This is a genomic window from Stygiolobus sp. CP850M, assembly GCF_037389425.1.
GTDB lineage: Archaea > Thermoproteota > Thermoprotei_A > Sulfolobales > Sulfolobaceae > Stygiolobus.
In genome coordinates, this window is the sequence record NZ_JBBHKR010000089.1 from 1 (window position 1) to 50,815 (window position 50,815).

Here is a 50,815-nt window from a genome sequence, read left to right on the forward strand (position 1 = left end):
TGGTCCTCCACCACCTGGTCCACCTCCTGGTCCTCCACCACCTGGTCCACCTCCTGGTCCTCCACCACCTGGTCCACCTCCTGGTCCTCCACCACCTGGTCCACCTCCTGGTCCTCCACCATTAGGACCAGTAGAAGCTTCAACATACGGTATATCTAACCCTTGGTGGATTCCAGAGTCTGGTATTACCCACTGTATTATTGTTTGGGACTGTAGCATTGGGTTGTTACTTCCGCCGCGTTTCGTAGCATTTAACATGCCTATGTTGTCGTTATCACTCTGGTATCCGGTGAGGAAAGAAGACAGAGGTAAACCATTGGCGTGAAGGCATTTCTGTTGTATATACCCCCCACTAACTTGCACAGTCGCATAGTCCTTGATTATCTCAATAGCGACTACTCCGTTATTTGGATTTGGGTATATTATAGTAGTACCGTTTGGAAGAGCTACTATTTCCCCTGAACCTATTACTGCTGGAAGAGCAGTAGTGTTAGGTTCGAATATTTCCGTGCCATTAGGTAAGTACAAAGTCATTTCACTGGTCACACTTTGTTCACTAGGCGAGCCCTCAGCATATATATACACAACTTGCGTATTCTGTCCCGGGTATAACGTGACGTATGCACTGGACTGTTGATTATTTAAGAACAAAGTCCATATGTTTGTACACTCCAGCCCACCGAATTGTTTTGGATAGAGTACTATTTGGTTAGCATAAGACGTTACTATATCTATAGGTCCCGAATAAAAGCTCGGCGTAAACAAGTATATCGTCAGATCGGAACTTACGGTCAAGTTCCCAGGGTATGCAGGTACCCATGAAGTCCCGTTGAAGTAATAAATCCCCCTAATTTGCAGAGGATAAAAGCCGTGGAGGAATTCGAAGTTTAATACGTCTTGTCCGCTTGGGGTTAGTACGTAGGATATTAAGGGATCCCCACTTTCTATCTGGAACATTTGTTGATCCCTTGCTTGTGTAGCCTGAGAGACATATTGCTTACCTTGAATGTCGTAAGACGGTGAGGTCATAGTGAACGCGAGGAATGGTATTATCACACTAAACAATATGATCATAAATATTAGCCCGACAATTACAGAAGCTTGTGCTTTCACAACTATCACCCCGTAGTATATGTGTATGCTATCCTAAAATAGTAATTTCCCGTACTATATATCACCCATATTATTAGTATCTCCCCTTTTGGTATAGTACCACTTATCACGAACGGATAATTAGCCGGTAACGTATAACCCGTTATTGACTCTGTGAGTTCATGCCCATTAGTGTCATATATGGGACCTACTGTTACCTTAGTCATACTTGTCCCGTTAGGGAAACTAGCTGAAAAAGAAGTAGATGAAGACTGGGGGGTAAGAACGGCTATAGAAGGTAGTAAAGACGCAGGTTCTTCAAACATAAAGACCGTAACGTTACCATTGAAACCAGGTATGTAAGGATATACTACAAAGGAATACCCATTAGTACCTATGTCTGGAGGGGAAACTGAAATAAAAGACGCTGACGCTAAAGTCCTAGCTTGTTGTTCAGCGAGTGTAAAAGCATATTGAGGGATTATTAATGCTTGGGTGAGCCCAAAGAAGACTAACCCTATAACTAAAGCTGCAGCGACTAACAGAAACTCACTAGCTGCTACTGATACCATATAAACAAGTCTGTAAAACCTTCTATTTATTCCTTTCGTTCGATAATATTAGCATAACTAATTATTTCCGATTATCTGTATAGGATTGAATCAAGTATAATAAAGATTTTAGGATAAATATGCTAAAAATTTATTCATAATTTTCTATTAGTCTTCTATGAAAATGAACATAAGGTTAGATGAACACGTCTTCCAACGGACACTTCTATAAGGTGGATTGAGTAAGCGAATAGAAACTTTCCTAAGGCTAAGCACAGATAGTCATAGCTTTGACGTGTTAATAACACTCATCACTGGATTAGTAAAGTAAAGGCGTAAGAAATATAGGGAAGTGTCGGAAGATAAAGTAAATTATATATTATATTATTTATTATTATTTTGATATAAAGTCTAAGCGGCGACGTAGTTTTTAACACGTAGTTTTTAATAAAAGTGCATTTCGCTAACCTATAGTCCTAATAATCGGTGAGGCTTCAAAGAACAAGGCCTTTTGCTATCCTACCGAAGGCATAAACGTATTCTTAGAATGCTCGTTATCCTTGACTCGCTTTTAAAATACAGATCGATCTAATTATCAGTTGTCAAAGGTAAATCTGACGAGAAAAAATTAGTTTTATTAATATGATATATATTAGTTTCACAAACATGATACGTTAATTGTCATAAAAATTTTCGTTAACCTTGTATCTGAAAGAAAAATTAAAATAGATGATTGGGCAAAATTTACTTATGAGTTATGCAGTCACAACACTAATTCTTGTTATAATCACGATATCCTTAGCTGTAGTTGTTGTAGGTTATTATTCGTCTCTAAGTGCTATCACCTCGAATAGTATTATACCCTTACAGACAGCAATGGAATTGTCTAAGGAAATATATATATCGTACTCACCACCGGTTATAAGCTACATAATACCTACAGAACCTAATATACCGTTGAACTTATCAGTAAGGTCATTAGTAACCTTAAACTTAAACTTCAGTGGGCCTTTATATGTAGTACCCTTCTTAATGAAAACCAACTATGCCCCATACAACTACATTCCGGAGGGCTATTATGGCGGTTATATAAACCAAATTTCTAATCCTAACTACATTGGTTACGTCAGCGTTTTAGGGAGCGGAGTAATAAAAGAAGTTACATTCCAGAACACTCAAGTAAACTTACTAACTAGAAGTATAGCTGGTATTAGTTTTTACGCGTTTGAGGTAAAGCCAAATAGCGTTTTGAACGTGAGCTTCACAACTAACGCGTCTTATGTACCAGTCATATGGATTTTAGCTAACATATCTGGTCAAATGTTCAGGATTGCATATCCAGTAATTGAAGCTCAACAATATGTGAATACTTACTCAGGGAATATATCTAGTGTGGTCATAACTACTTACGGACAATTGTTTGAACAGTATTTCGGACAGTATTCGTTACTATTTGAAACAGGCCCTACGTCTACGGTAACTTTTTATGGAAACGATGAAATACAAGTCCCTGGTGATATTGGATATAATGACGGAGGACAAGGCCAGCTTATATTTAATGGCATTGACCATGTTACAGCTAATTACTTGTACTATTCACCTGGTACAAGCATTACTACAGTCGGTCCAGTTCAGTTACCTCCATACGGTTCCAACAATAATATTCCAAACGTGCCTATAACCGATTTGCTTAATCCGTTGTATCAACTATACAACCCTTATGAATACCAGTTACAATTAGAACATGAGGCAAACCAGATATACAACCAATACAAAAGTCAATTTCAGACTAATTCGACTACCTCAATTTCAGTGTCAAAACCCGTAACAATAAGTACTCCGACCATCTTTACTAACTCCGTCACTTTTAGCACGTCTGCCGGTAGTGGACCTTTCAACATTACCTTCAACGCTCCGGTTATATTCGAAGAAACAGTTACTGACCTTGGAGTGGACTTAACATTTAATAGTTTAGTAATATTTGAGAACACATTTACTGTGCCAAATGTAGCCAATATCACGTTTAATAGCATTCCAGTGTTTGAGGGAAGTGTAGGCATAAATAATAACTTAAATATGGTAGCCAAAGATGGACTATTATTCAATTCCTCAGAAATTAGTGCCTACGTAACTTTTAGCGGAACCTCAATTAAAATAGTATCTGACGGGCCGACGATTATGAACTTAACGGGTATTTCCTCTAGTATATTCTTTAAGGGCAATGTTAATGGCAATGTACGCATTTATCAAAACTCCCCCGTAATGAGCATGAGTGCTAATCGTATTACATTTATTGGTGATACCGTTATAGACAGTAAATATCCCGTATTCTTACAGACTAACGGTCAAACTGGTTTAGTCTCATTTGAAGGAACTAGTAATACAACTGTGCAAGGAGGTATGGTTATAAATGGTTCGTCCACTAACGTGGATTTCTATGGAGGTTCACAGTTAAATATACCCAATGGAAATCTTATAATCAATACTGGGTCTTTATCATCTTCAACAAGTTCAACTCAGTTTATTGGGAATAACCTAATAAATGTAAACGGACAAATTGCAATACAATCACCCTCTATACTCTTTAGCGGAGAAGATAATATAACATCAGTAGGTTATGATATATTTTACGGCCAACAAGTTTCATTTATTGACAACAATAATAACATTTCTATTAAACCGGGAATTGCAAATAATTACGAAAATAACTTGGTATTTAAGTACGTGTTACCCTTGGGATTAAACAGTAATGCTCCATTATATATGACGGGTTGGTTTGACGTAGTTCCAAATAACGGGTCTACTACGGTTATTAACGCCTTGTTGACCAACCAAACTTACCAAGTAGATATCTCCTTAAACGTGAAACCGGTGACCCCGACTGAATATAACGTAACATTGTATGTAAACAATACGTTAGTAGGTTATTCCTCTAGTAACGAGTTATTGAGCGCTAACAACAAGTACATGTACGTTATTGAGGGTTATGTGAGTGGTTCTAAAACTTATCTTGAGTTAGCAATATATAGTACTTCAGGGTCTAACCCAGTGGTGACGATGAATTTACAAATACCCTTACCGTTAAATACCGGAGCTATCGTGGAGGTAGGTCCCGAGCCCAATTATCAGTTTATGATATATTCGGGCACGAGTTCGCTGACCAACCTCATGTTGGCTAACGGTCCTTACGTTAACATAACGAACCAACTAAGTAGTAATTTACCTAATGGGATCTCTCACCTCTATTATTACTATCTAATTGCACCTCCCGTTGATTCTCAAGTTACACTAGTGCCGACTTATTACTATCCTAATAGTGGCAATGTACCGTACTTAGAAGTAACGGGCAACTCTTTAGTATAAAAAGTCGTCTCAGAAAAGGTGTTTTTTGTTTCTTCCCTTATTTATATCCATTTTTATAAACATATTTAGAGATTTTCTTATACAATATTGCAACTCATTGTAGCTAGGACCCGTAGTAATACTTAGTGTTGATCAGAACCTTGTTATTATTATTGAATACACGAAATTGATCATAAATAAAGGAAAAGCCGCGGCCGGGATTTGAACCCGGGACCTCTGCCTGTCTGCCCTGTATACCAGGGCAGCGCTCTAGCCAGGCTGAGCTACCGCGGCATTTAAAAATTGCCTTGAATGGAATATAAAATCTTCGCCCCGAGTAAAGCAGCCCCATATTTTAATATTATTTACTGAAGGGCACAAGTTATGAAGTTAAAAACATTAATGAGTTTCTTACACACTCTATGGTCTATAATAGGTCACACCCACTCCTTGAATATAAAAGTTTATAAAGAGTTTAAGTGAAAGAGTATATATATTTAATTTACATTACAAACAAGTAGGTGGATAATAATGACGGTAACAGCATCGAGCTTCGTAGAGAAGTATATTAGTGACTATCTGGAGAGGTTAAATCTGAATCATTGTTGGCTCTTTAACTTTAACGTAATAAATAACACAGAGGCTTTTCTTAGGCGTGTAATATTTAGTAAATACAACACAGTGGGATTCGTAATAAATGAGAATAGAAAAGATAAGGCAAAAGAATTAGTTGAGATTGCTAAGAAGTATAACGTAGTAGCTGTTGCGCATTTGAGCGAAATGCTTAATGAACAAAAATTCCTTGTGTGCGTTAAAAGTAAGTAATTTATGTAGAAAACTAAGTGTTTCAACTTAGCGTTATCATAGCCTGATTTCAATCCCGCCCAAAAAGATCGAGGTCTTTCTGATCTATTAACCGAATTTTTTTTTCCGAATTGAAATTTAAAGGTGTGTAGATTTAAAGGATCTATGTTAACTTATAATGAGCTGATAATTTTTAATGCCTTCACTTAAGACTCTCTTTTCTGGGAAATTACTAACACGGACTTATATACCTGTTTCACTTATGAACATAAGATTTCTACTTCTTCTTTCACTTTACCTTTTATTTTTTTCTCCTTAATGTCTTCACAAAATATATCTCTATATTCTTCAAAATCCTTGACGAATTCTTTTGCAATCTTCAGGGCTTTTTCTTGATCCAAGTGAGACAGAATTTCAACCTGAGTAGATATCAAGTACGGGTTATCTGGGTCTATTTCTAAAGCCTTGCTTATCTCTCTAATTGCCTCCTCTTTTTTCTCTAATTCAAGAAGTATTTCGGCTTTAGTCTCGTAATAATATGGATTGCCGGGGTTAATTGTAATTGCCTTATCAAGATATTCGAGTGCCTTTTTATGCTCTCCCATCTTGTAATAAGTAAAGCCTATAGCGTAAAGGTTCTCGTCTTTTTCAATACCTTTTTCATACTCCTTTATAGCATCCTCATATTTACCGAGTTTAAAGAGTATATCGCCCTTAAGTTTACGCATCGACTCATCTTCTTTTATTATTATAGCTTTGTTAATAGCGTCTAGAGCCTCTTTATACTTTTCCAGCTCATAGAGAGTGTTAGCCACGTAGTAAAGGAACTCTGGGTCGTATTCAAGCTGCTTATTTGTCTGTAACGCTTTTTGCATCTCCTTTAGGGCTCTTTCAAATAACTCGACGTCTTGTTGCTCATGTCCTAGAGAATAAAGTATGTAACTATAAAGGGTAGAAAATCTTGGTTCATTACCAGTCCTCTTAGCCTTCTCCGAAAACCTTAACGCCTCTTTTAAATTCCCGATCTTGAAATAGATAAGGGCTAAGTAGTAAAACTTTATTGGAGAGTCTTTATGTCCCTTGACTAGGTTTAAGGCATCTTTATATTTACCTTCTTTTATAAGCTTTTCTACTTCTTCCACATGGGATTTGTTGTACTCATGTTTAAAACGTTAGCGCGACGCGGATTAAAAAAGTTAGTCAATTTTATAGAACTTTATATCAATAGTATAATATCAACTAATTAAATTAAATTTTACTACAAAGAGAAATAGAGAATAATTTTTTAAGTAACAAAATATAATATATAACTTTTTTAACTTTTCAAAGTAAATTATTTTCAAATTCATGTCTAAATTTTTGAAATAGTTAGAATTAGATATTTAGATGGATTGAAAGAATAAATAGCATCTAGATGAAGATAAGTAAGCATTGTTTAATTTATCTTTGCAAATTATTTAACCCAATATGAAGTCATTTTCTATTTTTCACTCAATAAAGTAGATAATTACTACGAAGCAAGACTTTTCCATTAAACTGAAATCGATGAAATAGTTCTCAACTTTTTGTAAATAGATAATTCTTAGTATATATTTTCAAATCTTTCAACTTCATCTTATCGATTTCCTTCAACTTCTCATTTATCTTTCTTAAATAGTCTTTACTGAGCAGTGTTTTAACTCCTTCCATCTCTTCTTCTCCCCTCTGAGTAAGTCTAACTTGACTCCTAGTTAAATATAGAAATTTATTCTTAACCAGAGCGTTCAAGTGAGACTTAATTCTAGAGCTGTAAATGAAATATAACTTTCCCCATCTAAACGTGAATAGGGGGTTCTGAACTGCGAGAGAAGAAGATACCATATCGTAAACGAAAAAAGCGTTCACGTATAACTTATATTTTTTCTCCGTACGTTTCCCGTTCATAGCTAAGAAAATTAAGTTGTCTATCGTTATATCGTAATCAACTTCCTCTTCTTCGCATAAGTTATCCCGACTATTAGCCAAGTACTTCAGAATATAATATGCACTTTCACAAGACCCGAATTTTTCTATCTCCTCGATCGCCTCATTGATCAATTGGAACATTCTGCTGTTTTTCATTCTTCTTCTCCTCCAGTTCAATTATTGTCATTACTACCCCAGAGTGCGGGAATAAGTGGGGGAAATTACCCCTTGCCTCACACGTCTTGGGGTCTATATGTTCACCTATTAAGCCCAGAGGGGAGGAGCATTTCCTAATTCTATCCAATAACTCCAATGCCTTACCCTCTTGGTTTAACCTTACGTAAACTCTCGCCATCCACAGAGTCACTAACGTAAAGGGATTTACGGCAAAGCCCATGAAGTCCTTTCTGTACCTTAAATATAAACCTTCCCCCACTTTCAACTCCTTTTCTATTCTATCTAGTGTGTTCAGAAACACTTTATCTTCGGCTTTTATGAAATCGTAGAGAGGTAACGTTAAGAGTGCGGCATCTAATTCATCTCCACCATAATACCTTATAAAAGACCCGTCTTTTACTCCGTTCCTTATTACATCCTCTCTTATTTCATTAGCTGTGATCTTCCATTCCTCAGCCAGCTCGTTATAACCGAGTGCTGAAGCCAGTTTTGAAGCCCTATCCATCGACACCCAACTCATGACTTTAGTATGGGTGTAATGTCTTGTCACTCCCCTTTCCTCCCATATGTCGGTGCTCGGTTCTCTCCACGAAGATTTAACCCAAGACGCTATTGATTCAACGGCCCAGAAGTTCCTATCAACATAATCATCATCTTCAGTCTCCTTATAATACGTGTACAAGGCGTTCATAAATGCTCCTTCCACGTCCATTTGTATTTGTAAATAAGCCGCGTTGCCGATCCTAACGGGTTTACTATTGAGGAATCCGCTTAGCCAATCAAGAGTTTCCTCAGCTGGAGGTGGTGTACCGTCAATTGTATAAAATGGATGATCGAAGCTCTTTGAGGAAGGATCTAAAACACTAATTAAGAAGTCTAATGTCCTCCTAGCATAGTTAGTTAACCCAGCCTTAACTAGAGCTTCTACAGCGTAAGAGGAGTCCCTGACCCAGACAAACCTATAGTCCCAGTTTCTGCTCTCTCCGACTATTTCTGGGATCGAGGACGTAGGAGATGCTACAATTCCTCCCGAAGGCCTATAGTACATTCCTAGAATCACTGATAGGGAGCGGTAGTACATATCTCTCAGAACGTTCACTTTTCTCGCTTTGGACAGTTCCTTTTCCGTATAGCTTATCAGTTTCGAGAAGGCATCGTAAGGCATAGAATACACAAAGCCTTTTTGGCTAAAGATTCCGTATCTCAAATCTTTTGAATAGAGTAAGTAGAGGTATCCCTTTCCGGGTTTAATAGTAATCTCGTAAGGTGATTTTATTTCAAAGTTCCCGTATATTAGAAGCTCTAAGCCTTCCTTCGACAAAGGGTTTTTGTAGACAACGCCTTTGTCCTCAAGTATTTCAGTCCCAGCATTAATCAAACCGTAATTGAAAACGGGTCTGACGACAGCTTTCAACTCCACTTCACTATCGTAAAGCCTTATGATCGCAGGTAAGGAGAGGGGAAGAAAGTCTATTACTTTCGCCTCTCCCGAAGTAGTCTTGAAAGAGGTCTTAACTACTAGTGAATAACCTAAGTACTCTTGTTGCACTTTGTACTCGTTTGATAAAGGGGTAAGTAAAAAGTAACCACCTTTTTCGCTATCAAGAATCTTGGTGAAAACTGAAGGTGAATCATAACGAGGTACGGGAAACCACTCAATACTTCCGTTTACCTCAAGGGCCGATGTTAATCCGTTAGATAGGAATGTGTAATTCATGGTATCATAATCTGAGCTTACTTTTTTAAACATGATAGCTAACATTAATCATTACGCCATGGTTTCAGTAGCAATTAATACTCAAACTCCTCCCATAAGGTTCAGACAGGCATACCGAGACCTCGTTGAGAAGTACGGTTACCTTGAGTTGCCCATAGACTTATCTACCATAGACAGCTCTGACTACTACATTTCTGTTGGCGGAGTTGCCAAAACGATGATGGCGATATTAGATAAGTTTTCAAAAGCTAGATGGGTGTCTCTAGGTCCTGGCTACTCTCCGGAGGTTATTTACAACCGTAAGGAGTTTTATTTCATCGACGTCCAACCGGAGACACTTAAAGGTTACACGGAGTTCAAAGAGGGGATATACAACGAGTCCCACGGTCTGACTAAATACGAAATTCAACCCTTCCACTACATCTCGTATGCCGATTATAACTGGCTATCCGCTAAGAAACTTCTACAATTTTATAAGGACACTGACATTTACTTCATCAACGATTTTCAACAGCTCTTAGTAGGAGGGATTATAGGCCCCTCTGCTCCAGCTGTGCTCTGGTATCACATACCTTTCATACCAGAGATCCTCTCTAGAAAGATCAGGGATTTCATTGTAAAGTCCTTTGAGGGCTTCGACTACGTGATAGTCAGTACGAAGAGGGACTTAGAGGGGTTGTTAAGAGCAGGAGCCAGAACAAAGGTTAAACAGATATATCCCTACATAGACACGTCGTCATATAAGAAACCAGGGAAAGGAGAGGTTGAAAAGGTAAGGGATAAATACGGTCTTAAACCTGACGATAAGGTGATAACTGTAGTGGCTAGGATGGATCCCATGAAGAGTCAAGACGTGGTTATAACAGCTATGAAGGAGGTAAAAACCCCCTAACGTAAAATTACTACTGGTTGGAAACGGAAGTTTTACTAGCGGGGCTCTAGGAACAGGTAAGGCCAGTTCATGGGCGAGAAAGCTAAAGGCTCTGGCTCAGAACTTAGGAGTCTACGATAAAGTAGTATTCACCGGTCATGTAGACGACGAGGAACTGTTTACAATATATGCGACTTCAGATGTAATTGTATTGCCATCTAGGATAGAGGGTTTCGGACTCGTAGTTTGTGAGGGCTGGGTTTACGGTAAGCCTGCAATAGTGAGCTCAGGTGCGGGTGTAAGTGAGTTAATTATAGATGGGGCTAACGGGTACATCTTTAGGAGTGGTAATCATCAGGAATTAGCACAAAAAATAGATATTGTCTTGAAAGACCCAGATAAATATGGGCTGATGGGAAAGGAGACCGTGAAGAAATGTGATGTAAACTTTGCTTTTGAACAAATAAAAGATGTCTTTGTTGAAGCTATGAAAGATTACGGAAGCTGACTTCCTCCCCACCTTGGAAGGGTCGAGGGTTCCCTTCCAGAGAGCTCATCGTTCCCACCATCGATTCGGGTTTACATCTCTCATTTGGTGGGCAGTCGAGAGGGTCAGAGACCCCCTCCCATTTAAATTCATGATTGCAATAACGTCACGATCATTCTCATAACCGCAAGAACATTTAAACCAACGATGGGAAACCTCCTTCATCTTTCTACCACACTTAGGGCAAGAGACTGATGAATAACTGGGATTAACAAACTCAATAACCATTCCGTGTTTACTAGCCTGCCAAGAAATCCAATACTGCAAACGACGGTACTGCATTAAGTACAGTTTATCCCTAAACTCTCTTGGCAGTCTATCTACGTTCTTGATGAGGTTCCTTAGGTTCTCCAATTTAATAACATTGGCACCAAAATCTCCAGCAATTTCAACAACCCACTTCCCAACCTTCCTAGCAAAATCCTCCATAATCCTCCTAGCCTTTTGGTGGAAAGAACGAACTCTATACAAGATCCTCTTATTCTCCCTCCACCTTCTAGGGTACTTCTTCTGTAGGTTCTCAGCTAAAGACTTCCAATGATGAACCTCATGCAAACGAGTTGAAATCCTAACGTAGTGCTCGTCGTCCTTCCCCACAACTATCTCATTCATATTAATATCTACGGCAATACTCTCCTTTGGCTCAACCTTCTCTTTCTTCTTCTCAAAAACCACTTTTAGAAAAGCCTTCCCATCCTTAACCGTTAGCCTAGCCTCCTTCATCTTCCAACTCATGTAGTCCTTCAAGTTTCTGGGATAACCTAAGATTGGAAGTTCACCAACACTCGCAATCCTAACGGTCATTTCTTCGAAGTCAACATTATAACTTGCCCTTGGTGTTAACCAAACTGTTGGCTTATATACTCTTGGAAACCTACCCTTCTTAGGATTATTATACCAACCCTTGTACGTCGCGAGAGCTTCCCTATAACAATCCTCAGCAACCTTTGATGGTAGATTATACTCCTCCCTTAACCTCATGTACAACTCATCGTGAACTTTCGAAAGCACTCCCTTCTCTTCCGGGTTCAGGACATTTTCCTTCAACCAAAAGAGGGTGAAACGGAGTGCCTTAACGTAGTTATTAACGAGGACTAGGAGGGGTTCAGATAGAGCGATCTTCATAGAAACTGTAGCTCTGATCGCTTTATTACCCCTCCTAGCCATTGAAAGAATTTTAGAAAAAGAAGTATTTAAATATAAGGGGGCTATCCATCCCCTTGGCGAGGCTTTTCGTCCCCTTAACCCCCAGTTTCTGTAAAAAGTATTGATGATTCTTTATTTACTCTCGGTTGGCTTTATTATGATAGTACCGTTTTCTTCGTCTACTTGTAGCATGAACTTAGTACCGTGCTTTTCAACCATGGACTTTGGTATGTACAGGTTCAGCGGTAGTGTGTAGTACTCGTACTCATATGTCTTTCCTCTCACGGTCTTCTTTCCCACCAGTCTTTTAGCCTCTACTACTCTCTCTTTCATAAGATAACGTATTACGTCTGACTTTTTAAACCTTATTCCTAATGTTTTTAATAACTTTACAATAGTTAAGGATGACAGTCTATCCTAACTTTTCTAAAATTTTTAGCTCAATATGATAAAAAATGAATTCAGTAAAAGGGAGCAAATTCAATTGCTTATAACCACATGTCATGATTAGTACACGTTGGATGATGAGCACCGGCTGTCATGAGTTAATGATATAAATTACACTCAATGCTGATCTTAATGAACCCGGTTCACATATTAGCTAAGAAAGGAGAAGTCGCGGAAAGAGTCTTAATAGCAGGTGACCCAAGTAGGGTTAAACTACTATCAACTTTATTGGAAGAACCCAAGATTGTGAACGAGAACAGAGGTTTTCTAGTCTACACCGGCAAATACAAGGATGTTAAGGTAAGTATCGCGACGCATGGAATAGGTGGTCCCTCGATAGCCATAGTCCTCGAGGAATTAGCGATGTTAGGTGGGAAGGTCTTCATTAGATACGGTACAGCCGGAGCTTTAGTCCCCGAGTTGGACAAAGGAGACTACGTTATAGTTACTGGGGCTTCTTACAACCGGGGTGGTCTCTTTCACCAGTATTTCAAGGAGGACGCATGTATCTCATCCACTCCCGATTTTGACGTATTGTTAGCACTGTATAACTCGTTTAAGGCTAAGGGGCTTAAGTTCTTTACCGGCAATGTATTCAGCAGTGATGCATTTTATGCAGAGGACGAAGACTTCACAAAGAAGTGGTCTGAAAGAGGTAATATAGCTGTTGAGATGGAGTGTGCTGCTCTTTTCGCACTTAGTAAGTTAAGGAAATTGAAGAGTGGGGCAGTTGTAGTGATCTCCGATAGTTTAGTCAAGGGAGGGTGGATAAGTAAGGAGGAGCTGGAAAAGAAAGTAATGCAAGGAGCTAATGCGATACTTGACGCACTGATCAATTTATAAAATTTCTGCAGTTGTATTTTCCATAATGAGTAAGTTAATAAGAGACCCTATACACGGTTACATAGAAATAAGCGAAAGAGTTTTGCCAATCATTTCTCACCCTTATTTCCAAAGGCTCAGGTACATAAGTCAAAACGCTTTAGCTCACATGGTATACCCTGGGATGAGACATACACGTTTTGAACACAGTTTGGGAGTGATGTACCTTATAAAGGAGTTTCTGCAATACGTTAAAAAGAACAGTGAAGGACTAGATTTTGTAGACGAGGACTACGTCGAACTTGTAGGTGTAACCGGTCTGCTTCACGACATAGGGCATTTAGCCTTCTCCCACACTTTTGAATCGGCTTTACAAGTTACTAGGGACGTTTACGGGATTACAAACATAAATTACCAAGGTAAAAAGACCCATGTCTACAACGGGATTAGCATAATCGAGAACGAGCTTACGTGTATACTCGAAAAGAACTTTTCATCTCACAGTGACCCCGTGAAGTTCGTCATCAACGTACTCAGAGAAGAACCTAAAAACGAGGAGGAAAAACTTGCCTTGCAACTTGTCTCCAACTTCGTTGATGCAGACAGAGGAGATTACTTACTTAGAGACTCCTACTACGCTGGTGTTGGCTACGGTTCTTACGACGTGGAGAGGTTGAAGAGGGTATTGACTTATGTTGACGGTAAGATAGCAGTTCTCAAAAAGGCTATCCCGATCGTTGAACAGTTCCTTTTAGCTAGGATGTACATGTTCGAAAACGTTTATTTCCACAGCGTAGTCGGCATGTATAACTCAATACTATCCCACGCAATAGCTAAGTTAATTTCAAAAGGTAAACTCGTACTAGACAATTTGCTCCACATAACGGATTTTAATGTTCTTGCCTCTATATCGGTAATGGAGGATCAGAAGTTCCCCCAAGCAATATTCTTCCGTTCAGGGTACAAGAGGATAAAGAAGGATATTGAGGGTGATTGTCTCAACGATATCGATAAGAAGGAGATAACCGAGTTGAGTAGGGAAACTGAGGGTGGTGTAATATATTACGAGTTCTTCGACACTCCATATAGGGAAGAGGGAGAGGCCGTCTACATATTTGATGGAGAGAATATGTATCAACTGTCGAAATTCTCCAATTTGATCAATGCAGTCAAAGATCTAAAGAAGGCGATAATAGTCTATCACGTAAACCAGACTGAAAAGGTGAAAAAGTATGAAAGAATAATTGATGAGTGCGTAAAGTCTCACCAGAAGCTTAGTTGATGATTCTAGGCCCTGAGCCAACTCTCGTTACGAAGTAATTTGTAATTCCTAGCTGCTTTATGAAGTTTATGACTTCATCAACGTGTTTTTCAGTAGTGAAAATATGGGGGTTAGGACCTGCGTCAAAAGTGTAACCTGCTATTCCGCTATCCTGAATCCACTCCATTATCCTAAAAGAGGTGTCATTAAGATAGAAAAATGAGGGCCAGCTGTCAAGTATCACAGCATGCATATTGTTACTGTGCCTCATAGTCCAGTAATAAAACCTCTGTTCGTCTTTTTTTGCTATAGAGTCTATAACGTCTTTTAACGAATTTTCTACGAACTCCACCCTGCACTTCATCAAAGCCGAAGTCTCGGAAGTCCTTATCATCCCCTTACGTGAGGACACCTTCTTCTTGCTGGACGAGACAATTGGTATGACGTCTACCAATTCCTTCCAGTGATATTCGGGGAATATTTGATAACAATACGAGTCCTCTCCGTCGTCTCTTTCACCTTTAGTCCAAAGGACGAAACCCCCTACCGTACTCCTGCATGCACTTCCAGAGCCTATCCTAGCTATCTTAGACAACTCTTTTTGGTCTAAACCAAGACCCAAGGCACTATTAGCTGCATAGACCAGAGCTGCAATACCAGCTGCTGAAGAAGCGAGACCAGCGGCCTTAGGGAAATTGGACTGAGAAATCACTTTCGCATAAATATCTTTACCGTAAATCTTGCGAAATATCTTTAACACTCTACCGCTGTATTCCTCGACCTCCTCTGGGCTCGCCTTTTCCCCGTTTATGATCACCTCGTCTTTATCGAACTCCTCATCGAAGATCACCTTAGTCTTGACCTCTAAACCCTGTAAAGTTACGGATAGTGAGGAGTTAAGAGGCAAGTTAAGTTCTTCATTTCTCTTTCCCCAATATTTGACTATCGCTATATTTGACGGTGCTATAGCTTCACCTTCATGCCTCAAATTTCAATCCCTCGTCTTCTTTAAGTGTTATCACTGAAACACCTTTAATTTTACCCCACGCCTCTTTCACCCTTTCAAGGTTATCGCCAATAGCCACTACTGACTCACCTCCAGCTCCAGGGGACAGAGAAAAGATAGCCCCCTCTCTTTCTGCTATTTCTTCCAATTTTCTGGTGAAATCGTTTTCAATCTTAACGTTAACTACTTCAGTAGCTAAGTCCATGAGCATGTTCCTAGCTAACCTTACGTGTTCAACAGCCTCTTCTAATCTTCCCTTTTCTATAAGTTCAATAGCAAACTTGTTCTCCTCTTCTATCATACTCATTATCTCCTTAAAACGCGGGTCCTCTTTTTTCTTAACGAACTCGGCTACAGAACTTACAGTATCAAAACTCTCCCCGATGAATGCCATCACCAGTTCCTTATTTATCCTTAACGGTTTCACATAATAATCCATCTTCTCTAGGTTAGTAAACCTTCTATAGATAATTGAGCCATATACAGCAGAAGCCACATCGAAACCGCTACCTATCCCTTTTTGTCTCTCGTAATTTGCTCTCTGAGCTATCTTGTGCACCTCGTCAGGGTTATTCCCTCCGCTTAAAAGGGAAAAGATGCACGCTGTTAAGGCGACCGTTGCAGCTGAAGAACTACCTAGACCGCTTTTTCTACCGTTGATTATGAACTCTGGGTCGTTGATTAGCTTAACATGAAATTTCGGTATATTGCCATACATCACTCTGAACTGGTTTAACACACTTTCGATCAACTCATTTCCTCTACCTTTAAAAATCCCGTATGATGTCTCAAACAAGTTTTCGTTGGAGATGTTACACTCGGCGTGAACCCTCTTGTTTACAGCTATCACATGACCTATTCCTCCGAACACTACGGAGTAACTGCCTATCCATAAAACTTTGCCTGGTGCACTGGCTACACTTTTTATCTCCTTCACCCCTATTGTAGTTATGGAGTTCATTCAAAAAAGGGATAGGCTGATATTAACTCTAATCTCTCAATCCGGTCCCGGAGGGATAGATGCAAACACCCTTTTCTCAGCACTCTCTGTATACATGGACAGGGAGTCAATACAGAGAAGTATAGGAGACTTATACTTTAAAGGTTACATAAATGTTCTTAACAATGGAGGAGAGATCAGGTACTTTGCTTCAAGGCAAGTAAGAGACGCTATGATCTCACTCGAGGTGCAGAAATACAGAATAGCAAGTTACGTTAACGAACTAAGTAAAAAGAAGGACGAGATTATACAGATACAAGATAGGGCTAAGCAGTTAGAAGAACTTAAGAACGTGGTGACAAAAGGGTTGAACTTGATCTCAATAGGACTAATAAATCTCTACTCATCACTGCCTGAATTGACATTGCCTGAATATATAGAAAGTATCCAGCCTCTTGTAGATGTCTTAGGAAAACTAACTAAAATAGTAGAACCATCTTACAGTAAAGAAGATCTTGAAAACATCCTGAAAATTGTAGAAAGATTTAGAGGAGAAAAAGATTACAAGTTGTTAAAAGAAATCGTTGAAAAAGTAGAGAATGTTTCAAATGAAAATAAAAATACATAAATAGAATGTGAAAGTTTTTATACAAGCGGGTTATACCATTTATATGTATGAGGAGTAAAAGAGACCAGCTTGAGATCATTAGTGACATTCTAGACCTTGTTGAAAAAGGGCACACTGCAAAATCTGCTATAATGAAAGATGCAAATTTAAGCTTTACTATACTGAAGAAGTACACTGACTATCTAATCAGTAAAGGATACCTAGAAGAGACTGAAAATGGTTATAGAATTACTCCTGAAGGAGAGAAAGTGCTAGAGAAATTAAGAAGGGTTAGAGAACTAGAATTTAAATTAGCTGAACTTATTAATGAGTTATCAGAGGAATTATAATATATGAATGTAATTGAATTATTGACTTTTACAGTTGTAATAACATCTGGAATAAACGGACTTTTTCTATACATAATACTTAATTCTAAGATTAGAAAGCTAGAGAAAGAATGGCCTAGAATGAAGTCCTTACTGTCTCTTATTTCATTTAAAAAATTTCTTGAAGTGGTATCTGCAGACGAGGCACAAGAGTTATTGGAGGAATTGATGGTAGGTTTAAGAACACAACCAGCATTAGATTTAACCTCGTCCTTTGTTGAGGAGAAACTAACGAGCCTTAAGGGTAACCTGAAGGCTTTGCTAGATACGTTAAATATAGTAGATGTTGTAAATACTTTTTATACTCGTATAAAACACTACTTTTCTAACGGAATAATTCTAAACGTTATAGCATTGACCTCTCTAGTCTTGGTTTTTGTACAACCCTTATCTCTTCTCTTTCTAGGGTTAAGCTTAGGTTTTGAGGTAGACTCTCTTCTGTTTCTCTTCTATTCATTTTACTACATTGAAAAGATAGAAAAAGTTAAAAATACTCTAAAGAAGTACGTTAAAAGCTAACTTTTTAAAAATTAGACATGCTTGATTGAATCTTTCTAGAACATTCAGTTAAATCATGCTTTAATTTTTCCATATAGTTAGATACAACCTCATAATAATATTTTGGTCTCCCTATCTTCTTTTCATCCCCTTTCTCCCTCACCACAAGCCCTACATCTATCAACTTCTTGAGGCTGTTCTCGACAGTAGTCTTACTCATCTTTAGCAGTGCTGAAAGTTCCTCTGATGTCACTGGCTTTCCCAGTTCTATCAATTTAAATAAACAGTCAATGTCAGTATCGGATATCTTATAGCAACAACGTATTACTTCTTTACTAGTTTTCAGTTTCTCGCTCATTGATATAATTACAACTTTTTTCCTTAATAAAAATTTATCAAGTTTATACTGAATTTTCTACAATTTCAAATTCTTTTACATTATCAAAATTTACAATACATTCTTTTAATCCTTTAGTTAAGAAAGAGAAAAGTTTGGGATAAATATATGGTTTACCATCTAAAAGGACATAAGCAAAAGGTAAGTCTATTTCGCTCTCAGTCTCCTTATATTTGCAGAGAATCTTAGGCATAAAGGTATACTTGACTTTTTTCTTGCCAAGAAGTAATTCCTTAATCAAGAGAGCAGTGCTGTCTATCGTGAACTGGTCTTTTCCTAAATTCCTCTTCTTAGCTTGAGGGAAATTATCGGAAAGGAACTCTTTTGTTCTGCCTCTCGGAGGATGATCTCCAAGAATTCCTCCAATAATTATAGCTTCATTTTCCGTCAAATCTTTCCTACTTAACTTTTCCTCTGCAAACGGATCTAATATTACCACCTTAGTAGGGTCTAATACTTCATGAAACCTCTTTTCAGTACTAGGTATACCGTCTATCTTTACGCCAGTAATGAGCACATTATCACCTAAAATATTATAAGCACTTTCATACTCGTAAAGGATCCATTTAGACAGCTCAGGCTCCAAATGTTCAATTATGACTTTCACGTGAATTAAATTAGTATGAAGGGATATATCGTTTTTTTGAGTTGCCGTAAAGGCGATATCAGGACTAAGTCTAAAGAGTTCCACCTAGAGGAGGGTTTCTATGCTTACGTCGGTTCTTGTGGGGCGAACTGTGCTAAGAGGGTCTCCCGACATATGAGTAAGGAAAAGAGGAAAATGCATTGGCACATAGATTTTGCTTCTTCAGAACTTTGTGAAGTAATAGCGGTTCTCGTTCTCCCTTTAAGCGAGAAGGAAATAGTGAGAAGGCTCGTCGATAAATACGAATACGTGATAGGTTTCGGTTCCTCAGATGATACTGAATACCCATCTCATCTATTTAAGGTAGACATGATCTCCTTCTTGAGGTCTATTAATTCCTTAGTTAAAGATTGATGTTTTAACGCAAGTCTATCCATTTCCGAGAACCAGTATACGCCCTTCCTGAAAAACTGTAAATATACGTGTTTAAAGTCGTCAGAAACAACGACCTTGAGTAGTTTAACTCCCTCTCCGAAAATTTGGGTAAGGATAAAGTCTATCTTTTCCTTGTCCAGCGAAGTATATACATCTATGCCTTTCACAACCGTAACCTCTATTCTTCCTCTCCTTTTGCTGGTCTGACACAAGCCAATGTATCTATTAGAGGATGAAATCTTTTCGCTAACCCATGTGTAGATGTACCCTAGGTCAAGTAAATTAATGACCTTCTCCTCGTCTTGGAAATAAGCCTTTAAGGTACCTCTGTCAATTTTAAGCGTTAATCTGCCTTTTACCTCGTGGTCATACCACTTGATTTCTCCTCTTTCACCTTCACTTCTGCCTACTATCACGAAGTTTCCCGTCTTACCCTCTACTAATTTGTCCCATACTTCTAAGGAATATACATTGCAAAAGTTAACCGAAACTTTTTGTAAAGTTAACAGTATACAGTTTTGTATGACAGATGAGAGCATTCAAGGTTATAATAAGATTGAGATAGTAAAAACTTTTGACGTGGATAGAATAAACAAGATCTTGTCGAGAGAAAACTTATTCAGTTATTTGGGATTGAGAGTTATCAAAATTGATAAGGGATATGCAGAAACTGTATTAAATTACTCCGAAAACGTATTGAGAATAGGAGGAGTGTTACACGGAGGAGCTATCATGAGTACTATTGATTACACGGGAGGGTTGGCGACTATGACTGTTAACGACGGTGATGATCAAGTAACACAAGAACTAAAAATAAACTTTCTTGAGCCGATGAAAGACGGACCTTTTAGATGCGTCGGGAAAATAATAAGGGCTGGTAAAACTGCAGTAGTCGTTGAGATAGAGTTCTACGATAAGAATAACGTTCTAGGAGCTAAGGCTTTAGGTACATGGTATATATTGAGAGGGAGGAGTGTTTCAAAGTGAAGGTCACAATTATTGGTGGAGGTCATAACGGGTTAATTTTATCAGCGTTATTGGCAGAAAAAGGGGTTAAAGTTACTTTATTTGAAGCCAGAGACAAGCTGGGAGGGATGACTGATACCGTAGAAATAAAAGGTGTAAAGATAAGTAGGGCTTCTTACGTCTTGGGGTTAATGCCGGAATTTCTGATAAAGAAGTTTGGGATACCTATACTAAAGGGGGCCGTATTTCAGACCTTTTACGTTAACGGAAAAGCCATACCATTTTGGAGGGATAAGGAAAAGAGGGTAAAAGAACTAGTTAAGGCGGGGGAGAAAAAGTATCCTGAATTCGAGGAAAAGCTATTGAAGTTCAAAGAGTTGTTAAATAAGAAATTCACATTCGTTAAGTCCCCACCAACAAGGCAGGAAATTAGGGAAGAGGCTGAAAAGGAGGGATTAAGCGAGTTCATTGACACTCCTGCAAAAAAGCTGTTATCAGAATACATCTCGGAAGATTACCACTACTTCTTTATCTATCACGGAATGGAGAAGAGTTCAGCTTATGTTATAGCCTATTATTTTTCTCCGGATTGGGCTTTAGTCGAGGGAGGGATGGGGACTGTAGCTGAGAGGGTCGCAGAATACGCTGAGAAGTTAGGGGTGGAATTCAGGGTTAACTCCCGTGTAGAGGATATTATTACTCGAGACGACGAAGTTAAGGCAGTTTTAGTTAACGGTAAAAAGTATGAAGCTGATGTTGTAGTGATCGCGACCAGTCCTCTCGTATTTTACAACTTACTTGGCATTAACGTTAAATTACCGGTCTCGAGGTGGAGGAAATACAACATAATTCTGAGGAATTATCCTAGAATACCAAAGCCGTTAAAGGGATACGAATACTCATTACTTGATACTGAGGTGGGAGAGATTCTTATTCCGTCATATTTAGACAAGACTAGAAACGGAATCGTCCTAGAGACTATGGGTGAACTGGAAAACGTTAAGGAGTTACTGGGAATCAAGGATGAAGATATACTATACATAGATAAAATAGACGGTGAAGTAAGTCAACAATTGTATAATTTGCCCTTTGGTAACCTCAACCACCTACCCATGACTGATGATTTCCTATTTGAAAAGAGACTGCCCTACATTACCAAATACAAGAACTTATACTTGTGTAGTGCTGGGACTTATCCAGGAGGTCAAGTAACTGGTATCCCCGCATACAACGTGGCTAACTTGATCCTGAGTTCTTTATCTGGTTAACTCTCTCTATATCTTTCATTGCCTCATCTTCTTTTCCCATTTTCATTAGAGCCTTTGCTCTTCTGTAATAAGCTTTAACTAGCCGAGGCTTAACCTCTATAGCCCTAGAGTAGAACTTAATAGCTTCTTCTATCTTACCTTTAGTCTCTAATACAACTCCTTTATTATAGTATAACTCTGCATAATACGGGTTTAGAGATATAGCGGTGTTCAAGTCTTCTTCTGGATCCATATTCAATTCTGTCTTAGTAAGGGCTCTGTAATAAAACAGTTCAGCGTCATAAGGGTAAGCCTCTATTGCTAAGCTAAGTTCCCTTAACGCGTCGTAATAATTTCCCATATAATAATCCACTATGCCCTTTGCCTTGAGGGTTATCGGGGAGTTATCTTCTATGCCCGTTAATTCCTCCTTAGCCTTCTCGTATTCTTCAAGTTTTATATAAGCCAAAGCCCTCAAAATCCTCGCCTCTTTATCGTTTAAGTCCTTTAGCTGGTTCAATGCATCCCTATACAAACCGTGTTGTAAATAAATTCTAGCAACTTCAACTCTGTTACCTGCTTTCAAGAAAGCTTGAAGGGCTTCCTCGTCCTTTCCCATTTCCTTTAGAATCTTCCCGAGTAAATTATACGCTTCCTGAGATTGAGATTTCTCGATTATTTCTTGAACCTTTCTCAGTGCGTAATTAAGATTTCCTTGCTTGTATGCATTTAATGCGTCTTGAATCTCACTCATCAATTTATTATTTACCAAAATAAGGCTAAATATGTGATCATTGATACATGTCATTCTTTATGTAGACTCTTTGTTTATAACACTTCCACTTACAAGGAAAAGAATATGGAGCCTTTCTACTTCAGGTCATATGATAGAGTAGTCGGAGTAGCCCACAACGAAAAAGAACTCGAGAAAGAAATAATGAGGATAGGTGCTACAGACCCGGCATGTGTAAACTGGCACTTAGAACAAGGGCACATAGTAGCTTGGTTAAGATATATAGGGAATAATACACTTGCGGAGATGTTAAAGGGCGTAAAAGATTATAGGGAAGCGTTAGCGAGAATAAGAGACTACTTTATAATGAAAGAGACGAAGTTGGGGACACAAAATAGTGAAGTTCCTAAAAAAGTTGAAAATCAGAGAGAGCCTGAATTAGGCAAACGCAGAGTCAGAGGAAGGCATTTTGTGTAAAAATTTTCACTTATTTTCTTTTTAATTTTTGTTTTTAAATCTTTATTATTATGTAATTAAAAACTAAAAACCCTAAGAAGAACACTGGTAGAAATAAATCGCTCAACCCTATAAATACCTCATTAAACCATAGTGTACCAAGGCTGAAAAGTAGAGCGGATAAAAAGAATTTCATATGAGGAAGTCTTATCTTCGCAATTTGAGATTTTAAGGTGTACGTGAGAACTATAACTATAATCGAGGCTATGATAGTGCCAAGCAACGAGGCGTAATAATCTTCACCCATGAGTGCTATTATCACCAATGCAGCCTCTAATGCTTCAACAGCCGAGATTGTAAAAACCACAACTACTCCCTCCTTCTTTTCATCATCTCCTTTAGCCCTTTTAACTCCCTTAAAATACCTTCTAGCACTGCGTAACAACTTATAGCCGAAATAGAACAATATTATTGCCGATCCGATAAGGACGTAATTTAACGGTAGGAGGTAAATAAACTTTCCTAACGCGAATGTAGGGATCAACACTGTTATTACACCTAACGTAGCGTATAGAAATGGTACGTTACTCTTGTAAATTCCGTGGTATATTGACGCTACAGCACCCGCTTCTGAGAGCTCTAATAGTGAAATCCCTAAAGAAGCTAAGAATATCGCTATGTTCATAACGGGAGAAGGTTGTGGCAAGGAAAAATAAAAAACTGACTTTTTATTACTCGCTCTTGTATCCGAAGAGCTTTGTAAGATACGCTTGCTCCCAATTGTCCTTTTGTATCGTATACTCCCTCTTTAACTGAGGGTCTTTGGCAGCTGCTGGAGGTTGTTTTGTCAAGTCTAACTGGAACTGCAAGCTCAAAGTCTCCAGCTTACCCTCTAAATTCCCTAAGTAAGCCCAGCCTACAAACGCGTATTGCACGGGGACCTTCTCACTTATTCCTTCCATCTCAAGGATCTTATTTGCAGCAAACTGAGAACTTTCAAACGCTATCTCTTGATTCTTAGGGAAGGGCAACTTAGCTGCATCTCCCACTGCTAAAATATCATCGTATTTTGGATTCCTCAAATCCTGAGGAGATCTCACCTCAGCAAAAGGCGAACCTAACCCTGCTTCCTCGATAAACTTTGGAGCCCTGTTAGGCTCTAACATTGCGAGTATAGTATATTCGTACCTTTCTCCGCTCTTAGTCACAACATAATTCTCTCCTATCTCCGTAATCTCTTGGTTAATGACTAGTTGTATCCCAGCTTTTTCATAAACTTGTTTAACTATGTCAGCAATTACCGGGGGTTGAGTTTTGTCATTAGCATCAATATGTATTATCTTAAATTTATCCCTAACACCTCTATTAGTCAGAACTGTGTGAGCTAACATAGCAGTCTCAGTAGGGGCAGGGGCACATCTGTAAGGGGCTTTAGGTGCGTAAATAACTATACTACCGCTCTCAGCAGTCCAGAGCCTTTGTTTAAGGACGTTTACCCTACCGGGGTCATAGACTGTAGTGTTCTTCCACCAATACCTTTCATAACCACTTATTGAAGAGCCGTCAAATACTATTCCGGGGGATAAGACTAAGTAGTCATAATCTAGTTCTTTCTTTGAGTTAAAGGTCGTGTCTGACAAGTAGACTTTTCTATTCGCAGGGTCTATTTTGTATACATTTCCGACAACTACTTTAATTCCACTCTTTCCTACCTCTTCATAACCTCTCAAGATTCTACTATATTTCTGCTCGCCAGTTAAAATGAGTGGTCTACTAGGTCCCGATATATAGTAGTCATCCTTGTTTATAACGGTAATTTCTGCGTTCTTCAGTTTCTGCACTAATGTATTTGCAACTCCCATTCCACCTATTCCGCCACCAACGATTACGACCTTTTTCATTGATTATACATCTTTTTCTCACTTTAATTAAACTTACAATTATTACGACGTCGAGAAAACTATTTTAAAGTTAAATCGATCTGTTTTGGCATCATCATCATTTTTCACTATTAGTTTCATGCATCTCTATCTGACTCTTTAATGAACAAATTATGCATGAATGAACAAGACGCAATGAATATAGCAAGAATAGTGCTTGAGATAATAAAATATAACATACCGCTGGACTGTGAGGAGGATTTCGAAGTATTGGCCAAAAAGCTACTAAACGACTTAAGGGATCTGGGTCTTGAAAAGACTTTAGACAAGTGGTTAAAAGAAGAAGGCGAAGAAGTTGACTTAATACTTAATCCTTAAACACTTCTGTAATCTCCGCATTAGCCTCTTCGTAGTCCTTTAACGTGTCTATTGATCTCCAGTATACGTCATCAAAAGTTATCCCCTTAAGAAGACCTTTTTGAGCTAACAAAGGAAAAGTTTCTTTTTCTATATCTCCTTTCTCAGGAAGATACTCGAATATCTCTGAGTTCATAGAATATATTCCAGCGTTTATCCAAAAATCTTTCAAAACTGGCTTCTCGACGAATTGTATTATATTTCCATTGCTGTCTACCTTAACTATACCGAAGGGACTCCTCAGAGGTACTAAAGATATAACAGCTACAGCCTTATCGTCCCCCAGCTTAGAGAGGTCGAGGTTAGTTAGGATATCCCCGTTTAAAACGAAGAACTTTTCCCCGTTTGATATAAATCCATTAAGCCTCTTTATAGCACCGCCCGTTCCCAGAGGTTGATCCTCAGTGAGAATTGCAATAGGTATTCCTAACTTATCTTGATTTTTTGCCACCCAATCGATGAGAACCTCTTTCTTATAACCTGCAAGAACAAACACGGACGTAACTCCGAATTTTTTCAACCACTTTATCTGCCACTCAATAATCGGTTTACCTGCTATCTCGATAAGGGGTTTGGGCCTCTCGTCTGTTAAGGGCCTGAGCCTCTTACCAAAACCTCCAGCTAAAATTACAGCTTTCATTATTTATATTCAAGTTTTACAGATTTTAAGGTTATTTGTTTTCTTCATCTAGTTTTATTCCTTCTAGTTCTAGTAATTTTCTCTTTAGTTCAACTCCTCTTGAGTAACCGCCGATTCCGTTTTCAGCTACTACCCTATGACAAGGTATAATCAACAACACGGGATTCTTAGATAGGGCTACTCCTACAGCTCTGGGAGAAGTCTTTATTGTATCTGCAATCTCTTTATAAGTCTTTACTTGCCCCCACTTAATTTTTCTTGTCTCGTTAAACACTCTCCGCCTAAAGGTATTAACATTAATGTCTAGGGGCTCCATTGAAAAATCTACCTCCTTACCTTCAAAGTACTTATCGAGTAGATGAAAGAAGTCTGTGAAAAAAGAATTGTCCAATAACTCCTTTTCCACACATTCACAGAAATCTAACATTATAAACCCTTTTTCACTTCTGGCAACAGTAATTGTCCCTAAGGGGCTCTTATACACTCCGTAGACTATCATTTGAGTTTACTTATTGTATTATTCTGGCTCAAATCTCTATTCTTTATCTCCTCAAGTAACGCTGAAAGGAAGCTATTGAGCTTAATCCCTCTTATTTCGAGGTTACCTCTAGCCCTCACAGTTATTTCTCCCTTCTCCATCTCCTTCTTTCCTACTATAACAATATACGGTATACCCTCATCGTAAGCCCTCTTTATCCTCTTGGATAGGGTCTCCTCACCACTATCAACATCAACCCTTACTCCCTTCTCCCTGAGCTTAAACGTTACATCTTTTGCATACTCATCTACTTCCTCAGTAATCGGTAATACCCTGACCTGAATAGGAGATAGCCAGGTTGGTAACTTACCCCTAAAGTGCTCTAAGAGAATTGCCATAAATCTGTCCATGGAGCCGTAAATGGCTCTGTGAACAATTACAGGCCTCTTTTTCGTTCCGTCTTTGTCAACGTATTCCAACTTAAACCTTTCCGGTAGATTGAAGTCAACTTGTATAGTAGATAACTGCCACCACCTCTGTAGGCTATCCCTGATGTCAAAGTCTATCTTAGGCCCGTAAAATGCTCCTTCCTTTTCTTTAACTACGTATTTCAGACCGAGCTCGTTAAGTGCAGAAACTAAAGCATCAGTAGCCTTATTCCACTGTTCATCAGTACCTATACTGTCATCTGGTCTAGTGCTCAAATTTATCCTGACGTCGTCCTCTTTAAAGCCGAAGGTTGATAGGACTTCAAGAGTCTTCTTTACTAACATCTTAATCTCGTCTTTGAGTTGATCGTCACGTAGGAATATATGTCCGTCGTCTTGCGTGAAACCCCTAACTCTTAATAAACCGTATAACTCACCCTTCTTCTCCCATCTATAAACATGACCGAACTCCGAAAACCTCAGAGGTAAATCACGGTAGCTCCTTGTTTTACTCTTGTATATAAGAATATGTGCAGGACAGTTCATAGGCTTTATTCCCAGTTCTTCGTCCTCCATTTTAAACAACAGCATTTTATCTCTATAGTGATCATAGTGACCGCTAATTTTCCACAATATTGCCCTATAAACATGGGAAGTGTAAACTTCCTTGTAACCCATACTGTTGTTTATCTCCTCCATATACCTCATTAACTCCTTTCTTATTGTCTGCCCGTTAGGATGAAATAGGACTACTCCCGGAGCAGCTTCGTCTGGAAAACTGAAGAGGTCTAATTTTTCACCGATAACTCTGTGATCGTACTCTGAAACCTTCTCCAACCAGCTTAGGTAGTCCTTAAGTTGTTCCTCTTTTTCAAACCCAACACCCCTGATCCTAACGTATTGTAACTCAGGAGTGGGGTGGTGGACTGAAACATTCAAGATCTCAAAATACTGAGGTTCTACCTGAGCTATTTCACCACCGCTAACCCTGATCCTCATACCATTGTACTCTACTTCTCCGTCCTTCACTTGGAAATTGAATTTCTTATATTTAGCGAACTTCTTGGCTTCCTCAAGTGTTAACGTAGTCTGCGACTCTATGTCAACGTAAAAATCCCTTTCTCCTAACCCCACTTCTACGGGCTTTAGGCCGGCTTCGGCTAGGTTTAGAGCGTATATTATCCCTGCCTTCAGCCAGACGTTTTTATACTCTTCCATGGATACCATTTTATCCTGAAGTAAATAAAATAGCTTAATGCAAAACAATGACGTCCTGATTATAGCCAGCGGGGGAGGGCATACAGGTTTTGCAAGAGCTATCGCAGAGTACCTCTCGCTAAGCAGTAACTCGTATAAAGTTGACTTTGTAATACCCGAGAACGATAAGTACAGTGAGGAAGTACTTAAACCCTTTTCCAGACAATTCTATTACGTCAAAAAGGCTAGAGAACCCAATCAGGGAAACATTGCTCTTATAACAAATCTACCTCACGTGTTAGCCCAAAGTCTGAAAATAAAGAAATATAAAGTAGTCATCGCGACGGGCTCAAATCACTCCCTTTTTCCAGCTTTAGCCCAGAGAGTCAAGGGAAGTAAACTCTTCGTAATTGAGAGTCAGGATAGGATAGTGACTAGAGGTAAAACAGTATCAATATTATCAAACTTCGCAGAAAACGTCTTTCTCCATTGGCAGGAACAGAAAGGTCTATACCCTAAAAAAGGGATGGTAGTTGGACCTATAGTCGAAAAGCCGAAATACACTCCGAAAGATGACGGTTACGTTCTAGTGACTACAGGAACGATGGGTTTTAAAAGACTGTTCGACATTGTGGTCAGTTTAGACCTCGGTAAAGAAGTTGTAATACAAACAGGTAGAGTACCTCCTGAACAATACGCGAAGAGAGGTGTCAGGGCTTTTTCCTTCTCTACGGAGCTGGAGAAGTACATAAGTGAAGCATCTCTAGTAATAACTCACCAAGGTAAAACAGCAATGGAATCCGTGGTAATGTATAAGAAACCTACGATAGTGGTCTACAACAAGGACTGGAGATACGCAGCTACGAAAGAAGACTCTAAACGTTACGCAGAAATTTTAGGTGCTACCTTCCTAGACGATCCGTCCCAGTGGGATTCCGTTGAAGAATTAACTGAAGCAATTAAAAAGGTGAAACCCCCTAAAAAATATGAGATCGGGACTCCCAATCTAGTTAAACGGATTTTGGAGGAGCTTCCATGATGAGACGAGCGCTAACCGATGAGGTGAAGAGGTCACTGCGTACTGAGCTCCTTAGGATACTGGAAGAGAATGTCGATTTGTTGAGAAGAGCAGGGTGGATAGTAACAGATGCCGAATCTCCGAAGTGGTGGGATGGAGTAGAGACTGTCGACGAGTTGCTAATTTCCTCAATTTTAGTTCAGATGACTAAATGGGAAACAGTGAAAAAGATTCTTCAGAAAATGAGAGAGAAAGGGGTAAACAGTTTACAGAAACTAAGCCAATTGAGTGAAGAGGAGATTGCTGAACTAATAAGGCAAGTAAACTTCTACAGAACTAAAGCCAAGAGGTTGAAGGTACTATCTGAAATAACGTCAAAAATAGGTATTGAAAAACTGGTTAAGGACGAGAAATCGCTGAAGGACGTAGAGGGCATCGGGGACGAGACTGCAGAAGCGTTGTTACTCTTTGCAGGTAATATTCCCGTATTCCCGCGTTCCAATTACGCTAAGAGAGTGGTGAGCAGAGTACTTAATGTAGAACTTACCAGAGAAGAGGCTAAGGAGATCGTTGAGGAACTTGTCGGGAAAGACCTTTATAAGTTGAAACTAGTCCATGCAGGGATAGTGACGGTGGGGAAACTTTATTGTTTTTCTAAGCCAAAATGTAATAGTTGTGTATTTAAAGAATTCTGCAAATATTATAATGTGAATCGTAATGAAACTTTATGAATATGAAGGAAAAGAGATCTTCAAACTGGTTGGAATCCCAGTCCCAAGAGGTGTGGTAACAGATAAGCCGATAAAGTGGGAAGGGAAGGCTGTTGTTAAGTCCCAAATCCTTGAGGGTGGTAGAGGGAAGAAGGGGTTAGTGAGAGTAACTGAAGATGTGTATAATACAATACTCGAGCTCCAAAAATTAGGCGTAAGTAAATTCCTAGTTGAGGAGTATATCCCACACTATAGGGAAATTTACCTCTCTTGCCTTATAGATCGTGAGGCAGCAGAGCCTATAATAGTAGTCTCTCCGGAGGGAGGGGTAGATGTTGAGAAAGCTAAAAACATTAGGATCTTTCACATCCCGATTGAGAGGGGAGTAAGGGATTTCGACGTACTCGAGATCGAGAAATATTTGGACGTGAAAGGGTTAAAACCTATTATTCAAGGTCTTTACAGAATAGTAAACGAGTTCGAAGCTGAGCTTGCGGAGATAAACCCCTTAGCGGTAACTGAAAGCGGTCTAGTAGCATTAGATTCGAAAGTGATCTTAGAGGACAACGCTTTGTTCAGGCACCAAGACTTATTGCAGAAGTTCGGCAGGAGTTACGAAAAGACCGACTCATATGTCGAACTAGATGGAGACATAGGGATCATAGGTAATGGTGCAGGTCTGACCATGGCAACGATGGATATGGTGAAATTGATGGGAGGTAATCCGGCTGACTTTCTAGATATAGGTGGCGGTGCAGGAAGTGACAAGGTTGAGGAGTCAATAGTTAGGCTAGCTAAAAACCCCAAGGTCAGGAAGATAGTAATGAATATCTACTGCGGTATAACAAGATGTGACGAAGTGGCTCAGGGAATAATCAAAGCCCTTGAAAAGGTGAAGATCCCTATCTACGTTAGGATTGTAGGTACCAATGAAGAAGAAGGAAGAAAGTTACTTTCCCAGAGAGGGATATCAGCATATGAAGACCCTATAACCTGCATAGGTGATGCATTACGCTCGTAAATAGGAATACTAAGGTATTAGTTCAGGGTATAACTGGGAGGGAGGGAAGCTTCCACACTAAGCACATGTTGGATTACGGCACTAAGATAGTTGCGGGTGTCACGCCCGGAAAAGGAGGGACTGAGGTTTACGGTGTACCGGTTTACGATACAGTAGCTGAGGCATTAAAGGAACATGAAGTCGATGCAAGTATAATATTTGTCCCTGCTAAATTCGCTGTGGATGCACTGTTTGAAGCTATTGACAACGGCATACCTCTGGTAGTAACCATAACGGAACACATTCCGGTCATAGACATGCTCAGGGTAAAGAGATATGCGAAGCTTAAGGGTAGTAGGATAATAGGGCCTAACTGCCCCGGTATAATAGTTCCTGAAGAAGTGAATTTAGGGATTTTCCCGCCTAGGGCTTTCAGAAAAGGTAAGATAGGGATCGTGTCGAGATCCGGTACACTGACCTATGAGATAGCTGAAGTAATAAAGAGAGATTTTGGTCAATCAACGGTAATAGGGATAGGAGGAGACCCGATTGTAGGTACTACTTTAGATGAAGTGGTTGAAATGTTTGACAAGGATCCAGAGACAGAAAAAATAGTTATAATCGGGGAAATAGGAGGTACTATGGAAGAAAAGGTAGCGAAAATGAAGAAGGAGGGTAAAATATCAAAGAAAATTATAGCGTATATTGCTGGGATGACGGCTCCGAAAGAGAAAAGGATGGGTCATGCGGGTGCGGTAGTGTACATGGGTATGGGGACTTTTGAAAGTAAGATAAGAGCGTTCAAAGAGGCTGGTATACCGGTAGCTACTACCCCCTACGATGTTTTAAAATTACTGTAACTACTACTGCAAGAACTATTACCACAGCTAGGACTATCCAATACTGTTGTAGAAACTCAGTAAAGGGATAGTATGGGGAACTTAAGTCCGTAACTTGATAACTTACTAGCGGATTCTCCAAGTTCTGAAGTATTATTGAGATGTTCCCGCCGCTAGGGAATATAAGGAGGAAGTATTTCCCTATCGTAAACCCCATATACGGGTTTGATGTATTACCCGGTATAGATTGATAATAAGTACCAAAAGGAGTTGTCGACTCATTCATCTTGAAGAAGTAATTTGACCCGTTAACAATCACTGTGCCTGTCGGTTCAACTAAGGGAAACTCATCTATCGGCATAATTATAGTGATATAACCTTTAGACTCCAAATTAATAGCCGCTAGAGAGTATGTCTTGTTCTCTAACTCATGTGTTACGGATTTCGCGGAAATATTGGCTTGTGGAGTTACCACGTAAACACTCTCTGTTACATTAGGGCTTAACTTCAAGGTAAGTTTGTATAAAGACCCTGATTTCTCTAAAGGAGGAAGAGGGTTAATCCCGGTCATATTTATGGATATATTATCAACAGCCTGAAGACGAAGAGAAGATATGTAATTATATGCTACACCCTTAATCGGAAAACCATACTGGGCTGAAATAATCAGGTAAGAGTTACCGTTATAAAACTTGATAGCTGGAATGCTAGTCCCATTAACAGTAGCAGAAGTCAGGGTAAAGTTGGTAAAGAATAATATGAACTGTAACCCACCAGTCTCGTCTCTATATAAAAAGGAATAGTACGTAAGTTCTTCGCCCTGTTCATTATATGGGGTTACTTGAGGTTTCACCAGAGGAGTAGGGTAATAAGTGCTTTTACCGGTTATATTTAGGGCTATTCCTTGATCTTGCCACTGCATTGTCATGTTATAGTTTGAGATAAAGATTTGACCTCCTCCTGAAATATAGGAAGATACCGTGTATGATAATACTAGTCCTTGAATTAGAAACGCGTAAAGGACTATTTTTTCGACCATCACTTTATGCATTAATCCAGTTGATTAAAGTTTAATCCATATGTGGGCCCGGATGTGGGCCCGGTGGGACTTGAACCCACGGCCTCCCGGTATCTGATCACCGGGATTATCAGCCGGGCGCTCTACCATGCTAAGCTACGGGCCCAGACTATTAATATAGTCTTAAACTATCATTTTTAAGACTTATTCTCCTGATTATCAGACCTTGAAAGCTTCATCACATATCTAGCCGCCCATCGATCATCATCAAATATTGTATAATCTGGATTAAGCTTATATAAGATACTGTGGTTTATGAAAACGATGCAGTCTACAAAAACTGTCCAAAGACTGAAGTTTGATAAATTCAAGATTCTCGATACATTAGTCGTTACTGGACTCGTATTTGTATCCATTGTGATAAGAATAATAAGTGCTACTGCTTTTCCCCAATCGGTAAACGAGTTTGACCCATGGTACTTATTCTATAACGCATTACTAATAGCTCAGCAAGGTGGAAACTGGTATGCGGTACCTCCAGATGTCCACGCGTGGTTCCCGTGGGGATATTTCATAGAACTAGGAAATACAATAGGTCTACCTTGGTTAGTAGCGCTATTTTCCATGCCATTCTTCCCTCAGTTTGGAGCTAATGCTGTCTATACTGTAGCTATAGTGTCAGACATTGTCCTAGATGCAATAGGTGTTGTAGCCGCGTTTCTTGCAGTTGACGCAATAACTGAAAATAGAGTGGGTGCTTACGTAGCAGCTGCAGCAGTAGCCGTATCACCGTCCCTAACATATAAGAATTTGCTCGGTGGATTACCTAAGACCTCATGGGGAGCTACATTTGTTTTACTTGCAATATACTTTATGACACTAGCAATAAAGAGGAAGAAACCCATATACGGCATACCTGCAGGTGTAATGATCTTCCTAGCGAATATAACTTGGGGAGGTTATACGTACATAGACTTAAGCCTAGCGTTAGCGGCATTCTTATTAGTGCTTCTTAACAAAAATGATGAAATAACAGCTAAATCTTTAACCTTATTGGCTGTAACTTCAGGGTTCTTAACCTCATTTGCACCGAACAACATTGGATTTCTATCAGGTGCTGCTCACGGTCTTTCTTTACTAATAATCCCGTTATTCCTATATCTCGAACTCTACTTAAGGAGGACCTTACCGAGGGAAATCACGGATTCGAAGAACATAATAATAGGGGCCTTTATAGTGTTCATAGTATCATTAGGAATTCTAGGATTAGCAGCGATAGGGAAAAGTCCAATACCTTCAAGATATTACGCAATTGTTAACCCGTTCTTCCAGTTCTCGGTTCCTATAGATAGGACTGTAGCCGAATACATTCCGCAGCCAATTACGGCGATGATACAAGATTTCGGAATCTCATTGTTCTTGTCGATTTTAGGTATATACTTCATCCTTGTAAAAAGACAAGAATTACCTGGTCTATGGCTCTTAGTCCTCGGAGCAGCAAGCATTTACGGAACATCAGAACAGCCTTACCTATTTAATTACACCGCATATATAGTAGCCGCGTTAGCAGGTGTGGGAGTTTCAGAAATAGTTAGTAAATTCATGGAGAAAAAAATTAGACTAGTTCCGATTTTGATGTTAGCAATCGTAGGAGTATCTTTGTTAGCGGATGCAGGGATCGCTATAGAGATAAGTTACGAACCACCATCCCTTCTGAATGCTGCTACTCCTTATTTAATAGTAAACTATGCATGGGTATCGGCGCTAGATTGGATAAACCACAATACTCCTCATAATGCGTTCATATTGAGCTGGTGGGACTACGGATATTGGATAGAGACCGTAGGTAATAGGAGCGTTATAGACGAGAACAACACGTTGAACAGTACTCAAATCAAATTGATGGCGGAGATGTTCCTTAATAACGAGACGTTTGCAGCTAATGTATTAGAGAAAGACTTCCACCTATATCCCTATGGTAGTCCTAACTACACTTACCCAGTTTACATAGTTGCATACGATGCTGTTACTTTCTATGTAAATAGCAGTGCAGGTACTAGTATGTGGTTTATTGGATATCCGTCTAATTTCCCTAGCACGTTTATAGGATATACGACCAGCTTAGGTGATATAGCTAAGGCCATGGGAGCTATGACTACGATAGCAGGATATCCTTTAAACGAATACGTGAACATATCATACATTAACTCCACTGTATTCTCACTAGAAATTTCGGGTCAACCACAAGCAGCTCAATTAGCACCGATAATAGCGAATTCGGAGCCAATGGCATGGACTCCTAAAGCTTATAACTCGTTAATTGTAAACATGTTCGTAGAAGGGCTTCAGTCTTTAAATCAGGGACCCGTTGCAGCTCCGTTCAGCATCCCCTTAGACTCGACATTCTCTGGGCTGATAAATCCTAACTTTATACCCAGAGTGAATATGTTGTACTTTAAGCCTGTTTACATAGCACTGTATCCAGTAGCAGAAGTACCTGCTTTTGGAGGTATAGCTGAGGTATACATCGCTGTATTAATATACCAGTTCGTAGAACCTTACGTCATTATTCCTCCAACAGTGGTAGTAAACGGGACTCAAAGCTAAAGGTTTTTACTTAATTTCTTCTTATTTTACACACAATTAAAACCGAGTGAATAACAAAACGGAAAAATAATAAAAAAACATATAAAATTAACAGTTAAGTTTTATTCCCTTTTTAAGCTCTATCCTATATTTCACGTATTTGTCTTCTGGGGAAAATCTCGGAGGTGATGTAATCACTGTCTTATTCCCGCATATAGGGCATATATCTTTCATAGTATATATCTTGTCCTTAGGACATTTCCTAAGTTTCCACTTCATTTCTTAACCACTGTAAAGGTTACTCCTTCTTTTTGACTTATTTCTTTCATAGTTTCTATTAGTTCCTGTAAGGTTATTGAGACCTGCTTAGGATCAGTACCGGTCACATCGACCCTATACCTAGGTGCTCCAATTGTGTAAATCCTGATCTCCTCCTCTTTGTCCTCAAATTTACTAACAGCTTCGCTGAAAACTTTCCTTATCTTCTCTATCCCGTCAGGTGAAATAGATCTTAACGTTACAATCTCACTTGCCTTCACTTTCTTTTCTTCAATGTGTTTACCTATTTCCTCCATTAACGGTTTTATCCATATTTCGTTTACTCCTGCGTCTCTCAGTACAAAATCTCCCTCTTTAACTGCCCTTACCATACTTTCATAAACGTCCCCATACTTGTTTTCGAGTTTAAACGCTACTTCTCTCCACGCCTCTTGTTCGTTTCTACCCAATTTTTGAGAAATTATTTCAAGGATCTTGTCTACCTTTTGTAACTTCTTCCACTGTAAGTTCTTCTTCCTTTTCTCGTCTTCAGTGACTTTCTTTAAGGAAACGTCTATAGTGCCTTTCTTTCTGTCCACTCTTATGACTTTAACTACTACCTTCCTCCCTTCCTTAACTATATCCCTTATATTCTTAACCCATCTACTACTTATTTCACTCCAAGGGAGAAAAGCTTGTAAATTCCCGTATTCGTCTAGGGTTACATAACTGCCATAATCAAAAACTTGTTTTACCGTTGCTATAAGAACTTCTCCTTCCGCGGGTATTTGCTTTTGGTTGTATATCATTTCTAACCAAGTATTCTAACTATATCTCCCTCTATTTTTGCTTTACCACCGGTGGGGATAATGAGCTGAGAACCGCATGATAGACAACGTACTGGGAAGGTGGAGTGAGAGAATACCGTTTGCTCGTTACCGCAGTTCTTGCATTTCACCCTGTAAAATTTGCTCTTAGGCTCTGGTATTAAGACCTTGAACTTAGCCTTCATTTAACCACCTCAACTAACTCCAACTTCTTAACTCTGATTCCCTCCTTCATAATTGTATAGCCACACTTCTGGCACTTCAGAGTTAGAGTTTGTTTTTTCGTAGTTTTAGCGAACCTTTTTTGCTCCGGCTTTCTCTTGCTACCATATCCTAGGTTCTTCCTATCATATCTCCTCTGTCCTTCAGAGAGAGTCCTTCTTTTTCCGCTCTTGTATAACGATACTGAATGTTCTGTGTGTGTCTTGCACTTAGGGCAATAAGTCTTGAGAACTTTTGGGATTTTCATTTTGTGATCACTCTCTAACTTCTACTGGAGTTATATAATTAGTGGTTATTAAAGCTAAAACCTTGTTTAACGGTAGTATTATTACGTCACCCTGCTCGACTACAGTATCTCCCAGACTGAACTTAGTATTACTGAGGCAAAGTACCTTTCCCTTGTACGTGTGGTACTTCCCAGTCACGTAGTCGATGTACACCTTCTTCATTACGTTCACGAGCGATAGCACGTCTTTGTCAAAGCCTTTGGGCTCAAAACCCTCAATGACTTTCTCAAGTCTCAACTCTAAGAGTGATTCAGCTAATTCTTCGTATATTTTCAGCTCATCTTTGTGAAGTTCGTCACTGTATTTCCTCCTCAGCCTCAAAAGAGCTTGTATTAACTTCTCTATAGTGTCTTTTGAGATCTCAGTTATCTCGTTATCTCGTTTAAGCTCGTTACTCACCAACTCATCTAACATATGCCTTAATCACCCCTAAACCCTTTAAGCTTAAATAAATACCTATTTGTGCGGGGAGCTTTACTACTGTGTCCTTCTTGAGGTCGATCTTCCCGTCTGGTAACTGTAAAGAATAAGTAACATATGACAGAAAGGCTACGTAACCCTTAAAGGGAGATAAGGACTGGATGTTAAAGTCAAATGTGTCGCCTTTGACCTCATAGACCTTTAGTCCTGCCTTACCGTTTATAGACCCCGGTATCCTCACTAGTCTTTTCGGGTCTACTGTGACTTGCTGATCTATCCTGACTCCCTTCAACCCTCTAGCCAGTCTCCCTACCCAACCTGGGGAGTTGACATCGCCCTCATAAGGAGGGGAAGGATCGGAGATATAGTCCGCTATATCCTTTCTGTCTTCGGAGTCGAGTAATGCACAGTCTCCGTGACATTCAACCCTTACATGAAAACCTCTGTTCCCAGAAAAGTAAATTTTAGCATCCATCCCGAAATCCTCTTTGAGTATGTCCTTTATCAACAAGGCTTTCCCAAACACGTTTTCCATACAATCCTTAGTTAATTCAACGTACTCTATTGAGTTCTCACACTGCATTAGAGCTTCCATGCCGTCACAAAACCTCTTGACTCTTAAGTCACAAATCTCGTCTGCATCTAGGTCGAATAGGAGGTCTGAGCCCAACCAACCCTTTTCCTCCATGTTTTTGGCTTGGGGTAGTTGATACCTCGCCGATGAGTAGTACAGGTGTAAAGGAACTTTCTCCCTGAGGAATAATTTCAACTCGTCAGGATTGGTAAATGAGAGGTGTCTAACGTACGTTTCAGCATCAAAAGGCTGATAAGCGAACTCCCTTAACTCCATGTCATTCGGCAGCTCTAAAATTGCGTTTTCATAATACTCTTTGAAAAGTGTGTAAATTATTTTATTCAGTTCTCGGCGAGATGTAGAAATCAGCATAACCCCCTTGAGGCAAGTTATATCTCAACTTTAACGGAAGTTGAGAACCGAACTCTATGTTCACGGTATCAGACGGTCTTTTCATTTTGGTAGTATTGGCTATATATTCCAAACCGTAAGAACTCTCGGCATCTGATCCTTCACTTTCCATTAACCCCCCGTTCTCCTTTGATAACTCTATTGACGCCGAAGCCAGATCTCCCTCGACGATAATAATGAGTTTACCACCCTCACTCTTAAACTTTATTATATCACTCCCTGTCTCTTCCAGTTCTTCTATTAAGTCGGCGAATGTTGCAGATAACATTTGAGCCTTAAACGGGAACTCCAGCTTTATCTCAGGAAATTCCGTCTCGGTAGGAGATAGAACCGGTAACGTGAAAGACCTCTCGTACTCTCCGTCTAGCTCAAACACAACCTTGTCTTCTTGTATATCTAAGGATAAGGAGTCGTTTTTAGTGGCAGTATCCAAGATGTCGGCAACGTCCTCAATTTTCATCCCGACCTTGGTCTCTTCCTCAACTTCGTACTCCTCGAAATATCCCGAGGGAATCAAAATGTCTATTAAGACAGTCCTCGATGGATCTATCCCTTTTATCTTAAGACCATCTTTGTCTAACTGGATCGTAGTCTCGTCTATGAACTCAGTTAGCGTCTTAAATATAAACGAGAAATTGTTGGCGTCCACTACCTTGATCTTCATGATATTATTCTTTGCTAACAAAATTTTAAAGCCTGATGTTTCGGTTATTCACAGCTTGGGATTCGGTTCCTCAGTTTCATAGTCCTCTCCACCTGCTAGCACCCTCTGGATCACGGCGTAGAGTTCATCCATGCCTTCCATCGTGGTCGAAGACACGGGAACCGGGAAATTGTCCAAGTTTTCAACTACAGTTTTAACCAGTTCGAAAGAGTACTCGTCTAACACTCCCATCTCGTCTATTATCCTACCCTCATCGATCCAGCTCTTCATCTCTTGAAATTCTTTAGGAGTTAAGAGGTCTGACTTAGATAGGACTAGTATTTGAGGTAAGTCGAGCCTAAACTTAACGGAGCTAGAGAGTAATAAGAGGGACACGAAACTCCTAGCGTCTTTACTTAGGAACGAGTCAAGGAGGAATAGTGAAACGGACTTATTTACGTCACTGATTAACTTCGACAATATTCTACCTGTCTGCCTATAGGCAAATAATTCTATTTGACCCGGTGTGTCAACTAAAACGTAATTAGCTTCTATCTCGTTTAACTCATCTTTTAATTCCTTAGCCTTAGTAAGAAGTAGATCTATAGAAGCTACGAGCGCCGAGTTGGGTCCTAGGGAATACCTTTCCATGACCTCAAATGCATCTACATAGTCCCTGACGTCGAGGTCGGGTTTATAAGGTAGGCTCTCTACTGCTGGGTCTAAGTTAATAATTGCCGTGTCGAGTTCTTCCCCGTTTAAATAGTCACTCAGTGCTTTCACGAGTGTAGTCTTACCGGAACCGGCTGTACCGAGGACGAATATAAAATACATTAAACCATCACGTTTAATCTTAAAAGCCACTTACTCACTTAATAGTTTAATGATCATTTTAGGAGGAACGGCAACTAACGGGATAGACGAAAAGGTCTCGAGCTTACTTAATTTAAAGCTTGTAAAAATAGAACATAAAGTTTTTCCAGACGGAGAGTCTTACGTACGAATACCCGAACAAATAACGGATAAAGACGTCGTAGTCATACAGTCCTTATATCCTCCCCAAGACAAACATTTAATCGAGTTGTTTCTAGTTGTTGAGACGTTAAGCGACATGAAAGTAGATAAAATCACAGTTGTTATCCCTTACCTTGCTTACTCGAGACAAAACAGAAGGTTTAAGGAAGGAGAAGCCATAAGCATTAAGACAATCCTGAACCTACTTAGAAAGAGCGGTGCCAGTTCACTAGCGGTTGTAGAACCTCATCATTATGAGGAGCTTGAGTACTTTGAGGGAGATATTAAAGTCATTGACCCCATCCCCTACATATCCAAGGTCGTGTCACAGAGGACTGAGAAACCACTAGTCCTAGCTCCTGATAAAGGAGCATTAAATAGGGCAAAGAGGTTAGCTGAAATCCTATCTACTGACTATACCTTTATCGAAAAAGAGAGGGATCTGAACACTGGGGAAGTAAGGATTAAGAACTTACCGGAACTAGAGGTAAAAGGTAGGGATGTGGTACTAATTGACGACATTATAAGTACTGGAGGCACTATGGTTCAGGCTATAAACATGGTTAAAAAGCAGGGGGCTAGGAAGGTTTATGTTACTGCTGTTCACGGACTCTTTATAGGAGACGCATACTTGAGACTAATCGAGGCAGGTGCTGAAGAAGTAATCATAACCAATACGATACCGCAAGATCCAAGTAAAGTGACGATAGTTGACGTATCAGAGGCTGTAGCGAGAACGTTATGAACTATGCTTACCTCAATTTAGACAATATTTTTTTATCACTAGACGAATTAAGGAGTATTATCCACGGGAGCGAAAAGGAGTATTATTATGGAGTCGCGCTCTACGAAGGAGACGAGAGAGTAGCGTATAAATCAGGGGCGATAAAGAAGACCGGTAAAGCCTTAGCTATTTCTACTGACGTTAAAGATGTAGTTGAGGCATTAAGGGGGAGGTGTTACTCAGTTGATATAGACGTCCCTATGAGAGAGTATAAGAACTATGCAAAGACCGTTTACGGTGAGGTTGTATCGTCGATAAAAACCTCCAAGAAATGCGAAAAATTAGACCTGATCGTAACAGAAGGAGTTATAATAGCGGGAGAAAGGAAGGCTGAAAAACACACCGAATCTATACTATCTCACTCTAAAAGACCTTACTCTCAATCAGGAACTCTAAACCCAGAGATAGGAAGGATAATGGTTAACTTATCCGAGAGCCTAAGGGAAGTTTACGACCCTTTTGTGGGAACGGGAACTATTCTCATCGAGAGTAGGTGGTTGGGACTCAGATGTATAGGGAGTGATATAGATCTTGTTATGATAGCAAAAAGTTTAGCAAACCTGAGGCATTTTAATTATGAATGCGAGGTATTCCAAGCAGACGCAAGAAATTCACCCGTGAGGAAGGTAGAAGCTATAGTAACGGATCCTCCTTACGGTAGGTCTTTCTCTCCTAAGGGACTGAAAGAGCTTTACCGAGAGTTCTTCTACCAAGCTAGCGAATTAGTTAACCATAAACTTGTTTTCACTACGGACTTCAAATTTGACTGGAGGGACGACCTAAAAAGCGCGGGATTTAAAGGTGTTAAAATCCATACTATATACGAGCATAAAAGTCTAAGTAGGGCTATTTACGTGGTAACCAAATGATCAAGATATACTTTATAGGAACCGGAGGAGGAGCACCTAACAAGAGAGGGTTACCGGCTTACCTTGTTCAAAGGGAGGGACTTTACGCACTTTTCGACGTGGGAGAAGGGACGCAACAAAGACTTATAGATTCCGGACTGGGCTTCATGAGGATAAGGGTGATAGGCATTACTCACTTACACGGAGATCACGTATTAGGCTTACCGGGACTGTTAGAGACCATGGGGATATATTCTAGGAAAGAAAAACTGACCTTATTAGGACCTCCAGAGCTGAGGGACTTCGTCTCAGAGGTCTTTAATAGGACTTACTTTCGCCCTAATTACGAGATAGAATTTGCGGAATCATATGAGGACTCTAACATAAGGATAACAAAGTTCAGGACGTGTCACGTAGTTAATTCCTATGGCTTTATCTTTGAAGAAAAAGATAGAATAAATATAGATGCAGAGAGGCTCAGAAGAGAGGGAATTAAGGACTGGAGAATAATGAGACTTTTGAAAGATGGTAAGAGAGTCGAAATAGGTACCAAAGTGCTCTTGCCTGAGGATTATCTGGTGGTCAAGAAAGGGATCAAAGTAGCATACACTGGTGATACAGCACCTTGCAATGACGTAATAAATGCCGTTAGGGAAGTAGACCTACTTTTGCACGACTCAACTTTTTTAAATGAGAAAGAAGCCTACGAATACGGGCATTCCAACAGTAAAGACGCGGCTGCTGTAGCTACTAAAGCTAACGTTAAACGGCTCGCTTTAATACACATAAGTCCACGCTATGACGATGCAACGCCTTTACTGAAAGAGGCAATGAAAGTTTTTGAAAAGACCTTTCTACCCGAGCCCTTTTCCTATTATATCCTTCAGGAGTGATAGAAAAATCACTCCTGAGGTATTGGGTTTTCCCATAGCGGTACCCCTTTTGCCGTCTTCGGGGTGAGCCAATCGATTACTGTCTGTGGATCTTTGTACTCTATCCTTACTTTTATAGGCCCTAAGGGTGACTCGTTTTCACTATCTACAAACGATATTCTCCTCACTGCAGCTGCTTGTTTGTTTAACATAAACGATATGCTGTTCCCATTAATACCTTTGTATAAGTATTTCCTAGCCGAATCTAGAATTTTCTCTTCTCTTAATGCTCGGTGAAACCTTATAAGTGATCTTAAAGTGGACGATTCTCCTATTATCACGAGAGATATACCCACTTTTTCCTCACTTATCCTTTCGAAGTCGAAAAAGTTCAGCATAGCCTGAAGGACCTTGTCCTTGTCTTCTGACGGTCTTACTTCGACTTCTACCACGACTCTGGTCATATTAATCTATTAATTAACTCTTCAGCCTCCCTCTTAAATTCCTCTAAACTCTTGTCGTTAACTAGTACGTGGTCAGCTAAGGCTATCACAGTCCCTATACCCATCTCTAACTCTTCGAAGTCCCTCTTCATTAACCCCTCAACTGTGAGCACGTCGTCCTTTCTCGCCCTCCTCATCAACCTCTCATATCTGGTTTTTGGGCTCGCGTGAACGTTAATTATGACTACTTCTCCCCTCTTCTTGAACTCTTCTATTTCCTCCCAGTTTCGCACTCCGTCAAATACGACGACCTTCTCGTCTCCAGAGAGTTTCTCTAAACACATTTTTGCCACAACACCCTTCCCGTATAAACTCCTCATCCTAAAGGCAAAGTCCATCAGCCTTTCTCCTTCCTTTGCCTCAGCTCTATACCTCTCTCTCAGGACATCACTCATCACAATTACCTTTATCCCTTTTTCCTGAAAGAGACGGGAAAGTTCTCCTTTACCCGACCCAGGCATTCCAGTAATTGCAATTATTTTAATTAGTGACCACCTACAATCTCATCAGTGGGGTTTTAAAAAGTGTTGAGGCTGTTTATTGCATTAAAAATCCCTCAGTTACCTAAAATAACTGAGGCTCTCGAGGTTTTGAACAGAGTCGGGGGAGACGTTAAGCTCGTTGAGCCTTGGAACATTCACTTAACACTGGTCTTTCTCGGGGAGTTACCAGAAAACAAGGTAGACCTCATAAAGGACTCGATGAACGCCGTGTCTTTTAACTCTTTCAAAGTAAAGTTTTTCGGTACCGGGGCATTTCCTAACCTTAACAAGCCCAGAGTGTTATGGATAGGCTTAAGTGAAGGAGCAAGTGAACTCAGAAAGCTCAGGGGTGAACTATATAAACAGTTGGTCTCAAGGGGGATAAGACCAGAGGACGAAAAAGAGTTCTCTCCACACCTCACTTTAGGAAGGATAAAAGGACCTAGAGGAGTTGTTAATCTAATTCAAATCTTAAACGATTATGCGAGTACAGATTTCGGAGAAATTACCGTGGAGGAGATCACCCTCTTCAAAAGTACGTTAACTCCAAAAGGTCCCATTTATGATCCTTTATATAGCGTGAAGAGCGTTGATAGAAGATGAAGTACTGAAGATTATAAAGCCAGAAGAGGCTGAAAAGCTAAGGCTAGAGAAGATACTGGGAGAGGTTTTAGAAAGACTCAAGGGCTATGAAGCTGAAGTCGAGGGCTCCTTTAGAAAGGGTACTTGGCTCAAAGGTGACACGGACTTAGACGTGTTTGTGTTCTTCCCTAAAGAGGTAGGAAAAGACTACCTGAAAGAGAAGGCGATAAAGGAGATCATCTCGCGTTTCTCGGACATGAAATACATGATAGCATATGCTGAACACCCTTACCTTATGCTTTACATTGACGGTATAGAAGTCGACGTAGTTCCAGCGTTGAAAATAAACTCTGGGAGTGAGGCTATAACAGCTGCAGACAGGACTCCGTTCCACACAAAATATGTATTAGAACATCTAGACGAGAGGGGAAAAGATGAGGTCAGGCTACTGAAGAGGTTTTTCAAAGGAATAGGGGCTTATGGCGCTGAAATAAAAGTACAAGGGTTCTCCGGCTACGTATCAGAGTTATTAGTCATAAAATACGGGAGTTTCAGGGAAGTGCTAGAACACGCATCAAAGTGGGTTAAACCGCCGATAAAAATACACCTGATAGAGCCAGCGAAAGATTTCACGGAACCACTACAGATACCCGACCCAGTAGATCCGAAAAGAAACGCCGCTTCGGCTGTGTCATTAGAAAAAGTAGCTCTGTTCTCGATCGCGGCTAGGTATTACTTGAGAGAGCCTTCCGTAGACTACTTCTTCCCCAAAGACTTGAAATATGATAAGATCAAGGGAGACATCATACTAGTCAACGTCCTTATTGAAGAGAGGGTAGTGGAGGATATTATTTGGGGGCAAGTCTGGAAGAATGTAGAAAAGATTAAGAATATACTAACGAGTGTAGGGTTTAAGGTAATTGATGTAAATGCGTGGGGTAATGAGGAAAGGTTGACTATTGCAATCCAATTAGAGAGTAAGGATATTGGTAAGTATTATTTAAACGTAGGTCCTTATTACTATCAACAAGAGAGTGTGGACAAGTTCATCAAAATGAACGAAAACGTATGGGTAGGTAAGGACGGTAGGCTTTACTCTATAAAGGAAAGGAAGGAGTACGATGTTTTTGAGATACTCAAAAGGACTATCTCGTTCAAGTACAAGTTCAAGCTTGAATTCGAGATCCTTAAGGAGGTGAAGGACGATCCGTGGTTACACCGTTTCCTGAGAAAAACGCCATCATGGTTAAAGTAAGGGAAATGATTTACCCCTTTTACGATGAGAGGATAGAGGCAGAGCTAAAAGAATACGGTATAACTGAAGTTTACTCTTTCGGTGACGTTCAGTTGGGTAAGTACAGAATTATTGGTAAGGGAAAGACTGGAATTGTCGTCTATATAGGAGGAGGCAAGGTAGTGAAAATAAGGAGGGCTGATTCACCAAAAGAAAGCCTTAAAATCGAAGGTAAGATTCAAGAGTTGGCTTACCCAGTAGCTCCTAAAGTATATTATTATGGTAATAACTTCATTGTTATGGATTACATTGCCGGTAGGCACTTAGAACACAACGAGAAGGTTGAAGTGATCATAAAGCTCTTAGAAGCAGCTAAAATCCTCGAGGATAAGAAGATAGAGCATGGAGAATTGGTGAGACCATATAAGAACGTCTTAGTTAGCGACAGAGTTTACGTTATTGATTACGATGACGCGTCAGTTAAAGAGAACCCGAAAAATGTCACCTCGATATTATCGTGGTTAAAAAGAGTTGATCTAGCACGCAAGTACTTAAAAGGGGTACCTTTCGATCAAATCGTTAAAGAATTGCTGGAAGTTTTTTCTTAGAGACTATTGTAATGTCTTCCAGAGCTGGTGCTGAGATCTCATGACCGCACTTGGGACATTTACCGCCATATATCAGCTTTATTTCTGATGGGGTTCTGACTCCATAAAAGTCTTGCCCTACCTTTTCAAATTTATACAAAGTATACCCACAGTTCTTACATGTATACTTTACCGGAATTTTTAGTCACCGAGTATTCCCTTAGTGGTCTATTAATATATTCAAAACGCCTTGTCTTACTTTAGAATTTTTCGTATGATCTCTTTCAGTAATAGTATAACTAACTTGGGGAGAGTAAACCGAAAGTATTCGTATTATAAAAGTATTTATTTAAATATAGGAAATAGTCAACTTTTTAGTGCTTAGAACTATAACATACATTAAGGGGCCGTAGTCTAGCTTGGACTAGGATGCCAGCCTGGGGTTAAAAACCCCAACCACCAGTACGCTGGTGGTCCCGGGTTCAAATCCCGGCGGCCCCATATTATGGGGATACCCACCAACACCCCTAATGCTGTTATCTTTTTCATTATTTAGATACGATTTGACAACGTCGGCTAAGAAACGACGTAACGCTCCTTTGTCTCATCGTTTACATTTTCTAATTCATGAACAAAGTACCGACCTTTTTCCTTAAGATATAGTCGCCGAATTTATAATGACGTTGTTTTTCGCCCATCTTATCGCCTAGTATTATGATTGCCAATTTGCGTTTATAGGCATTGTCATCCCGTCAGTTTCGCCTTCAAAAAAGTTTGAAAGCAGACGGCAAAGATTCCTCAGTTCCGCAAAAAACTGAATATGCGATACTTGGCACTCTGTCTAAATTGATAGAGATGCTTCAATTAGGAAAAATCAATATTGTTTTATTATGACGTGTGAAATACCTTCTGAAATACCTTTTTCACGTAGGGCTAATTCGAATTTGAGAAGATAAGATGCAGGAATTTCGATTTCAATAGTAAGGAAATATGCGATAACAGTAAGGAATATATAGAGAGAGGAGGAAAGTGTGTTAAAGCTTCAATTATTACTGAAACTAGACCTCCTCCAATAATGTAACTGACACTTTGCCAATATCTGTGACTCTAACCATTCTTATCTATTAAGAATTTCAGAGATTTACCTAACCATTATCCGTTATCTTCCTACGTGGAAATCCTTGCTGATTCTTCTTTCCTATATAGTTAGAACGCTAAAATCTAAGGAATAAATTTCTTCAAGTATAGGGGCATAACGTATTTATAATCAAGATAATAAATATAAAATAAAATTATAGATGCAATTCCTAAAATGTAGATAAAGTTAATTCGTCGTAAGTAAATACATGCCCGAAAGTTAGATAGCAAAGAATCCTAGATACTTAGGCAAATTAGTTGCAGTTAATAGAGAGTTCAATATCTTAGGTACTCAGAGTCAAAGGATGAGTTGGGGAAGAACTAACTAAAAAGGTTATATAATAGTAGGTTTGGATAAAAGAGATAAAATCGGTGATAGAATGCAATCATTAAGATTTTACAATGGCCTTTCGTTACTCATCTACATTATTGCATTAACTGCAACTTATGGTGTATTATTGCCCTCTGTAGATGTATTTAGCTACTTGATTTCAATTTCTCTTAATTTCATTCCTCTAATAAATTACAACATTGGAGGAGTTAAAATTAAAGATGTAAAATTAATACCTTCAAAGCATTACCTGGGTCTCTATGACATAAAAAGGAAAGAGATATCTATTTCGTCAATAGCAGTGGACATGCCAGATGTGTTTCTCTTTATAAAATATCATGAGGAAGGGCACTCTAGACAGCCATTTTGCTTGCTATATTATTTAGCTAGAAAGCTATCTCCATTTGCTCTTGCTCTATCTATTAGAGGTATACCAGCCGCTGCTAGAAAATATAAATGGTTAATTAGAATTCTAGCCTCTTTTCAATTAGTCTTATTCCTTTTACCTTTCTTCGGTATTACTACATATGATGAGGTAATGTCATTTTTTATTGTGGTATTTGTAGCACTAATTCTTAGCCCTGTTATAGAGTATATAGTTACGTTACTTTATTTTGGTTTACTATATACATTAATAATTGAGTTAATTACTTCACTTCCGGTAATATTCTTGGACTTTGCTAATTTTTTATTAATATTTAAGCTATTATCGCTATTATTGTTTTATATAGGGTACACAATTTCTAGCTTAGCATATGAAATTGATGCAGATACTTATGCGGCATTAAAACTTAAGGATAGAGTATTAATTGCGTACCAATTATTTGGAAAAAATAAGATAAGAGTAAAACGTCGCGTTTCGATATCAACTTATTTATCGCTATTAGCTTTTACTCACCCTATAGCTGAGTACGAATATTTAAGGTTTATAAAAATTGTTAAAAATATGAAGAATCAAGATCTTTCTTTGCACAATTAAGTTTACAGTCTTAATAATATACACGAAAATACTTGGCTATGAGAGTTTGAAATAGTATTTTATTAAAAGAAAACCTACAATACTTACTATTATTGAAGGAATTGCTACAATAAAATAATTTGACGAATGAATTAAATTAACATATTCTGCCAAGCTATCAACCATGCCTAGAGGTGCCATAGAGATTATGTACTTTAACTCTTTTCTCCAGAAACTGTAATACGCTGAAATCCCCCAACTATAATAAATGAGAAGAGAGGAAGTTCTATCCATTATCTTTATAATTACGATGTAAAGTAAGGGTAAAACAGTTGTAGTAGTTTCAATAAAAGCATTAGGTAGTTCGAGTAAGCCTACGAATATCGCACTCTCCCAGAAGGCTAAGCCTATTCCGTAAGTCTTAGGATTTTCTTTTATAAAACGTGAGAACAGGTACGCAAAACTTGGTTCAAAGATGATGGTTAATATTCCGTAAGCAATATAAGTAGGAATCTGAGGAGTTAAGAAAAATGATAAGAACGCCAGTTGTATGATGGCCTTTCCTACTATGGCTGAAGGCTATTGATGAGTATCAATATCAAAACGTACAATACAGCTTTATTCTTACAAGACAAATGTTAATACCAGAATTTAAGTTTAAACTTAGTTGAATGTATTTAAGCTAAACAACATGAAGATCTTAAAAGGGGAAAAATAAGAAGGAATTAGCAAGATAATATATTTTAGTGAAAAATAAAATGGGAAATACATTAGAGATGAGAGTACTAAATTTAAAAGAATTAAGTAAAAACGAGAATAATAAGAAATTTGAACCAACTCTAATTCCAAAGACGTGTTCAATGTGACCCAGTATCTGCAGAAGCTGTAGAAACGGGAAGGGGATTATAAAGCATGCAACTAGAATATACGAAAAGGTTAGTAGTAAATGGATTCCCATAAAAACTTCTTCAGATTCATAGCCTCTACTTTAGTAATTAAGGACTTTCTTTTAGGATTTCAGTTCTTAGGCTATCCCTTGTACATGTACTTATTTGGTATAAGTCCTTATGAAATTGGTATAATATATTCGCTCGAGTTTTTATCTAAAATTACATTTATTCCAATTCTTCATTATTTTAAGGGCAAAGAGAGGCTAAGCTATACTTTGTCTTTTTTATTTTCATCCATAGTGTTCCTTAATTTGGCTTTATATCCCTCTCTGTTTACTTTCCTGGCAAATGCTCTACTGATAGGTCTTTCAAGTTCTCTAGGTTCTTCGGTTACTGTATTCTTGGGAGATTTAGATAGATCTAAATTTTCCGCACTAGGTTTTTTGAGGAGAGTATTCGCAGCCCTTGGTTTCCTTGCCTTTTATCTTACTAAGTACATTCCATTCTCTACTTTTTACCTTTCTTTCTCTCTCGTTGCGATCGTTCCTATAGTTCTGTCACAGTTTATTGAAATGAAGCCGGTTGCTGTAAAATACACCCTATCAATTGAGTTTGTTAGGAGAAGTTTGAGGGAGTTTTCTTGGTACTTAACCTATATTATAGGCATCTCACTCTTTACCAACATGATACCGATAGTAATTCACTACTACACCGGTTTATCAGTATATGATGAGGTGTTTTATTTCGTCATTGTATTTGTTATCTCTTCGATAGGTGCTTATTTTTCCAAGTTTATCAAAGGCAGATTACTTATCATGAGCTTTATGCTTTCATTGCTGATTTTGGCTCTCATGGGAACTGGATATTATGGCGGTGTCATGTACATCGCTTATTCTTTTCTCTATGCGATCGTATCCCCTAACGTGTCTTATCTTTACGCCAGGACTATAAATAAGGACATTGATAAAGTGGCTGTAATATCATTAGTCGGCACTATAATTACCGCTCTGGACAACTTTATGGAAGGACTAATTATAAACCTTGGCTTAACGTCTTTAATCTTTCCCTTAGCATCACTTTTAATGTTCCTCGGAGTGTTCAGCAAACTTAAGGGGTTAAGCTCAGAAAATAAACCATAACTTTAGAATTCTGTGTATCTTTTTCCCCATTTAACATTGCAAATTACATTTTGGAGATTCAGGGATCCTTTGTGAATTGTAATATCTCAGTTGATTTAGCTTATTCAATGAACAGCAGTTATGGGATTTCTCGTTAGGTGTAGCCTTGAAGTCAAGGCAAAATCTAATAACTGCTGCAATGAAGAAATTATTGAATATATTTGATTGTTTGATAAGGAAATAAGGATATATGTAATATTATTACAAGGATAAGATAGTAGATGAGAGGTTGTAGTTAATAGCTATGGCACGGACGATCTAGTCCTCCACGCGTAGTAGCGATTGCTAACCTACCTTTAGGGACGAGTTGAAGGACTCGGCCGTGAAGAAGAGGAGGTTCAGCATGCCCTTCACTCTACCCTCTATGAGTCCGAGAACGATCATGATCACAGCCTTCCCGCATCCCCTCATCTTTACTTAATTCCCGTTCACAATCAAATACTTGAACTCCCCTCCCCCACCTCCACGGTAGACCCAAAATCATATTAGAAAAAATATTTCTGATAGGATAATATCTAATCCATAAAAAATAATGGAATTTATAAGAGTGTAAAGAATTGAAGAAAAGGTTTAAGGTGAGG

At 39.1% G+C, this 50,815-nt stretch carries 59 protein-coding genes and 3 tRNA genes; 28 read left to right on the forward strand and 34 right to left on the reverse strand.

All coding sequences use genetic code 11. The features are described 5' to 3' along the window. A partial coding sequence (locus WIW89_RS11315) for a hypothetical protein (protein ID WP_337720850.1) occupies window positions 1–1,113 on the reverse strand: 1,113 nt, incomplete at its 3' end. A gap of 5 nt (window positions 1,114–1,118) precedes the next feature. Then, window positions 1,119–1,664 carry a hypothetical protein gene (locus WIW89_RS11320; protein WP_337720851.1) on the reverse strand — a complete coding sequence of 182 codons (546 nt, stop codon included), beginning with the start codon at window positions 1,662–1,664 and terminating at the stop codon, window positions 1,119–1,121. A gap of 729 nt (window positions 1,665–2,393) precedes the next feature. Here WIW89_RS11320 and WIW89_RS11325 point away from each other — a divergent pair. Beyond that, complete coding sequence (locus tag WIW89_RS11325) at window positions 2,394–5,006, forward strand: hypothetical protein (RefSeq protein WP_337720852.1); 2,613 nt, start codon at window positions 2,394–2,396, stop codon at window positions 5,004–5,006. A gap of 186 nt (window positions 5,007–5,192) precedes the next feature. Here WIW89_RS11325 and WIW89_RS11330 read toward each other — a convergent pair. Further along, window positions 5,193–5,279, reverse strand: a tRNA-Thr gene (locus tag WIW89_RS11330). Between the two features lie 237 nt (window positions 5,280–5,516). On the opposite strand from WIW89_RS11330, the gene WIW89_RS11335 reads away from it, so the two are divergent. Continuing rightward, window positions 5,517–5,810, forward strand: coding sequence for a hypothetical protein (locus tag WIW89_RS11335; RefSeq protein WP_337720853.1), 294 nt, complete (start codon window positions 5,517–5,519; stop codon window positions 5,808–5,810). Window positions 5,811–6,049: 239 nt separating this feature from the next. Here WIW89_RS11335 and WIW89_RS11340 read toward each other — a convergent pair whose 3' ends face one another. The 3 genes from WIW89_RS11340 to treH2 form a co-directional block, all read right to left on the reverse strand. Then, the gene (locus WIW89_RS11340; protein ID WP_337720854.1) at window positions 6,050–6,931 is read right to left on the reverse strand and encodes a tetratricopeptide repeat protein; all 882 of its coding nucleotides are present in this window, start codon (window positions 6,929–6,931) and stop codon (window positions 6,050–6,052) included. Between the two features lie 415 nt (window positions 6,932–7,346). Then, window positions 7,347–7,889: a hypothetical protein gene (locus tag WIW89_RS11345; protein ID WP_337720855.1), complete on the reverse strand. Its 543-nt coding sequence runs from the start codon at window positions 7,887–7,889 to the stop codon at window positions 7,347–7,349. Continuing rightward, window positions 7,855–9,627: an alpha,alpha-trehalase TreH2 gene (gene treH2, locus WIW89_RS11350; RefSeq protein WP_337720856.1), complete on the reverse strand. Its 1,773-nt coding sequence runs from the start codon at window positions 9,625–9,627 to the stop codon at window positions 7,855–7,857. Before treH2 ends, WIW89_RS11345 begins: the two co-directional genes overlap by 35 nt. 31 nt (window positions 9,628–9,658) lie before the next feature. Here treH2 and WIW89_RS11355 point away from each other — a divergent pair, with 31 nt between their 5' ends. Continuing rightward, complete coding sequence (locus WIW89_RS11355; protein WP_337720857.1) at window positions 9,659–10,519, forward strand: hypothetical protein; 861 nt, start codon at window positions 9,659–9,661, stop codon at window positions 10,517–10,519. A gap of 13 nt (window positions 10,520–10,532) precedes the next feature. After that, window positions 10,533–11,006, forward strand: coding sequence for a glycosyltransferase family 4 protein (locus tag WIW89_RS11360; RefSeq protein WP_337720895.1), 474 nt, complete (start codon window positions 10,533–10,535; stop codon window positions 11,004–11,006). A 45-nt stretch (window positions 11,007–11,051) separates the two neighbouring features. Here WIW89_RS11360 and WIW89_RS11365 read toward each other — a convergent pair whose 3' ends face one another. Together WIW89_RS11365 and WIW89_RS11370 are read right to left on the reverse strand one after the other, a co-directional pair. Then, window positions 11,052–12,212: an RNA-guided endonuclease TnpB family protein gene (locus tag WIW89_RS11365; protein WP_337720859.1), complete on the reverse strand. Its 1,161-nt coding sequence runs from the start codon at window positions 12,210–12,212 to the stop codon at window positions 11,052–11,054. 111 nt (window positions 12,213–12,323) lie between these two features. Further along, window positions 12,324–12,524 (reverse strand): hypothetical protein, encoded by a 201-nt coding sequence (locus WIW89_RS11370; protein WP_156004727.1) that lies wholly within the window; start codon window positions 12,522–12,524, stop codon window positions 12,324–12,326. Window positions 12,525–12,770: 246 nt separating this feature from the next. On the opposite strand from WIW89_RS11370, the gene WIW89_RS11375 reads away from it, so the two are divergent. Next, on the forward strand, window positions 12,771–13,481 hold the full coding sequence (locus WIW89_RS11375) for a purine-nucleoside phosphorylase (RefSeq protein ID WP_337720896.1): 711 nt from the start codon (window positions 12,771–12,773) through the stop codon (window positions 13,479–13,481). A 25-nt stretch (window positions 13,482–13,506) separates the two neighbouring features. Further along, complete coding sequence (locus WIW89_RS11380) at window positions 13,507–14,742, forward strand: HD domain-containing protein (protein ID WP_337720860.1); 1,236 nt, start codon at window positions 13,507–13,509, stop codon at window positions 14,740–14,742. Here WIW89_RS11380 and mvaD read toward each other — a convergent pair. After that, window positions 14,735–15,709, reverse strand: a complete 975-nt coding sequence (gene mvaD, locus WIW89_RS11385; RefSeq protein WP_337720861.1) for a diphosphomevalonate decarboxylase — start codon at window positions 15,707–15,709, stop codon at window positions 14,735–14,737. The genes WIW89_RS11380 and mvaD overlap by 8 nt on opposite strands. Then, entirely contained in the window at window positions 15,699–16,688 is a 990-nt protein-coding gene (locus tag WIW89_RS11390) for a GHMP family kinase ATP-binding protein (protein WP_337720862.1), read from the reverse strand. Before WIW89_RS11390 ends, mvaD begins: the two co-directional genes overlap by 11 nt. On the opposite strand from WIW89_RS11390, the gene WIW89_RS11395 reads away from it, so the two are divergent. The 3 genes from WIW89_RS11395 to WIW89_RS11405 are packed head-to-tail and all read left to right on the forward strand — an operon-like array spanning window position 16,678 to window position 18,182. Further along, on the forward strand, window positions 16,678–17,295 hold the full coding sequence (locus WIW89_RS11395) for a hypothetical protein (protein WP_337720863.1): 618 nt from the start codon (window positions 16,678–16,680) through the stop codon (window positions 17,293–17,295). The genes WIW89_RS11390 and WIW89_RS11395 overlap by 11 nt on opposite strands. A gap of 47 nt (window positions 17,296–17,342) precedes the next feature. Further along, a complete protein-coding gene (locus WIW89_RS11400; RefSeq protein WP_337720864.1) occupies window positions 17,343–17,624 on the forward strand; it encodes a winged helix-turn-helix domain-containing protein in 282 nt (93 codons plus the stop codon). Between the two features lie 3 nt (window positions 17,625–17,627). Further along, window positions 17,628–18,182, forward strand: a complete 555-nt coding sequence (locus WIW89_RS11405) for a hypothetical protein (RefSeq protein WP_337720865.1) — start codon at window positions 17,628–17,630, stop codon at window positions 18,180–18,182. 4 nt (window positions 18,183–18,186) lie between these two features. Here WIW89_RS11405 and WIW89_RS11410 read toward each other — a convergent pair whose 3' ends face one another. Continuing rightward, complete coding sequence (locus tag WIW89_RS11410; RefSeq protein ID WP_337720866.1) at window positions 18,187–18,519, reverse strand: helix-turn-helix domain-containing protein; 333 nt, start codon at window positions 18,517–18,519, stop codon at window positions 18,187–18,189. Between the two features lie 43 nt (window positions 18,520–18,562). Further along, window positions 18,563–19,165, reverse strand: a complete 603-nt coding sequence (locus WIW89_RS11415) for an SAM-dependent methyltransferase (RefSeq protein WP_337720867.1) — start codon at window positions 19,163–19,165, stop codon at window positions 18,563–18,565. Between the two features lie 36 nt (window positions 19,166–19,201). On the opposite strand from WIW89_RS11415, the gene WIW89_RS11420 reads away from it, so the two are divergent. Further along, window positions 19,202–19,558, forward strand: a complete 357-nt coding sequence (locus tag WIW89_RS11420) for a GIY-YIG nuclease family protein (protein WP_337720868.1) — start codon at window positions 19,202–19,204, stop codon at window positions 19,556–19,558. On the opposite strand, the gene WIW89_RS11425 is transcribed toward WIW89_RS11420, so the two are convergent. Beyond that, window positions 19,495–20,118, reverse strand: coding sequence for a hypothetical protein (locus WIW89_RS11425; RefSeq protein WP_337720869.1), 624 nt, complete (start codon window positions 20,116–20,118; stop codon window positions 19,495–19,497). The two genes, WIW89_RS11420 and WIW89_RS11425, sit on opposite strands and share 64 nt — an antisense overlap. Between WIW89_RS11425 and WIW89_RS11430 the strand changes: the two genes are divergently transcribed. Continuing rightward, a complete protein-coding gene (locus WIW89_RS11430; protein WP_337720870.1) occupies window positions 20,102–20,566 on the forward strand; it encodes a PaaI family thioesterase in 465 nt (154 codons plus the stop codon). The genes WIW89_RS11425 and WIW89_RS11430 overlap by 17 nt on opposite strands. Next, complete coding sequence (locus WIW89_RS11435; RefSeq protein WP_337720871.1) at window positions 20,563–21,813, forward strand: phytoene desaturase family protein; 1,251 nt, start codon at window positions 20,563–20,565, stop codon at window positions 21,811–21,813. Before WIW89_RS11430 ends, WIW89_RS11435 begins: the two co-directional genes overlap by 4 nt. On the opposite strand, the gene WIW89_RS11440 is transcribed toward WIW89_RS11435, so the two are convergent. Next, window positions 21,782–22,546, reverse strand: coding sequence for a tetratricopeptide repeat protein (locus WIW89_RS11440; protein WP_337720872.1), 765 nt, complete (start codon window positions 22,544–22,546; stop codon window positions 21,782–21,784). The two genes, WIW89_RS11435 and WIW89_RS11440, sit on opposite strands and share 32 nt — an antisense overlap. A gap of 105 nt (window positions 22,547–22,651) precedes the next feature. Here WIW89_RS11440 and WIW89_RS11445 point away from each other — a divergent pair, with 105 nt between their 5' ends. Then, window positions 22,652–23,002, forward strand: coding sequence for a hypothetical protein (locus WIW89_RS11445; protein WP_337720873.1), 351 nt, complete (start codon window positions 22,652–22,654; stop codon window positions 23,000–23,002). Window positions 23,003–23,036: 34 nt separating this feature from the next. Here the strand turns inward: WIW89_RS11445 and WIW89_RS11450 are convergent, their stop codons facing one another. Beyond that, window positions 23,037–23,666: a hypothetical protein gene (locus WIW89_RS11450; RefSeq protein ID WP_337720874.1), complete on the reverse strand. Its 630-nt coding sequence runs from the start codon at window positions 23,664–23,666 to the stop codon at window positions 23,037–23,039. A gap of 46 nt (window positions 23,667–23,712) precedes the next feature. Next, window positions 23,713–24,882, reverse strand: a complete 1,170-nt coding sequence (locus WIW89_RS11455; RefSeq protein ID WP_337720875.1) for an FAD/NAD(P)-binding oxidoreductase — start codon at window positions 24,880–24,882, stop codon at window positions 23,713–23,715. Between the two features lie 156 nt (window positions 24,883–25,038). Between WIW89_RS11455 and WIW89_RS11460 the strand changes: the two genes are divergently transcribed. Next, window positions 25,039–25,239, forward strand: a complete 201-nt coding sequence (locus WIW89_RS11460) for a hypothetical protein (RefSeq protein WP_337720876.1) — start codon at window positions 25,039–25,041, stop codon at window positions 25,237–25,239. On the opposite strand, the gene WIW89_RS11465 is transcribed toward WIW89_RS11460, so the two are convergent. Genes WIW89_RS11465 through thrS form a run of 3 tightly spaced genes read right to left on the reverse strand, consistent with a single transcriptional unit; the run spans window position 25,229 to window position 28,042 of the window. Further along, window positions 25,229–25,918: a nucleotidyltransferase family protein gene (locus tag WIW89_RS11465; protein WP_337708622.1), complete on the reverse strand. Its 690-nt coding sequence runs from the start codon at window positions 25,916–25,918 to the stop codon at window positions 25,229–25,231. The genes WIW89_RS11460 and WIW89_RS11465 overlap by 11 nt on opposite strands. Before the next feature lie 31 nt (window positions 25,919–25,949). After that, entirely contained in the window at window positions 25,950–26,417 is a 468-nt protein-coding gene (locus tag WIW89_RS11470) for a methylated-DNA--[protein]-cysteine S-methyltransferase (RefSeq protein WP_337720877.1), read from the reverse strand. Beyond that, window positions 26,414–28,042 carry a threonine--tRNA ligase gene (gene thrS, locus WIW89_RS11475; protein ID WP_337720878.1) on the reverse strand — a complete coding sequence of 543 codons (1,629 nt, stop codon included), beginning with the start codon at window positions 28,040–28,042 and terminating at the stop codon, window positions 26,414–26,416. The genes WIW89_RS11470 and thrS overlap by 4 nt, the downstream gene beginning before the upstream one ends. 37 nt (window positions 28,043–28,079) lie before the next feature. Here thrS and WIW89_RS11480 point away from each other — a divergent pair, with 37 nt between their 5' ends. From WIW89_RS11480 to sucD, 4 genes are read left to right on the forward strand one after another with little or no spacing between them, the layout of a single operon-like run. Next, window positions 28,080–29,060: a UDP-N-acetylglucosamine--N-acetylmuramyl-(pentapeptide) pyrophosphoryl-undecaprenol N-acetylglucosamine transferase gene (locus tag WIW89_RS11480; RefSeq protein ID WP_337720879.1), complete on the forward strand. Its 981-nt coding sequence runs from the start codon at window positions 28,080–28,082 to the stop codon at window positions 29,058–29,060. Beyond that, window positions 29,060–29,770, forward strand: a complete 711-nt coding sequence (locus tag WIW89_RS11485; protein ID WP_337720880.1) for an endonuclease III domain-containing protein — start codon at window positions 29,060–29,062, stop codon at window positions 29,768–29,770. Before WIW89_RS11480 ends, WIW89_RS11485 begins: the two co-directional genes overlap by 1 nt. After that, the gene (locus WIW89_RS11490) at window positions 29,757–30,770 is read left to right on the forward strand and encodes a succinate--CoA ligase subunit beta (protein ID WP_337720881.1); all 1,014 of its coding nucleotides are present in this window, start codon (window positions 29,757–29,759) and stop codon (window positions 30,768–30,770) included. The genes WIW89_RS11485 and WIW89_RS11490 overlap by 14 nt, the downstream gene beginning before the upstream one ends. Then, window positions 30,758–31,609: a succinate--CoA ligase subunit alpha gene (gene sucD / locus WIW89_RS11495; RefSeq protein ID WP_337720897.1), complete on the forward strand. Its 852-nt coding sequence runs from the start codon at window positions 30,758–30,760 to the stop codon at window positions 31,607–31,609. Before WIW89_RS11490 ends, sucD begins: the two co-directional genes overlap by 13 nt. Here the strand turns inward: sucD and WIW89_RS11500 are convergent. Next, window positions 31,578–32,627 carry a hypothetical protein gene (locus WIW89_RS11500; RefSeq protein WP_337720882.1) on the reverse strand — a complete coding sequence of 350 codons (1,050 nt, stop codon included), beginning with the start codon at window positions 32,625–32,627 and terminating at the stop codon, window positions 31,578–31,580. The two genes, sucD and WIW89_RS11500, sit on opposite strands and share 32 nt — an antisense overlap. 55 nt (window positions 32,628–32,682) lie before the next feature. Then, window positions 32,683–32,772: transfer RNA gene (locus WIW89_RS11505), tRNA-Ile, on the reverse strand. Window positions 32,773–32,930: 158 nt separating this feature from the next. On the opposite strand from WIW89_RS11505, the gene WIW89_RS11510 reads away from it, so the two are divergent. After that, window positions 32,931–35,213, forward strand: a complete 2,283-nt coding sequence (locus WIW89_RS11510) for an STT3 domain-containing protein (protein ID WP_337720883.1) — start codon at window positions 32,931–32,933, stop codon at window positions 35,211–35,213. An 87-nt stretch (window positions 35,214–35,300) separates the two neighbouring features. On the opposite strand, the gene WIW89_RS11515 is transcribed toward WIW89_RS11510, so the two are convergent. The 8 genes from WIW89_RS11515 to WIW89_RS11550 are packed head-to-tail and all read right to left on the reverse strand — an operon-like array spanning window position 35,301 to window position 39,668. Continuing rightward, window positions 35,301–35,471 carry an RNA-protein complex protein Nop10 gene (locus tag WIW89_RS11515; protein ID WP_337703015.1) on the reverse strand — a complete coding sequence of 57 codons (171 nt, stop codon included), beginning with the start codon at window positions 35,469–35,471 and terminating at the stop codon, window positions 35,301–35,303. After that, the gene (locus WIW89_RS11520; RefSeq protein WP_337720884.1) at window positions 35,468–36,259 is read right to left on the reverse strand and encodes a translation initiation factor IF-2 subunit alpha; all 792 of its coding nucleotides are present in this window, start codon (window positions 36,257–36,259) and stop codon (window positions 35,468–35,470) included. Before WIW89_RS11520 ends, WIW89_RS11515 begins: the two co-directional genes overlap by 4 nt. 2 nt (window positions 36,260–36,261) lie before the next feature. Then, complete coding sequence (locus WIW89_RS11525) at window positions 36,262–36,462, reverse strand: 30S ribosomal protein S27e (RefSeq protein ID WP_337720885.1); 201 nt, start codon at window positions 36,460–36,462, stop codon at window positions 36,262–36,264. Then, window positions 36,459–36,746 (reverse strand): 50S ribosomal protein L44e, encoded by a 288-nt coding sequence (locus WIW89_RS11530; RefSeq protein ID WP_337703008.1) that lies wholly within the window; start codon window positions 36,744–36,746, stop codon window positions 36,459–36,461. The genes WIW89_RS11525 and WIW89_RS11530 overlap by 4 nt, the downstream gene beginning before the upstream one ends. Before the next feature lie 7 nt (window positions 36,747–36,753). Then, a complete protein-coding gene (locus WIW89_RS11535; RefSeq protein WP_337720886.1) occupies window positions 36,754–37,200 on the reverse strand; it encodes a hypothetical protein in 447 nt (148 codons plus the stop codon). Further along, complete coding sequence (priS, locus tag WIW89_RS11540) at window positions 37,190–38,152, reverse strand: DNA primase small subunit PriS (RefSeq protein WP_337720887.1); 963 nt, start codon at window positions 38,150–38,152, stop codon at window positions 37,190–37,192. The genes WIW89_RS11535 and priS overlap by 11 nt, the downstream gene beginning before the upstream one ends. Next, window positions 38,118–38,855 (reverse strand): DNA polymerase sliding clamp, encoded by a 738-nt coding sequence (locus WIW89_RS11545; protein ID WP_337720888.1) that lies wholly within the window; start codon window positions 38,853–38,855, stop codon window positions 38,118–38,120. Before WIW89_RS11545 ends, priS begins: the two co-directional genes overlap by 35 nt. 48 nt (window positions 38,856–38,903) lie before the next feature. Continuing rightward, window positions 38,904–39,668, reverse strand: a complete 765-nt coding sequence (locus WIW89_RS11550; protein WP_337720898.1) for an ATP/GTP-binding protein — start codon at window positions 39,666–39,668, stop codon at window positions 38,904–38,906. Window positions 39,669–39,717: 49 nt separating this feature from the next. Here WIW89_RS11550 and WIW89_RS11555 point away from each other — a divergent pair, with 49 nt between their 5' ends. Genes WIW89_RS11555 through rnz form a run of 3 tightly spaced genes read left to right on the forward strand, consistent with a single transcriptional unit; the run spans window position 39,718 to window position 42,373 of the window. Next, window positions 39,718–40,593 carry a ribose-phosphate diphosphokinase gene (locus WIW89_RS11555; RefSeq protein ID WP_337720889.1) on the forward strand — a complete coding sequence of 292 codons (876 nt, stop codon included), beginning with the start codon at window positions 39,718–39,720 and terminating at the stop codon, window positions 40,591–40,593. Then, window positions 40,590–41,501, forward strand: a complete 912-nt coding sequence (locus WIW89_RS11560; protein WP_337720890.1) for a TRM11 family SAM-dependent methyltransferase — start codon at window positions 40,590–40,592, stop codon at window positions 41,499–41,501. Before WIW89_RS11555 ends, WIW89_RS11560 begins: the two co-directional genes overlap by 4 nt. After that, window positions 41,498–42,373, forward strand: coding sequence for a ribonuclease Z (gene rnz / locus WIW89_RS11565; RefSeq protein WP_337720891.1), 876 nt, complete (start codon window positions 41,498–41,500; stop codon window positions 42,371–42,373). The genes WIW89_RS11560 and rnz overlap by 4 nt, the downstream gene beginning before the upstream one ends. Window positions 42,374–42,381: 8 nt before the next feature. Here the strand turns inward: rnz and WIW89_RS11570 are convergent, their stop codons facing one another. Together WIW89_RS11570 and WIW89_RS11575 are read right to left on the reverse strand one after the other, a co-directional pair. Continuing rightward, on the reverse strand, window positions 42,382–42,816 hold the full coding sequence (locus WIW89_RS11570; protein ID WP_337702993.1) for an RNA-binding domain-containing protein: 435 nt from the start codon (window positions 42,814–42,816) through the stop codon (window positions 42,382–42,384). Further along, window positions 42,813–43,340, reverse strand: a complete 528-nt coding sequence (locus WIW89_RS11575; protein WP_337703185.1) for a nucleoside monophosphate kinase — start codon at window positions 43,338–43,340, stop codon at window positions 42,813–42,815. Before WIW89_RS11575 ends, WIW89_RS11570 begins: the two co-directional genes overlap by 4 nt. Window positions 43,341–43,382: 42 nt before the next feature. Here WIW89_RS11575 and thpR point away from each other — a divergent pair, with 42 nt between their 5' ends. From thpR to WIW89_RS11590, 3 genes are read left to right on the forward strand one after another with little or no spacing between them, the layout of a single operon-like run. Continuing rightward, window positions 43,383–43,940: an RNA 2',3'-cyclic phosphodiesterase gene (gene thpR, locus WIW89_RS11580; protein WP_337703183.1), complete on the forward strand. Its 558-nt coding sequence runs from the start codon at window positions 43,383–43,385 to the stop codon at window positions 43,938–43,940. Beyond that, window positions 43,927–45,174, forward strand: a complete 1,248-nt coding sequence (cca, locus tag WIW89_RS11585; protein WP_337720892.1) for a CCA tRNA nucleotidyltransferase — start codon at window positions 43,927–43,929, stop codon at window positions 45,172–45,174. Before thpR ends, cca begins: the two co-directional genes overlap by 14 nt. Continuing rightward, entirely contained in the window at window positions 45,162–45,761 is a 600-nt protein-coding gene (locus WIW89_RS11590; RefSeq protein ID WP_337720899.1) for a serine/threonine protein kinase, read from the forward strand. Before cca ends, WIW89_RS11590 begins: the two co-directional genes overlap by 13 nt. On the opposite strand, the gene WIW89_RS11595 is transcribed toward WIW89_RS11590, so the two are convergent. Next, on the reverse strand, window positions 45,733–45,900 hold the full coding sequence (locus tag WIW89_RS11595) for a hypothetical protein (RefSeq protein ID WP_337708126.1): 168 nt from the start codon (window positions 45,898–45,900) through the stop codon (window positions 45,733–45,735). The genes WIW89_RS11590 and WIW89_RS11595 overlap by 29 nt on opposite strands. A gap of 243 nt (window positions 45,901–46,143) precedes the next feature. On the opposite strand from WIW89_RS11595, the gene WIW89_RS11600 reads away from it, so the two are divergent. After that, window positions 46,144–46,241: transfer RNA gene (locus tag WIW89_RS11600), tRNA-Pro, on the forward strand. Window positions 46,242–46,316: 75 nt separating this feature from the next. Here the strand turns inward: WIW89_RS11600 and WIW89_RS13645 are convergent. Next, window positions 46,317–46,412, reverse strand: coding sequence for a putative integrase (locus tag WIW89_RS13645; protein WP_443296591.1), 96 nt, complete (start codon window positions 46,410–46,412; stop codon window positions 46,317–46,319). Between the two features lie 815 nt (window positions 46,413–47,227). On the opposite strand from WIW89_RS13645, the gene WIW89_RS11605 reads away from it, so the two are divergent. Further along, entirely contained in the window at window positions 47,228–48,187 is a 960-nt protein-coding gene (locus tag WIW89_RS11605) for a hypothetical protein (RefSeq protein WP_337720893.1), read from the forward strand. A gap of 36 nt (window positions 48,188–48,223) precedes the next feature. On the opposite strand, the gene WIW89_RS11610 is transcribed toward WIW89_RS11605, so the two are convergent. Then, window positions 48,224–48,460, reverse strand: coding sequence for a hypothetical protein (locus WIW89_RS11610; protein ID WP_337720894.1), 237 nt, complete (start codon window positions 48,458–48,460; stop codon window positions 48,224–48,226). A 652-nt stretch (window positions 48,461–49,112) separates the two neighbouring features. Here WIW89_RS11610 and WIW89_RS11615 point away from each other — a divergent pair. After that, entirely contained in the window at window positions 49,113–50,195 is a 1,083-nt protein-coding gene (locus tag WIW89_RS11615) for a hypothetical protein (RefSeq protein ID WP_337709026.1), read from the forward strand. Window positions 50,196–50,815 lie beyond the last annotated feature (620 nt).

Excerpts from the sequence above, each read along its gene's own strand:
- WIW89_RS11320 (WP_337720851.1), bottom strand. The coding sequence starts at position 1,664 with ATGGTATCAGTAGCAGCTAGTGAGTTTCTGTTAGTCGCTGCAGCTTTA.
- WIW89_RS11325 (WP_337720852.1), top strand. The coding sequence starts at position 2,394 with ATGAGTTATGCAGTCACAACACTAATTCTTGTTATAATCACGATATCC.
- WIW89_RS11335 (WP_337720853.1), top strand. The coding sequence starts at position 5,517 with ATGACGGTAACAGCATCGAGCTTCGTAGAGAAGTATATTAGTGACTAT.
- WIW89_RS11345 (WP_337720855.1), bottom strand. The coding sequence starts at position 7,889 with ATGAAAAACAGCAGAATGTTCCAATTGATCAATGAGGCGATCGAGGAG.
- treH2 (WP_337720856.1), bottom strand. The coding sequence starts at position 9,627 with ATGAATTACACATTCCTATCTAACGGATTAACATCGGCCCTTGAGGTA.
- WIW89_RS11355 (WP_337720857.1), top strand. The coding sequence starts at position 9,659 with ATGATAGCTAACATTAATCATTACGCCATGGTTTCAGTAGCAATTAAT.
- WIW89_RS11365 (WP_337720859.1), bottom strand. The coding sequence starts at position 12,212 with ATGGCTAGGAGGGGTAATAAAGCGATCAGAGCTACAGTTTCTATGAAG.
- WIW89_RS11370 (WP_156004727.1), bottom strand. The coding sequence starts at position 12,524 with ATGAAAGAGAGAGTAGTAGAGGCTAAAAGACTGGTGGGAAAGAAGACC.
- WIW89_RS11375 (WP_337720896.1), top strand. The coding sequence starts at position 12,771 with ATGAACCCGGTTCACATATTAGCTAAGAAAGGAGAAGTCGCGGAAAGA.
- WIW89_RS11380 (WP_337720860.1), top strand. The coding sequence starts at position 13,507 with ATGAGTAAGTTAATAAGAGACCCTATACACGGTTACATAGAAATAAGC.
- WIW89_RS11395 (WP_337720863.1), top strand. The coding sequence starts at position 16,678 with ATGGAGTTCATTCAAAAAAGGGATAGGCTGATATTAACTCTAATCTCT.
- WIW89_RS11390 (WP_337720862.1), bottom strand. The coding sequence starts at position 16,688 with ATGAACTCCATAACTACAATAGGGGTGAAGGAGATAAAAAGTGTAGCC.
- WIW89_RS11400 (WP_337720864.1), top strand. The coding sequence starts at position 17,343 with ATGAGGAGTAAAAGAGACCAGCTTGAGATCATTAGTGACATTCTAGAC.
- WIW89_RS11405 (WP_337720865.1), top strand. The coding sequence starts at position 17,628 with ATGAATGTAATTGAATTATTGACTTTTACAGTTGTAATAACATCTGGA.
- WIW89_RS11410 (WP_337720866.1), bottom strand. The coding sequence starts at position 18,519 with ATGAGCGAGAAACTGAAAACTAGTAAAGAAGTAATACGTTGTTGCTAT.
- WIW89_RS11430 (WP_337720870.1), top strand. The coding sequence starts at position 20,102 with ATGACAGATGAGAGCATTCAAGGTTATAATAAGATTGAGATAGTAAAA.
- WIW89_RS11425 (WP_337720869.1), bottom strand. The coding sequence starts at position 20,118 with ATGCTCTCATCTGTCATACAAAACTGTATACTGTTAACTTTACAAAAA.
- WIW89_RS11440 (WP_337720872.1), bottom strand. The coding sequence starts at position 22,546 with ATGAGTGAGATTCAAGACGCATTAAATGCATACAAGCAAGGAAATCTT.
- WIW89_RS11445 (WP_337720873.1), top strand. The coding sequence starts at position 22,652 with ATGGAGCCTTTCTACTTCAGGTCATATGATAGAGTAGTCGGAGTAGCC.
- WIW89_RS11450 (WP_337720874.1), bottom strand. The coding sequence starts at position 23,666 with ATGAACATAGCGATATTCTTAGCTTCTTTAGGGATTTCACTATTAGAG.
- WIW89_RS11455 (WP_337720875.1), bottom strand. The coding sequence starts at position 24,882 with ATGAAAAAGGTCGTAATCGTTGGTGGCGGAATAGGTGGAATGGGAGTT.
- WIW89_RS11460 (WP_337720876.1), top strand. The coding sequence starts at position 25,039 with ATGAATGAACAAGACGCAATGAATATAGCAAGAATAGTGCTTGAGATA.
- WIW89_RS11465 (WP_337708622.1), bottom strand. The coding sequence starts at position 25,918 with ATGAAAGCTGTAATTTTAGCTGGAGGTTTTGGTAAGAGGCTCAGGCCC.
- WIW89_RS11470 (WP_337720877.1), bottom strand. The coding sequence starts at position 26,417 with ATGATAGTCTACGGAGTGTATAAGAGCCCCTTAGGGACAATTACTGTT.
- thrS (WP_337720878.1), bottom strand. The coding sequence starts at position 28,042 with ATGGAAGAGTATAAAAACGTCTGGCTGAAGGCAGGGATAATATACGCT.
- WIW89_RS11480 (WP_337720879.1), top strand. The coding sequence starts at position 28,080 with ATGCAAAACAATGACGTCCTGATTATAGCCAGCGGGGGAGGGCATACA.
- WIW89_RS11485 (WP_337720880.1), top strand. The coding sequence starts at position 29,060 with ATGAGACGAGCGCTAACCGATGAGGTGAAGAGGTCACTGCGTACTGAG.
- WIW89_RS11490 (WP_337720881.1), top strand. The coding sequence starts at position 29,757 with ATGAAACTTTATGAATATGAAGGAAAAGAGATCTTCAAACTGGTTGGA.
- WIW89_RS11500 (WP_337720882.1), bottom strand. The coding sequence starts at position 32,627 with ATGGTCGAAAAAATAGTCCTTTACGCGTTTCTAATTCAAGGACTAGTA.
- WIW89_RS11510 (WP_337720883.1), top strand. The coding sequence starts at position 32,931 with ATGCAGTCTACAAAAACTGTCCAAAGACTGAAGTTTGATAAATTCAAG.
- WIW89_RS11515 (WP_337703015.1), bottom strand. The coding sequence starts at position 35,471 with ATGAAGTGGAAACTTAGGAAATGTCCTAAGGACAAGATATATACTATG.
- WIW89_RS11520 (WP_337720884.1), bottom strand. The coding sequence starts at position 36,259 with ATGATATACAACCAAAAGCAAATACCCGCGGAAGGAGAAGTTCTTATA.
- WIW89_RS11525 (WP_337720885.1), bottom strand. The coding sequence starts at position 36,462 with ATGAAGGCTAAGTTCAAGGTCTTAATACCAGAGCCTAAGAGCAAATTT.
- WIW89_RS11530 (WP_337703008.1), bottom strand. The coding sequence starts at position 36,746 with ATGAAAATCCCAAAAGTTCTCAAGACTTATTGCCCTAAGTGCAAGACA.
- WIW89_RS11535 (WP_337720886.1), bottom strand. The coding sequence starts at position 37,200 with ATGTTAGATGAGTTGGTGAGTAACGAGCTTAAACGAGATAACGAGATA.
- priS (WP_337720887.1), bottom strand. The coding sequence starts at position 38,152 with ATGCTGATTTCTACATCTCGCCGAGAACTGAATAAAATAATTTACACA.
- WIW89_RS11545 (WP_337720888.1), bottom strand. The coding sequence starts at position 38,855 with ATGAAGATCAAGGTAGTGGACGCCAACAATTTCTCGTTTATATTTAAG.
- WIW89_RS11550 (WP_337720898.1), bottom strand. The coding sequence starts at position 39,668 with ATGTATTTTATATTCGTCCTCGGTACAGCCGGTTCCGGTAAGACTACA.
- WIW89_RS11555 (WP_337720889.1), top strand. The coding sequence starts at position 39,718 with ATGATCATTTTAGGAGGAACGGCAACTAACGGGATAGACGAAAAGGTC.
- WIW89_RS11560 (WP_337720890.1), top strand. The coding sequence starts at position 40,590 with ATGAACTATGCTTACCTCAATTTAGACAATATTTTTTTATCACTAGAC.
- rnz (WP_337720891.1), top strand. The coding sequence starts at position 41,498 with ATGATCAAGATATACTTTATAGGAACCGGAGGAGGAGCACCTAACAAG.
- WIW89_RS11570 (WP_337702993.1), bottom strand. The coding sequence starts at position 42,816 with ATGACCAGAGTCGTGGTAGAAGTCGAAGTAAGACCGTCAGAAGACAAG.
- WIW89_RS11590 (WP_337720899.1), top strand. The coding sequence starts at position 45,162 with ATGGTTAAAGTAAGGGAAATGATTTACCCCTTTTACGATGAGAGGATA.
- WIW89_RS11610 (WP_337720894.1), bottom strand. The coding sequence starts at position 48,460 with ATGGATAGAACTTCCTCTCTTCTCATTTATTATAGTTGGGGGATTTCA.
- WIW89_RS11615 (WP_337709026.1), top strand. The coding sequence starts at position 49,113 with ATGGATTCCCATAAAAACTTCTTCAGATTCATAGCCTCTACTTTAGTA.